Here is a 57671-nt window from a genome sequence, read left to right on the forward strand (position 1 = left end):
ATCTTTCCTATTGACCAAGTTACCCTGGACTACCTGCGTCTGACCGGTCGCAGCGACGACCATGTGCGCCTGGTGGAGGCCTATGCCAAGGCCAACGGCCTGTGGATGGATCCGGACGATGCTGACTACCTCGAACCTGAGTATTCCCAGGTGCTGGAACTGGATCTGTCCACAGTGCGTCCGTCCATTGCCGGTCCCCGGCGGCCCCAGGACCGCATCCTGCTGGACCAGGCCCAGAAGACCTACCAACGGGATCTGAAGGACTACAGCGGCCAGGGGAGGGACAGCGAGCCTGTGCCGGTCAGGAAGGCTGACGGCAGCGAGTTCAGCCTGCGCGACGGGGACGTGGTCATTGCGGCCATCACCTCCTGCACCAACACCTCGAACCCTTCAGTCATGGTGGCTGCCGGACTGCTGGCCCGCCAGGCGCGTGCCCGTGGACTGCGACCCAAGCCCTGGGTCAAGACGTCGCTGGCTCCTGGCTCCCAGGTGGTGACGGATTACCTGAATCGGACCGGCCTGAGCGAGGACCTGGACGCCTTGGGCTTCGAGCTGGTCGGCTACGGGTGCACAACCTGCATCGGCAACTCTGGTCCCCTGGATCCGGCCATCCACCAGGCCATCGCCGATCATGATCTGACGGTGACGGCCGTGCTTTCGGGCAACAGGAACTTCGAGGGGCGCATCAGCCCTGATGTGAAGATGAACTATCTGGCCTCGCCGCCCCTGGTGGTGGCATACGCCCTGGCCGGCACCATGGACTTCGACCCCTGGCACGACCCTCTGGGCCGGGACAGCCAAGGCAGCCCGGTCATGCTGGCGGACATCTGGCCCTCCCAGGAGGCCATCGAGTCCGTGGTGGGCACCGCCCTCGACCGGGATATGTACCTGCACGACTATGCGGACGTCTTCGGCGGGGACGAGCGCTGGCGGAAACTGGATGTGCCGGAGGGAGAGCTCTTCCACTGGGATCAGGATTCCACCTACATCCGTCGCCAGACCTTCTTCGACGGCATGAAGGCCCAGCCCGACCCCTTGGAGGACATTCATGGAGCTAGGGTGCTGGCCCTGCTGGGGGATTCGGTCACCACTGACCACATTTCACCCGCAGGGGCTATCAAGGCTGACGCTCCGGCTGGTCGCTACCTGCAGGAACACGGCATAGCCCCCAGGGATTTCAACTCCTATGGCTCTCGGCGTGGCAACCACGAGGTCATGGTCCGAGGCACTTTCGGCAACATTCGTCTGCGCAACCAGCTGCTGGCCTCGGTGGGATTGGGCGTGCGCCCAGGAGGATTCACTTACGACTTCCTGAACGGTCAGGAGACGACCATCTTCGAGGCGGCGCAGGACTATGCCGGGCAGGGCACGCCCTTGGTGGTACTGGCCGGCAGCGAGTACGGCACGGGCTCCTCAAGAGACTGGGCGGCCAAGGGCACCCGGATGCTGGGCGTAAGGGCTGTGATCGCCAGGTCCTTCGAGCGCATCCACCGCAGTAACCTGATCGGCATGGGTGTGCTGCCGCTGGAGTTTCCTGCAGGTCAGTCGGCCCAGAGCCTGGGGCTGGACGGTCAGGAGACCTATGATCTGATCGGCGTCGATGCCCTGAACAGCTCCCTGCCCGAGCAGGTCCAGGTGCGGGCTCGGCGGCCTGACGGCAGCAGGGTGGAGTTTGCGGCCAAGGTGCGCATTGACACCCCTGGCGAGGCCGAATACTACCGCAACGGCGGCATCCTGCAGTACGTGCTGCGTGGTCTGCTGGCCAGGGCCGACCAGGCGGCCTGAAGAAGATACGAAAATCCCCCGCCTCAACGCTTTTGATTAATTTCGGAAGCGCTAGGGGTGGGGGATTTCTTTGTCAGTTGCGGTCGCCAAGCAGATTCAGGATGTAGAGGAAGAGATTGACGAAGTCCAGGTAGAGGTTGAGGGCGCAGAGGATCGAGACCCGCTTGATGGCTTCCGGCCCCTGGCTGCGGTAGGCGGCGAAGATGACCCTGGTCTGCTGGGCGTCGTACATGGTAAGCCCGGCGAAGAGGATGATGCCAATGGCCGAGACCACGCGCAGTGCTGTGTTGGACGGGGCCAGGAAGAGCATGACCGCCTGGACCAGGATCAGCATGAGCAGGCCGACCATGAAGACGGAACCCAGGCTCAGCATGTTGCGCCGCGTGGTCAGTCCCAGCATGCTGAGGACGAAGAAGAAGCCTGCGCTGATCACCAGGGTCAGCATGATGGATGGCAGGGAGTAGGTTATGAAGATAGTGCTCAGGGTGAAGCCCATCAGAGCCGCATACACGTAGAACATGACTCGGGCGGTGGAAGTGCGTATGCGCATGATCCGGGCGCTCAGGACCATGGCGAAGGCCACCTGGACTACGGCCATGCCGATCCAGCCCAGGGCGCCTGTGGCCTGCATGAAAGCCAGGAGCAGTCCGGTCCGGGCAGTCAGGTAGGCCGTCAGGGCTGTGACCAGCAGGCCGACGGCCATCTCCGCATAGGCGCGCGACATGGAGACCCGCTCCGCCTTTTCAAAGCTGTATGCTGCGTTCGTGTCGATGGGCGAGCTCATGCCGTAGGGCTGACCGCCCTGCATGGTCGGCATCGGCTGCTGCGTGTACTGACTGTATGGGGCCTGCGGCCCCGGATTCCCGTTGAATGCCATCTGCTGCTCCTTTGTCATTGCCGCCTGTGGCGGATGGTCATCTTGTTCAAGTATACATGGCGGGTTTGGCGTTATACAGGGTGTTTGCTCTGACTGGAAACAGGCTGGAATTGCTGCTATGGCGGGCTGGTCGCATACCCCCTGTTTTGTCAGTAGGTTGTCCGTCCTGGCAATGCTTGTCATTGGCTCAAATGCACAAACTATGGCGCAAACCAGCCGTCTTACCTGCAACCCTGCCCCACAACACCACCCAGCCGATAAACAACGCACAAGAAGTGATTGTGCGAGGAGAGTCTACACGACAGCCGCTAATCAATACATGCCGTGATCAGGTGCTGCTTCCATCTTGTCTTGCGGATAGAATGAGCACACAATACGTCTCGGCCTGAGATTGGCCAACAAGGAGCATGCCCATATGACCGGAAACGTCACCGACACCGCCATCACCCTCAACAATGGGGTCAGCATTCCTCAGCTGGGGCTTGGGGTCTTTCAAACCCCCGACGGCGAGGCCACCAGCCAGGCCGTCACCTGGGCCCTGCAGTCGGGCTATCGCCACATCGACACCGCCATGATATACGGCAACGAGCAGTCCGTGGGGGAGGGTCTGCGCCGCTCTGGGGTTGACAGGAGGGATGTCTTCCTGACCACCAAGCTCTGGAACGACGACATTCGCGCAGGACGAGCCAAAGAGGCCTTCAAGGAGAGCTTGGACCGGCTGGGCGTGGACTATCTGGACCTCTATCTGATCCACTGGCCCGCCAAGGGCTGGCAGCAGGCCTGGGAGGACATGGAGGAGCTCTATACGCAGCGGCGGGTGAGGGCCATCGGGGTCTGCAACTTCCAGAAGCACCACTTGGACGAGCTGCACACCATCAGCGGCACCAAGCCGGCGGTCGACCAGATCGAGTCTTCGCCCCAGTTCGTCAACGGCGACCTGATCGATTATTGCCATGGCATCCTGCGTGTGGATGTGGAGGCCTACAGTCCCTTGGGTGGCACCGGCGGCAACCTGCTGGCTGATCCCAGGCTCAAGGCCATCGCCGAGCGCTACGACCGCTCCCCGGCACAGATCGTGCTGCGCTGGCACCTTCAGCGCGGGGTGATCGTCATTCCCAAGTCCACCCACAAGGAGCGGATCGAGCAGAACGCGCAAGTCTTCGACTTTGAGCTGAACGAGGATGACATGAAGACCATCACCGCGTTGAACAGAGACGAGCGCACTGGCGCGGACCCCGACAACTTCGACTTCTAGGGGATAGCGATGCGGGAGGAGGCCCGACCTTGCAAGCGGTGCCTCCTCCCGGTGACCCGTCGGGAAGCTCCAACCTTCCGCCTGACCCGAATCCTATGGTCAATGATTTGACGGAATTCAGCTATTCAGCATTGCCGCTGATGGCATCGTCATCAGACTCCTGCTCCTGGGGCGAGCCTGAGATGTCGCGGTGGATCGACTGCATCTGCACCTCGATGTTCTGCAGGGAGCGGGCGCAGTCCAACAGGGTCTGTGAGTGCTCGGCCAGGCGGGCGTCGGGCAGGTCGGACTTGTAACGCAACTGGTGCTCCAGGGAGGCCCAGTAGTCCATGGCAATGGTGCGGAACTGCACCTCGACCGGCGTGTAGTGAGGGCCTGAGGTCAGGAAGACCGGCACGGCGTAGATGACGTGCAGGCTGCGGTAGCCATTCATCTTGGGATTGCGGATGTAATCCTTGACCCGCAGCACCTGAATGTCCGACTGGTCGGAAAGGTAGCGGGAGACCGAGTAGACGTCGTCCCGATAGTTGCAAATGACGCGCACGCCGGCCACGTCGAAGATGTGATCGCGCACCGAGGGGATGGTGACAGGCAGGTTCTTACGGTGCAGCTTGCCGATCAGAGAGTCCACGCTCTTGAGCCGGCGCTCCATGTGGTGTATGGGGTTGTGGCTGAAACGGACCTGGAATTCGGTGTCCAGCACATCCAGCTTGGTCGAAATCTCGTACATGGCCCCCTCGTAGGTCTGCATGAGATTGACGAATTCCGTTATCTCGTCGATGTCCAGCTTGGGGCGGTCATTCTCGTCCAGGTCGGACAGCCGCTGCTTCATCTCGGATGCGCTCATGGCACTGTTACGGTCGAGTATCACGCGAACCTCCCATGCCGACGTTCGTAACCATGACTCATGGTACGCACAGGTCACGATGGCTGCGGGACCCGGCCTGCGCATACAATCGTGGCTTATGGAAGCAGGCGAAGACATGAGCGTCACCGCTCAGCATAAGGACAGCAGGGGCGTCTACTATGTGCGGACTCTGGGCTGTCAGATGAACGAGCACGATTCCGAACGGATTGCCGGGGTGCTCCGTGCCCAAGGCTATCAGCAGGCCACGCCCGAGCAGGTTCGTGCGCGCGAGGTCGACGTGATGGTGCTCAACACCTGCGCTGTACGCGACAACGCCACCAAACGCATGTATGGGACCATCGGGCGCTGGCATAGGTTTAAGCAGCACAAGCCTGACACGCGCATCGCCGTAGGCGGCTGCATGGCTCAGAAAGACCGAGAGCGGATCGTGCGAGCGGCGCCCTGGGTGGATGCAGTCTTTGGTACCAGGGACATTGGCTCGCTGCCCGGTCTGCTGGACAAGGTCCGCGAGGATGGACAGCCCCAGGTGGGGGTTTCGAAGGAGCTCCGGGATCTGCCCGGTCGGCTGCCAGCGGTCAGGGCCTCGCGCTCGCAGGCCTGGGTGTCCATTTCGGTCGGCTGCAACAACACCTGCACCTTCTGCATCGTGCCATCGGTGCGCGGGCGGGAGCGAGACCGATCCATGGACGACATCCTGCAGGAGGTTGAGGGCTGCGTGCGCTCCGGTGCCCGCCAGGTGACGCTGCTAGGGCAGAACGTCAACTCCTACGGCTGGGCCACGGGGGACCGCTACGCTTTTGCCCGACTCCTGCGCGCCTGCGGCCGGGTGCCTGGGCTGGAGCGGGTCCGCTTCACCTCGCCCCATCCTGCGGCCTTCACCGACGATGTGATTGCTGCCATGGCCGAGACGCCCACGGTCATGCACCAGCTGCACATGCCTCTGCAGTCTGGTTCCGACCGGATTCTGCGGGCCATGCGGCGCTCCTACCGGTCCCAGCGCTTTCTGGACATACTCGACAAAGTACGGGCTGCCATGCCCGATGCCCTGATCACCACCGATATTATCGTGGGGTTCCCCGGGGAGACCGAGGAGGATTTCCAGGCCACCATGGACGTAGTGCGCCGGGCGTGCTTCTCGTCGGCCTATATCTTCGAGTATTCGCCCCGTCCGGGCACTCCGGCCGCGCGCATGCCGCAGCTGCCCAAGGCCGTGGTCCAGGACAGGTTCGAGCGCCTGCAGGCCCTGCAGGAGTCCATCACCATGGATCACATGCAGGACTTCCTGGGCAGGCAGGTGGAGGTGCTGATCGGCGACGGGCACGGCCGACACGACGGCAGCACCCATCGGGTGACTGGCCATGAGCGCACCGGAGTGCTGGTCCATGTCGGTGCGCCCCATGGGATGCCTGCGCCAAAGCCTGGGGACCTGGTCACCTGCACCGTCACTCAAGCCGGGCCCCACTATCTGATCGCTGACCCGGATCCCCAGGCGGGGCAGGTCTATGACGTCCGCTGAGCAGGAGCAGCCTGCCGGTCAGGGACCTCGCATCGTCTCCATCGTGGGCCCCACTGCCTCGGGCAAGACCGCCCTGGGAGTGGCTCTGGCGCAGGCTCTCCAGGCACGCGGGCAAAGAGCTCATATCATCAATGCCGATGCCTACCAGATGTACCGGGGGATGGATGTGGGGACAGCCAAGCCTTCGGTCCAGGAGCGGCAGGCGGTGGTCCACCACCTGATCGACATCATCGAGCCGGAGGAGGCCATGAGCGTGGCCCGCTTCCAGGCCATGGCCCGGTCCTTGATAGCCGACCTGCGGGCGCAGAAGATTCGCCCCATTCTGGTCGGCGGCTCCGGGCTCTATACCCGGGCGGTCATCGATGATCTGTCCTTCCCTGGCACCGATCCGGCGGTCAGGACCAGGCTGGAGGAGCGGGCTCAGGAGGAGGGCCCCGGGCTGCTCTTCCGCGAGCTGCAGGAGCGCGATCCGGAGGCTGCGGCCAGGATGGATCCTAGGAATGTGCGACGAACCGTGCGGGCTCTGGAGGTCATGGACATCACCGGACGGCCCTATTCGGCCAGTCTGCCCCGATACCGCTACCTGTTGCCCGCCCTGCAGCTGGGCCTGGATCTGCCTCGGGAGGAACTGGACAGCAGGATCGACCAGCGAACCCAGGCCATGCGCGACCAAGGACTGGTCGATGAGGTGAGAGGGCTGCGGAACCGTCTGGGGACCACGGCTGCCCGCGCCCTGGGATATCAGCAGATTCTTGACTATCTGGAAGGCCGCACCGACCTGGATTCAGCCTTCGAGCTGATAGCGCAGAAGACCATGCGTCTGGCCCGCAAGCAGATGGGCTGGTTCGGCCGGGATCCGCGCATCCACTGGCTGAATGCCCTGGCTCCGGACCTGGCTGAGCAGGCCCTGAGCCTGGTGGACCAGGCCGACCAAGGCCGCTTCGACCAGGCGGACGCTCAGGTCGACCAGACGGACCAGGGGAGGGTGACCAGACACCATCTGGGTGCCCTTTGACTTCAAGTACTTGAAGTTCCTAAGCTGGACGGGTATGACCACTATCACGCAGCCCCAGGCTGAAACCCAGACCGCCCAGGAATCCGGACCCTGGTACAGCATTCGCCAAGCCTCGCTCATGTCCGGGATGCCGGAGACCACCCTGCGCTACTACGAGACCATCGGCATCATTCCGCCCATCACCAGGGATCCATCAAGCGGACATCGTTGCTACAGCCAGGAGGATCTGGACCTGCTGGAGACCATCTCCTGCCTGAGCGCCACGGGCATGTCCCTGGAGCACATGCGAGAGTACCTGGGCAACCGGGCGGGAGGAGCCGAGGCTGCTGGACGGCAGATCGATCTCCTGAACGAGCAAGGACGGCGGTTGGACCAGCGGATGGCCGATCTGCGTGCACGGAAGCGGTATGTAAGGCTCAAGATCGAATACTGGGGGCACATCCGGGACCACGATCAGACTGGGGCAACCCGCCTGATCAATCAAAGCGCCCAGATTATCGAGGCTGCCAAGCGCAGCGGCAACGAACGGCTCGCAGGCTGAGACTGCCGGAATTGCTGGGTGGCGTATCGACTCAGTGGGCTGGACCCTGGTCCCATCCGGCGATCAGAAATATTCTGGTTGGGTTGACCGGGCGGACCATACCCGCGATCAGAGCTCGCAGCTCATCGGTATTGCCCAGTAGCGCTCGGTGGATGGCTCGGCGGTGGGCACCCGGATCAGCCCGTCCCCAGTCCAGGTCCCAGCCTGCATCGTGGGACAGGCGCGACAGGAAAATGCGCAGGGTCATGTCGTCACAGTCGGCGAAGGGGTGCAGGTAGGAGAGCTCATCGTAGAAATGGGCCAGGCTATCCACGAAGACCGGGCGGTCCAGGCTAACCAGGTTGTGTTTGGCCGCCAGCTCTTGGCTAATGGCCGCAGCACCATGCTCCAGCATCGATGCCGGATATAGGCTGGCGCCGCCGTCCGGTTGAGTTCGGCGCAGCATTCGCCCTTCCGACAGGCTGGGCAGCAGTCGGCGGTGGATGGCTTTCAGCTCGTCAAGATCGCCCTCGGGCGCCCATGGCCGCTCGCAGACCAGGATGGTCCGCAGAAACAGGGCATCTGTATGGGCATTCCCATGACTGGTCTGGGCCTCTAAGTGTTGAGCCTGGTCAGACAGCTCCTCGGCTACCGCTCTGCCCGCCACGAAGTCGTTCGCCGCTTCAAGAATCGAAGAACCGGGATGACAGTCATCCAGAAACAGGTTGCGCAGGGCGAAGGCCACGGCGCTCTGGCGTTCGGCTGGTGTCACGTCAACGATGCTAGCCCTGGCAGCCCCCGTCTGAAAGTGTTGTGCATGCTGACCCTGCGAGCCCGATGCGGACCGGGGTTCTGGGTAGGCTGAAAGGGTTATGACACGTAAGCAGCAAGCAGACGCACATCGTCGCGGCCGGACCGCATCCAAGGGCGGCCAGGACTCGGAACCTTTCTGGCACAAGGCCTTGCTGGCCTTGCCGCGGGGCTTGGGATCCCTGGTGCGTGGCGTGGCCGGCAAGAAGGGCGACGACTCCGCCTACCGCAAGGATGGGCTCTGCTTCGTTCTGGTCATCCTGGCCGTGCTCTTCTGTGCCAGCGAGTGGTTCCGAGTCGACGGCTTCCTGGGGCGTGGACTGCATGTCTTGGCTGCGGGCGTTCTGGGACGATGCAGCATCATCCTGCCGGTGGTCCTGCTTTTTGCAGCTTTCCGGCTGGTCTGCTACACCGGGCGCGAGGCGGGCAACCTGCCTGTGGTGGGCGGCCTCTTGGTGGTGCTCTGGTCGGTCTGTTCCATTCTGGACGTGCTTATGGCCTCGGACTATCGCGGCTTCGATATGACGGCCATTATTGATTCAGGCGGACTTCTTGGGTTCGCCTTGGGTTCGCCCCTGGCCTGGGGGCTGTCCAAGGTCTTTGCGGTCATCATCTTCGTCCTTGTGGCCATTTTCGGCCTCTTCATCACCTTTAGATTCCACATGAGCGACTTTGTGGCTTCGATGCAGGGCAAGAGGACTCATGCTTCCAGTTCGGCGCAGACTGCCCCCAACGAGGTCAGGCTGGGGGATGACACCCTGCCTCTGGCACCAGGCGTGCCCACCCATCAGGAGCCGGAGCAGGAGGAAGCTCAGAACTCCGGTAGGAGCGGGGTGGTCGGCTGGTTCAGTCGGTTGCTGCATGGCCGCATCGGCAAGGACACGGATACCCGCCTTGAGCGTTATGAGGCTGACGAGCCCTTTTCCCAGGCGGCTTCTCTGGAGGGAGCTGGCCAAGGTGATCAGTCGCAAGCGTCCACGCAGGCCTTGCCTGAGGTGGAGGCTCCGGCTACGGCAGCCCTCATGGATGCCAGAGAGCAGGAGCATCCCAGGGTTGACCCGGCCGCCTTGTCCGGAGTAGGGGCTTCGGATCCATGGGCCGCTGCCGCTGCTGCAGCCGACACCGTGCAGATGGAGGCCCAGCCCGCTCCTGGAGCAGGTGCCGCCGCCAATGGTCAGGCTGCAGATCAGACGACTGGAGCCCAGGGTGCCGGTGCGTCAGACTCCTCTGGTGACCGTCAGGTGGACGAGAGCCGTCCCTATGTGCTGCCCAGCACGGACCTGCTGGTCAAGGGCAAGCCCCACGCAGTCAGAACCTCGGCCAATGATGCGGTGATTAAAGCCCTGCAATCAACCTTCCAGCAGTTTGACGTGGATGCCAAGGTGGTGGGCTTCCTGCGCGGCCCCTCGGTCACCCAGTACGAGGTGGAGCTGGGGCCGGGAGTCAAGGTGGAGAAGGTCACCAACCTTCAGCGCAACATTGCCTACGCGGTGGCCAGTTCGGATGTGCGCATCCTTTCGCCCATCCCCGGCAAGTCGGCCATCGGCATCGAAATCCCCAATGTGGACCGCGAGATTGTCCACCTGGGCGACGTGCTGCGCTCCGACAAGGCCAAGCAGGACGACAACCCCATGATGACCGCCGTGGGCAAGGACGTGGAAGGCCATTATGTGACCGCTGACCTGACCAAGATGCCCCACTTGTTGGTGGCAGGTGCTACGGGTTCGGGCAAGTCCAGCTTCATCAACTCCATGCTGGTCTCGCTGATCATGCGGGCCACCCCGGATCAGGTTCGTCTGATCATGGTGGATCCCAAGCGCGTGGAGCTGAGCGCCTACGCCGGCATTCCCCACCTGCTCACGCCCATCATCACCGAGCCCAAGAAGGCCGCCCAGGCCCTGGAGTGGGTGGTCAAGGAGATGGACGCCCGCTATGACGATCTGCAGTTCTTCGGATTTCGGCACATCAAGGACTTCAACAAGGCCGTGCTGGAGGGCAAGGTTCATGCTCCGGCCGGCTCCAATCGCAAGGTGGCCCCTTACCCCTACCTGGTCGTGGTGGTCGACGAGATGGCCGATCTGATGATGGTGGCCAAGAACGATGTGGAGAGCTCCATCCAGCGGATCACCCAGCTGGCACGTGCCGCCGGCGTCCACCTGGTACTGGCCACCCAGAGGCCCTCGGTGGATGTGGTCACCGGTCTGATCAAGGCCAACATCCCATCCAGATTGGCATTCGCCACATCGTCTTCCACTGATTCCAGGGTCATCCTGGATGCCACTGGCGCTGAGACCCTGATCGGTCAGGGCGATGCCCTCTTCCTGCCCATGGGTCAGGCCAAGCCCACCCGTGTCCAGGGGGCATGGGTTTCCGAGTCCGAGATCCGCAAGGCAGTGGATTATGTGCGCACCCAGCGCAAGCCACACTACCGTGAGGACATCGAGCAGATGGCTGACAAGGCCGACCATAAGAACGAGATCCAGGAGGAGATCGGCGACGACATGGACGAGCTGCTCCAGGCGGCCGAGCTGGTGGTGACCACCCAGTTCGGATCCACCTCCATGCTCCAGCGCAAGCTGCGTGTGGGCTTCGCCAGGGCAGGAAGGCTGATGGACCTGCTGGAGTCGAGGGGAATCGTAGGGCCATCGGAGGGTTCCAAGGCCCGCGAGGTGCTCATTCAGCCGCCGCAGCTGCAGCAGGCTCTGGCCTTCATCCGCGGCGATGCCTCCTCCATGGACCCTGTCCCGGATCAGGGCTCAGCCTCCGCGGATGGGCAAGCGCAGGGCTGAACATCGGTCCAAAAAGCTTGGCTTGGTCTACCGTTATGATGACATTGCCGCCCGGCATGTATTGTTGGACGGCCCGAGCGCACGAGAATCGCGTATAAGGAGTGGCAATGCAGGAGCATGCCGAGTCAGAGACCGGTCGTGAGAGGCGCAGGCTTCTCGAAGGATGGAACTCACCCCCAAACCTGGTCACCTACACCCGTATCCTCCTGGTCCTGGTCTTTATCGCCTTGGATCTGATGGCCGGTCCCTGGGGCGAGCGCAGGCCTGGCATGCGGTGGACCGCCGCCGTGCTCTTCATCCTCGCCGCTTCGACCGACAAGCTGGACGGATGGCTGGCCCGCCGGTACAACCAAGTGACCGAGCTGGGCAAGCTCATGGACCCTATCGCCGACAAGCTGCTGATCTGCTCGGCACTCATTGTTGCATCCGTCTTCGGCGAGCTCTGGTGGTGGGTCACCCTGCTCTTCCTGGTGAGGGAACTGGGCATCACCCTGCTGCGGGTCCTGGTCATCAACAAGCAGGGACGGGTCATCGCGGCCTCCCGGGCTGGCAAGTACAAGACCCTGTTTGAGTGCATCGGCCTGGGCATGCTCATGGTGCCCCTGTCTCCGGTCTGGCCCTGGTACCTGGTGACCGCCCGCGTGGTCATACTGGTGGCCTTGGCCCTCTGCCTATACTCAGGTGCGGAATACCTGATAGGGATGCGGCAATGATCGGCAAAAGCGTGCAGGGCCGTTGCGACGACCTGGCTGGACGGATCATCGACACCTGCCGTGATTCGGGCCTGCTGCTGGCGGCCGCTGAATCGCTGACCGGAGGACTGCTGGCTGATGCCTTTGTCAGAGTTCCCGGCGCATCAGACGTCTTTCTCGGGTCGGCCGTCACTTACGACATAGCTGCCAAGGCCGCCATCCTCAAGGTGGATCAGGATCTGCTGGCCACTCAGGGCGCAGTCCATCCGCGGGTCGCCCAGGAGATGGCTGAAGGCACTGCCAGGCTCTACACCAGGCCGGGGCACGAGGATACGGTCATCGGCATGGCCACTACCGGTGTAGCCGGGCCAGGCCCGGACGGTGATGATCCGGCCGGACTGGTCTACATTGGTCTGGCTCTGCCCGTACGAGTGACAGGGAGACGCTCAGAGACCGGCCTCCAGGCTCATGCCTACCGTACCTATGCCTATGAGCTGCATCTGGACGGGGACCGCGAACAGGTGCGCCGGGGTACGGTCATGCGGATTCTCGACCAGTTGGATCGGGCTCTGTACTCGAGGGTCTGACTGTAGCCTTGCAGACTGAGGCAAAGTGGCGGCTGTATATATTCTTGCCCCTTTTCTTTTATTTATGTGATCTTGGTCACAAAATGGGTCTCTCGGGTTCCTCCCCTGGAATAATCCACCGGCTCGACTGTTGGTCACTGTGTAAATCGTTGAACAAGATATATGGCGAAAGGGGCTGCTATGGCCAGCACCGAGACCGTGATGACTCGAACAAACGATATGTATGATGTCAAGCCGGCCGCACCCGGAGTGGAGCGCAATGCGCGGGTTCGTGATCTGACGCCTGCTCAGCGTCGCGCCGTCGTCTTCGCTCAGCAGCAGGTAATCCGGGCCAAGGCCGCTAAGAAGGCCAAGGAGGAGCGCCAGGCCAACCTGAACAAGATGTGGATGGAGGAAGACGGCGTGGAGTCCAGCCGTCAGCGTGCAGCATCCACCAGCGACGGCCGGGCCATCACCCATACTGTCTCCCTGCGTGAGGCCTTGGGCCACGTGCTGCGTGAGCTGAGGACCAATGATCATAAGACCTTGCGCGAGGTCAGTGAAAAGGCTGGTGTGTCCTTGGGCTATCTGTCCGAGGTGGAGCGTGGCCAGAAGGAAGCTAGCTCCGAACTGTTGAGCTCAATCGCCGACGCGTTGGGCCTGGGTGTGCCGCAGACTCTGCGGATGGTGGCCGACTACCTGGAGTCGACTCAGGAGTAAATATAATCGGTCCAGCTGGTTGGCTCGGCGGACCATTCTGGAGGGCGTCCGGTTCCTAGGAACCAGGCGCCCTCTTCTGCTGACGGTCTGCTGCCAACGGTTTTTGTCGATTGGTCTCTGCCCATGGTTGTCGATTGGCGGTTGTCGGTTAATTCCATGAGTTGGTTGCTGTCGAATGGTTGCCGTTGCAGAAAGGTTGTGACAGGGTGGGTCTTGGACGAAAGGTGATGCCGAGTGCGTGAGCGGGAGTTCTGGCAGCTGCTGGAGGAGGTCTTCGGCCGGGTCTACGGACGCAGTCTGGCTCGCGACCAAAGGCTGACCGACTTGGATGATATGACCGTGGTGGAGGCCCTGGATGCGGGTGTGGAGCCACGCGTGGTCTGGAACGTGCTCTGCGATCAGATGGAGATTCCCGATTCCAGGCGTTGGGGGAGGGACCACAATGCGCCGCCCATGCCTGCAGCCTGATGCATGTTGTATTCTCCGCGGATTTACCGCTCGTTTCAGGCAATTTTCGAACATTTGTTCGCATGGTCGGGTATACTGATGCCCATGGTCCGGTGACCACCGACACGTTCGACCACATTGGGCGCCGGGACCGCAGACGGGTTCCGACGACGATAGGCTGTCAATCGTGAGGTCGTCAATCAGGATGTCGGCATCGTGAGGTCGGTTACGAAGAAGGAGAGCCATATGGCACGTCAGAGCAGCAGTGGCAAGGTGAAGAAGGAAGAGGAGGGTAGGATTGACCCCCGTCGTCAGGCAGCCTTGAACACGGCCCTCGCGCAAGTGGAGAAAAGCTTCGGCAAAGGTTCGGCCATGCGTCTGGGCGACAAGCCTGCTCAGGACGTGGAGGTCATTCCCACAGGGTCCCTGGCTTTGGATATGGCTTTGGGCATTGGCGGTCTGCCCCGCGGTCGCATCGTCGAGATCTATGGTCCGGAGTCCTCAGGCAAGACCACCCTGGCCCTGCATGCGGTGGCCAATGCGCAAGCTGGCGGGGGCGTTGCCGCTTTCATTGATGCCGAGCACGCTCTGGATCCAGAGTATGCCAAGAAGCTGGGCGTGGACACGGACAACCTGATCGTCTCCCAACCGGACAATGGCGAGCAGGCGCTGGAGATCGCCGACATGCTGATCCGGTCGGGCACCTTGGATGTCATCGTCATTGACTCGGTGGCCGCCCTGGTGCCCAAGGCCGAGATCGAGGGTGACATGGGAGACAGCCACGTGGGTCTGCAGGCCCGCCTGATGAGCCAGGCCCTGCGCAAGATGACCGGTGCCCTGTCCCAGGCCAACACCACGGCCATCTTCATCAATCAGCTCAGGGAGAAGATCGGTGTCTTCTTCGGCAGCCCGGAGACGACCACCGGCGGCAAGGCCCTGAAGTTCTATGCCTCGGTACGCCTAGACATCCGCCGTATTCAGACCCTGAAGAACGGCGACGAGGCGGTAGGCAACCGCACCAAGGTCAAGGTCGTCAAGAACAAGATGGCCCCGCCCTTTAAGGTGGCCGAATTCGACATCCTCTATGGGGAGGGCATCTCTAAGGAGGGCTCGGTTCTGGATATGGCCCTGCAGACCAGCATCATCAAGAAGTCGGGCTCTTGGTTCACTTACGAGGGCGATCAGCTTGGTCAGGGAAGGGAGAACGTTCGCCAGTTCCTCAAGGACAATCCCGGTCTGACTAAGGAGATTGAAAATAAGGTCAAGGTTGCCTTCGGACTTATTCCCAACCCCTCTGAGGACGATAAGGCCGATCGGACTGATTCTGACCACGGCAGCAAGGAAGACGACTCGGCTCCTGCCGGTGGCAACAACACTGTGCCCACTGCCCAGGCTGCATGACCCGATGATCTCAGCTGAGGACTTCCTCAAGGACAATCCGGCCCGTCTGGCGCAGACTGAGGGCTCTGCCGACTCCGACGAGGGGTCGAGGGATTCCTGGTCGGATCGGTTCCAGACAGACTCTGCTGGTTTGGCGGGTCCAGCAGGTTCAGTCACAGTCATTGATCCTGCTTCTGACTCACGGGCTGCCTCAGACTCTCTGCACGCCTCGAGCCCCCTGTCTGTCGCAGAAGCACGCCCTGCTTTTGCCCAGGAGGATGACCGCCGCTCAATGCAGGCCCATGCCTTGGGTCTGGGGCATGGTGCTCGGTTCGGAGGAAGTCTGGAAGATGTCGATGCTTCTGCCAGTACTGATATCAGTGCCAAATCCTTAACGGGGCACCATTCCCGAAGGTGTCGTTCCGCCCAAGGCTCCGGTAGAAGCAACCACCGCCGTGGTCGTCGCCTACGAGCTGGAGGCTTTGGCGGCGGTTCTGCGCCTGCAATCCAACGAGCAGATGCCGATGACACGGATGCTTGCCGAGAGGCTGCTCTGACCCTGCTTGATGCGGCGGCCCGTTCAAGCGGGGCTCTGGCCCGTCGTCTGGTCGACAAAGGGTTTGATGCGAAGGTGGTCGATCAGGTGATCGACCGGCTGATCAGGCTGGGTCTTGTGAATGATCTGGCCTATGCCCAGGACCTGCTGCGCATCTGTCTGCGTCGAACCATGGGGGAGCGGGGCGTGCTCTCGGAAATGACCCGCAAGGGTCTGGATCCAGGACTGGCTGCACAGGTGGTGGCCCAGGCCTCCCGTGAGGGGCTCTTCGTCGACTCCGCCTATGAGCTTGGTCGCAAGGTGGCCCGAAAGACAGCCGGACTTGACCTCAAGGTGCGCAAACGGCGATTCTGGAGTGCTGGATCCCGCAAGGGCCACAGTCCTGGCCTCCTTAGCCAGGTCGCAGCAGATCTTTTTGTCTCTGACGATCCTCTCGATTGAGTTGATTGTTGCCAAGACGCTGCGGACACTGCAATATAAAAGGAAAATGAGACCTCTCATATACCCCGGGTTCTGTCGTCGGCCGGATCGGAATCCTGCTGACGGATGGCCATCCATCTCGACCTGACGTTGCCGCCAGGCTCTAGCGGCCTACCCGAAGGCGGGACGAGCAGCCCCTGAATGCCTTCTGCTTGGCCTTGCTCCCGATGAGGCTTGCCATGCGGTCGGCGTTACCGTCGACCCGGTGGTCTCTTACACCGCCGTTTCACCCTTGCTCGCCTTGACAAGACGAGCGGTCTGTTCTCTGTTGCGCTATCTCTCAGGTCGCCCTGGGCGGACGTTGTCCGCCATCGTGCTCTGCGGAGCCCGGAAGTTCCTCAGCCCTTCCTGGGAGAAGGGGCCGCGGCCATCCGAGAGGTCTCGGGGATACAGCATAGCGGAACTGAGCGACTGAACCAGCAGCCATAGCTCCGCTGTGGCCTCAAGCTCAATCAGTGAGTCAGCCTCGCTCTTCGGATACAATCGGAAGCACAGTCGATGGTGACCAAGTCTGCCATCGCACCAGCGGTTCGTCCGCTCACAAGTGCAAGGAGATTCCCATGGAGATCGTCATTACCGGTCGACATACCCAAATCAAGCAGCGGTTCCGTGATGTCGTGGACAGCAAGATGAACAGGGTGACGGCCATCGCCCCCGATGCACAGCGCATCCAGGTCGTTCTGACACATGAAGGCAATCCCCGCCAGGCTGACAGTGCCAAAAGGGTGGAGCTGACCGTCCAGGCCGGCAAGACCGTGATCCGCGCCGAGGCCTCCAGCGCCGATGAGTTCAGCGCATTGGACATGGCCTTGGACAAGCTGACCCAGCGTCTTCGTCGAGTCCGCGATCGTCGTAAGAACCACCGCCGTGGCCTGGAGCATCCGCCTGTGCCCGTCGATCTGCCCGTGGATGATCATTCAGGCGATCAGGGGGATCAGAGTCGCGAGCCTAACCCGGACAACAGCGCCCAGACCGCCGTAGCATCGGACCTGGAGCCTGGCCAGTCGGTCGAGGTGCAGGTGGGGGATACCCCTATCGTCATCCGCCGCAAGCTACACATCGCCGAACCCATGAGCATTGATGAGGCACTTTACGAGATGGAACTGATAGGCCACGACTTCTTCCTCTTCGTCAACAAGGAGACCAACCGACCATCGGTGGTCTACCGGCGGCACGGATGGAGCTACGGCGTCTTCGAGATCGATACTCCTGAGCATGTAGGCCGGAAGCAGTAACAAAAAACAAATATTTATTGTGGGGCGATTCCTTGGTGTTATGTTCGACTGACCTCCGGGGAATCGCCCTTCTTCAATGCCTGATTCGCTGGCAATGTCGCGGCTTTGCGGACCTGGAAACGGCGGGGGTTGGGTCCTCTCTTCGGCGTTTATTGGTGCTGGTCCAAGTGGAGCTTTGATCGGTATGGTGCTGCTCGGCTGGGTTGGTAGAACAATCGGTTTCGAGAAAATCGGTGCATTCGCGTAAGATAATCAAGGTCTAGGCCTACGTCAGCTGAGGGCGTGCGAAGGCCATAAAAGAACGGTAGGGAGCGCAACGTGGTAGCAGTCTTGGACAAGGTCCTCCGTATGGGCGAGGGTCGTCAGATTCGCAAGCTTCAGGGGGTGGCCAAGGCGACCAACGCCTTCGAGGATCAGATCTCGGCCATGAGCGATGAAGAGCTCAAGGCGCAGACGCCTAAGTTCAAGCAGCGACTGGAGAACGGCGAATCCCTCGATTCCCTGATGCCCGAAGCCTTCGCCACGGTCCGCGAAGTTTCCAAGCGTACGCTGGGCCAGCGGCATTTTGATGTCCAGCTGATGGGCGGCGCAGCCCTGCACTGGGGCAATATTGCCGAGATGAAGACTGGCGAGGGCAAGACCTTGGTGGCCACCCTGCCCAGCTATCTGAATGCCCTGGAGGGCAAGGGCGTGCACGTGGTCACGGTCAATGACTACCTGGCCTCCTACCAGAGCGAGCTCATGGGGCGTATCTTCCGCTTCTTGGGCATGAGCGTGGGATGCATCATCACCGACCAGCGTCCCGCCGAGCGTCGCAAGCAGTACCAGGCGGATATCACCTACGGTACTAACAACGAATTCGGCTTCGACTACCTGCGCGACAACATGGCATGGGACAAGGACGAGCTGGTTCAGCGCGGACATCACTTCGCCATCGTGGACGAGGTGGACTCCATCCTGATTGACGAGGCACGAACTCCTCTGATTATTTCCGGACCGGCCGAGGGCGACGTGACCCGATGGTATCGGCAGTTCGCCAAGCTGGTCCCTAAGCTCACCAGGGATGAGGACTACGAAGTTGACGAGAAGAAGAAGGTCGTCGGCATCCTGGATCCCGGCATCACTAAGGTGGAGGACTATCTGGGCATCGACAACCTCTACGAGCCCGCCAACACTGCCCTGATCGGGTACCTGAACAACGCCATCAAGGCCAAGGAGCTCTTCCTGCGCGACCGCGACTATGTGGTCCAGAACGGCGAAGTTCTGATCGTAGACGAGCACACCGGCCGTCTGCTTAAGGGACGTCGCTACAACGAGGGTCTCCACCAGGCCATCGAGGCCAAGGAGGGTGTGGAGGTCAAGGCCGAGAACCAGACCTTCGCCACTATCACTCTGCAGAACTATTTCCGCATGTATGACAAGCTGGCGGGCATGACCGGAACGGCCGAGACCGAGGCTGCCGAGTTCATGAACACCTACAAGCTGGGCGTGCTGCCCATCCCCACCAACAAGCCCATGATCCGCAAGGACCAGGACGATATGATTTACCGCTCCAAGAAAGAGAAGCTGGCCGCCATCGTCAGGGATGTGGCTAAGCGTCATGCCAAGGGTCAGCCCATCCTGCTGGGCACCGCATCCGTGGAGTCCTCCGAGGTGGTCTCCTCCCTGCTGGACGTGGCTGGCATCGACCATCAGGTCCTCAATGCCAAGCAGCATGCGCGCGAAGCAGCGGTGGTGGCCGTGGCTGGGCGCAAGGGCGCAGTGACTGTAGCTACGAATATGGCCGGGCGCGGCACCGATATCATGCTGGGAGGGAACGTTGAATTCCTAGCCGATCAGAAGCTCAAGGAGCAGGGCTATTCGCCCGATGACACTCCCGAGGAGTACGAGAAGCGCTGGCCCGAGATGCTGGATTCCGTCAAGAAACAGGTCAAGGACGAGCATGAGGAGGTTGTCAAGCTGGGTGGCCTCTATGTGCTGGGAACTGAGCGGCACGAGTCCCGCCGCATCGACAACCAGCTGCGGGGCCGTTCCGGTCGTCAGGGCGATCCTGGCGAGTCCAGGTTCTACCTGAGCCTGGAGGACGATCTGATGCGCCTCTTCAATACCGGGCTGGTGGCTCGTCTCATGTCCAAGAACTTACCTGAGGGTAAGCCCGTCGTCCAAAGGAGCGTCTCCAAGGGCGTGCGTAACGCACAGAAGTCCGTCGAATCCCGCAACTACGAGATCCGCAAGAACGTGCTCAAGTACGACGACGTGATGAACAAGCAACGCCAAGTCATCTATGGCGAGCGTCAGGCTGTGCTCAAGGGCGAGGACATTCACCAGGACATTCTTCGCTTCATCCGAGAGACCGTGACATCGTACATCCGAGGTGTGCAGAATGGCTCGGACAAGCCTCAGGATTGGGATGCGGATGGGCTCTGGAAGGCTCTGGCCTCCGTCTATCCGATCAGTCTTGACCAGGATGAGACCATGGACTCCCTGGAAGGCCTGAAGGGCGACAAGGCCATCAAGGCCCTGGCTGACAAGGTCATGGAGGATGCCGAATCCATCTACCAGGACCGGGAGGACGAGCTGGGAGAAAAGGGTTCCAGGCAGCTGGAGCGTCAGGTCGTCCTCTCCGTCCTGGACAGCAAGTGGCGTGAGCACCTCTACGAGATGGACTACCTTAAGGATGGCATCGGTCTGCGCGGCATGGGTCAGCGTGACCCCTTGGTCGAGTACCAGCGCGAGGGCTACCAAATGTACAATTCCATGATTGATGCCATCAAGGAGCAGACTGTACAGCTGCTCTTCAACGTGGATCTCAAGCAGATCGCGGCCAGCCAGGAGAACGAGCGGCGGGCCCGTGAGGAGCGTGAGGACAGCCAGTCCGAGCCGGTCAGCTACCAGGCGCCTGAGGAGCCCGATGCTGAGGACGAGACTACAGACATCGACGAAACGGCCCAGGAGCTTGATGATGAAGCTCCGGCGGGCAGTGTCCAGGAGGATTCCGGCGAGGATGCTGCTGACGCAGAAGAGAGCTTGAGCGAGTCCTCAGAGGATCGCGGAGCTGCTGACAATGCAGCTGCTCCGGCCCCTGTCGGTCCTGCGCCAATCAGCCATGCCGAGGGGAAGGTTCCAGCCAACAAGCGACCCAAGGCCGAAGAGGACCACTCTCCCTGGGCTGATGGCCGCACCTTCCCCGGAACTCCACGCAACGCCCCCTGTCCCTGCGGTTCTGGACGCAAGTACAAGATGTGCCACGGACAGAACGAGAAGAAGTAACGAGTTCGCGTAATCGTAAAGCGCCTAAAGGCTAGCCAGGGGGGTTCGACAGCTGGGCTTGCAAATAAGGTGCCGATCTCATCGACGGTCATCGCTCACAAGAGCGGTGGCCGTTTCCATATATTGGATTCCTAATTTTCATATGTTGGTAACCAAGTGACCGGAATATGGGATAACCATGTCTAGGAGAGAGGCGGGAAAGTAAACCTAGAGCAAACAGCGGGGCATCCGGCTCCGCTTCATCAAAGGAAAGAGTCATCATGCGGCCACTCAGCTGGAAATCCGTTCTGAACTCCTTGGTGTCCGGTCGACACCTGAGCGCGGATGAGGCCGAGTGGTGCATGAACGACCTGATGGACGGAAATGCCGACCCGGTGCAGGTGGGAGCCGCACTGTCCATGCAGTCGACCCTTGGGCTGACCAGCCAGGAGGTCGAGGGGGCAGCCAAAGCCATGGTTGGCCACGCGGTTCCGCTGAAGGTCAAAGGTAATGTGACTGATATCGTTGGCACCGGGGGTGACGGGGCTGCAACAGTCAACCTGTCGACCATGGGTGCCATCGTGGCTGCCGCAGCCGGGGTCAGAATCGTCAAGCACGGCAACAGGGCCGCATCCAGCAAGAGCGGTACAGCCGACTGTCTGGAGCAGCTTGGCCTTCCCTTGGATCTGCCGCCTCAGGAGGTGGCTGCCATGGCTGAGCGCTACGGCATCACCTTCGTCTTTGCCAAGACATTTCACCCTGCCATGCGTTTTGCCGGGCCTGTCCGCTCGTCTCTGGGGATTCCGACCGTTTTCAACCTTCTGGGACCCCTGACCAACCCGGTCAACCCGCGCTATGTGGCCATCGGATGCGCCCAGCGTCAGCTAAGTCCCATGATGGCCCAGGTCTATGCCTCACGCGGCCAGGAGGGCATGGTCTACACCTCGGTTGAAGGCCTTGACGAGATGGCTCCGACAGGTCCGGTTTCCATATGGGAGATCCACCAGGGCAAGGTGAAGGAAAGCTCCTTCGATCCGACTCGTGAACTGGGCATCGACCCTGTTGATCTGAACGATCTGCGCGGCGGCGACCCCGCTTTCAACGCCAGCGTCGTCAGGGATTTCCTTGCTGGAAAGGCTGTTCCCTCCCGTTCCACGGCATTGCTCAATGCGGCATCGGCAATCGTGGCCGACGGCTCGCAGATCGATGCTGGTCCAGAAGATGATCTGAGCGTCCGATTTGCGCAGGCCTATCAGCTGGCTACGGAGGTTGTGGACCAGGGCAGGGCTGCAGACCTGCTTGCAGCTTGGATCCATGGAGCCCGGGAAGCGCAGTCGCGTTGCCGGAAAGAGGACCGGACGCATAGTACGGTCTTAGTATAGGTTCGCGGTTGCTGGGTCTGTTCGGGTCCCGCTGGCTGATAGTTCTGCCAGCGGGACCCGTCTGTTCTGGCGGCTCACAGCATCATCGCCGGTACAGCCGATCGTCATCATCGAAGAGACCGCTTGACGCATCCCGGAAGTTCTTCCGGTCGATGATCAGTCCTGCGATGCCTATCAGCAGGAGCAGACCTGCCAGCAGACCTGTCAAGCCGGACCAGCGGGGGATGAAGATGGTGAGGAAAAAGCATACCAGGCCCAGCACTGTCATGATGATGAAGGCCACCCGCCTTCTTCCCAGACCGCTCAGGTCGGGGTTGGGCGGAATAAAGCTCGACGACTGGTCCATGACCTCGTCGGTATCCAGCCAGCTTCTGCCTTGGAAATCGCGCGGTCCGGCACCGCCGACGAATGAGTCCTGCCTGAGGTCCTCGGCTTTCAGCGCCGATTTTTTCTCGGACGTCCGGGCCTTCTTTTCGAATTCCTTGGCCGTCCTGGACGATTCCAAGGGATTGAGCTCGTCAGCGTGCGAGTTCAGGAAGTCCTCCCACTCACCATCCCCCTGTGAGGATCCGGTTCCCGCCTCGCTGTTATACTGTTTCCCGGCGTCGTTATCCTTGTGCTCGGTCATAGAACCATCGTAACCTCGGCCGAACCCATTCGCTACCAAGGAGTCTTTGTGCTGTACTGGTTCTTCGTCAAACTGCTCGGTCCATTGGCGCGTATCTGGTTCAGGCCGACCGTTGAAGGCACAGGGAACATCCCTAGGCAAGGGGCTGCCATCATTGCCTCCAATCATCTGGCAGTCATCGACGACGCCCTCCTGCCCATCACCTGCCCTCGGATGATCCACTTCATGGGCAAGGCCGAATACTTCAACGGCAAGGGTATAAAGGGCAAGTTCAAGAAATGGTGGTTCAGCTCAGTCGGTGTCTTTCCCGTCGATAGGTCAGGAGGGTCCAAGTCGCTGGGAGCCATGGAAACGGCGCGTTCCATCCTTGAGCATGGGCATATCTTCGGCATTCATCCTGAGGGTACGCGCAGCCCTGACGGCAGGCTCTACCGTGGGCATACCGGGGTGGCGCGTCTTGCCTTTGAGACGGGAACGACAGTGGTGCCCGCAGCGATCATCGGCACCAGGGAGCTCCAGAAGCCCGGTCATGTGCTTCCGCACCGTGGCAGGACCAAGGTCATCTTCGGCAAGCCCATCACCGTGCCTTCCGTTCCGGTCAGCAGCCTCACCCACGAGGAGATCCGCAATCTGACCGATAGGATTATGCAGGAGATCCAGGAGATGAGCGGGCAGCGCTACGTGGATGTGTATGCCCAGGTCATCAAGGCGCATGAGAGCAAGGAAGAGCTGGACTGATTTCTCAGGGGCTCAAACCACGGTCAGGGTCACGACAGCTGGCGAACCGTCATCATTGACCACCTTGACCCGGGTGTCAGGGTCGGGGTCCTGGATTCGCACCGTGTGGGTCAGGTTGCCCAGCGGTGCGGAAATGTTGACCTTGAGGCCGTATCCCTCCAGGATCCGGGTGGCCTCATCCTGACTCTTGCCTTTTACGTCAGGCATGTTGATGAATTGCGGCCCCTTTGAGATCACGACGCTGACCGCATCACCCCAGTGCAGCTGCTCCTGGGCCTGATGCGAGGCGGATATGACCTGGTTGCGGGGCACCGTGTCGGACCAGTCCTCACTGTAGTTGACTTTGAGCTTGAGGGCTTCCAGGGCCGCCTTGGCATCATCCCCTGCCTTGCCGATGATATCGGGCATGGCCACAGGCATCCGACCCTTGGAAAGAACCAGGCTGACCTTAGTATCGTGACGGGTCCTGGTCCCTGGGGCTGGCTGCACGGAAATCGCGGCTCCCTCTGGTATATCCATGGAGTACTGATCCTTGGAGGAGTCATGGTCGATCTTGTCGAACCCAGCCGTCTTCAAAGCTTGCAGTGGGTCCTTTCCATTGGATGTGTCCGGCATGAGGATATCCGTGGGCACTGTGGCCTGTCGCACCCCCTTGGATACGGTCAGGTTGAGCCTGCCGCCCCGCTTGCTGATACGGGCTCCGACGGTATCAGGATCCGCGGCTATGATGCACCCCTTGGGCACTTGGTCGCTGAAGTCGTAGTCGGTGTCGACATCGATGCCTGCGACCTTGAGAGTGCGGGCGTACTTGGCGAAATCGGCGCCGATGACCTTGCACTCCTGATTCTCGGAACAGGAGATGTCATCCGGCTTGGGCAGAGCGTAATAACTGCCCGGGCCCAGGAAGTACCACCAAGCGCCACCGCCACCTCCGGCCAGGGCCAGTACCAGCAGGACCCCCAGCATGATGATCAAGCCATGATGCCGGTGCTTTGGTCGAGCCACTTCAGCGTCTTTTTGCGCGGTCTGGATTGGCGTCGGGATGGTATTAGCATCGGCGGGGGATGCTGCCGGTTTCTGAGGCTGCAGGACGGTTGTGGTTTTGGCTTTGGAGGGAGAGTCCACATCATTGAGTCGATAGCGTCTGGTCGCTGCATCTATATCGGTTTCGGGCGGGGCTGGCACAGACAGGAGTGCGTCCGAGTTCTCAGGGTCGGTTGCCGTCGCAACTGCCTCCGTGGCTGCATCTTCGGCATTCTTGCTGGCTGCTGTAGCCGCCCGTGTTGACAATGCGGTCATCTCGGAGTTGTAACCACGGGTTCCGGTCACGGCGGATTCAGGCTGTCCGCTTGCCGCGCTCGCTGTAGCCGTCGCGGGCAGCACATAGCCCATAGCCTGTCCGTCCAGTCCATTGACTACCTTCCTAAGGCTCTCCAGGGCTTTGCTTGCGTCTTCCGGACGATGCTCAGGGGAGCGGTCGGTCAGCCCTGAGATCAAGGCGGCCACGGATGGGTCGATTCCAGGACAGACCCTGGTCAGGGAGGGGACATCCTCGTGAACATGCTTGAAAACGATGGTCACCGGGTTGTCGCTGGCGAAGGGGACCGTGCCGGTAAGCATTTCATAGGCGATGATGCCTACGGCGTACAGGTCGCTCTGGGGGGAGGCCTCATTGTTCTCGATGGTTTCGGGGGCCAGGTAGGCGGCTGTACCCATGAGCATGCCCGTTGAAGAGAGGGTGGCCTGAGCAGCGGCGCGGGCCAGACCGAAGTCGGTGATCTCCACGTGGCCGCGGTCGTTGATGAGGATGTTTTCCGGCTTGATGTCGCGGTGGATGACACCGGCTCGATGTGCAGAGGCCAGACCGTCCAGGATCTCGCCCACGATGCGCAGGGTCTCCTTCAAGGGATAGACGCCCTGACGGGCCATGTCCCGCCGCAGGCTGATGCCGTGGACATACTCCATGACCAGGTAGTCCAGTCCACGGTCGACGCCGGTGTCGTAGACCTGAACGATGTGAGGGTTGGCTATGGCGGCCGCGGATCTGGCCTCCCGGCGGAAGCGCTCTTCGAACTGGGCCCTGTGCGGCCCTTGGGCCAGCATGGTATGCATGATCTTGACCGCCACATGTCTGGACAGCCGCTGGTCCATGGCCTCGTAGACTGTGGCCATGCCGCCCTGCGCGATCTCGCGCAGAATGCGGTAGCGCCCGTCAATGATCCGGTCGCTGGTCCTCTCGTCCGCTTCACTCATGCTCGTCTTGTCCGGCCCTCTGCACCTCGGAGGCCTGACCGGCCTCGGCATCAATGGAAGATACACATTCATGATACCCGGCGGTGGTGGCAAGCGGCAGGAAGCGCTGGCAGGCGTTCATGAAGATGATTCGGCCCCTTGTAGGCAGATGCAGATCATCGGCCAGGGCCCGGGCTTGAGCTTGGGCTTGGGAGGACAGGTCGGCAATGCGCTGGCGACTGGCCTCTACAGCGCCGCAGGACTGCATCAGATCACGGACCATGTTCACCTGGGCATTCTTGCGGCGTTGAGAGGGGTAATCGTACAGTCGGCGGATCTGCCTGGTTTGATCAGGATCGGCCATGGTCAGGGTGTCGGCCAGGAGGACGGTCCGCTTGCCCTCGCGGATATCGCCGCCCACAGGTTTGCCGGTGCGGCGGTCGTCGCCTGTTGCATCCAGCAGATCATCCCCCAGCTGAAAGGCCAGCCCCAGATCCAAACCCAGGGTGCGCAATGTCTTCTTGTGTTCTTCCAGATCTGCCCCTGCGGCCAGCAGGCCCAGAGCCAAGGGGGCCAGGGTGGTGTATGAGGCGGTCTTCCACGCCATGGTGCGCAGAGCCTGGCGGCGCAGGCGTTCCGGATCGTCCAGTCCGGCCTCTTCCATGCCCATATCCAGGATCTGGCCGGTGACCACGGCAGTCTGCATGGCTTGAAAGACCCTGTCGATGGTCAGTCTATGGGGCAGGTCGGCAGCCGCCTGCAGGGCCATGTCTGTGCTCAACGATGCCAGCAGATCACCCAGGAGGATGCCCAGTCCGGTGCCACGGGCATCGGACTGGGCAGGGGGCCGGTCGCTCCGATCGCTTCCAGCAGCAGGCTTGCTCAGCGCCAGATGGGCGGCCGGGCGACCTCGACGACGGAGGGAGCCGTCGATGATGTCGTCGTGGACCAATGCGCTGGTCTGATAGACCTCCAAGGCGCAGGCAAGGTCCACTACCGCCTGTTCACGGTCCGGATTCTTCTCGGAATCCAGTGCTTGCCAGACGTCGCAAAGCAGCAGAGCGCGCAGCCGTTTGCCGCCGCGGCCGGACTTGATTGCCTGGAGGATGACCTCCTGTAAAGCCTCCTGGGAGGAGTCCTTATCGAGGGGATAGTCCGGTTCGGGCTCTGAAGCAGTCAGGCGGTCGCAATGGTGTTGGAGCAGTTCCTCCATACGCTGTTCGATCCGTGCTGCAGTCACGCTCTTCATGTCTTAGAGCCTATCCGCATATCTGCCCATCGGACAGGCTGCAAGGACTTTGGTGGATGGGTGGCCCACTTGACCACATGACTGGCTGCGGCCTGTCTGACGGTTCGGACTGGATCAGGATGGTGCCAAGGCTCCCCGGTCCGGTCCGACTGATTGGACCGATTCACAGGCCAGGAGCGGATGGAAGGCGATGATGGCATGGACCAGGCGCATGAAGACGGCATGAAACGAATGGTGGAGAACTACCGTGAGGGTCGACGACGATGGGGTGTTGAAGAGGCTGACAGGCGATGGCTGCGGCAGCCCTTGACTGATTGGACTAGTGGTTTGAAGGTGCAGCAGGCGCAACCGCATTTGGATTCCGGCTCTACGGACCGTCTGGCCGTGGCCATCAATGAGACACTGGCTATACGTGACGGGCTTATTCTATCCATCCTGGCGCCTGAGCCTGGCCTGGACAGCGGTCGGCTGCTGGACCTGTGTGTTCGCCCCAACGAGCCGTCCAACGTAACGGCGCTCTACAGTATTCTGGATGCGGTCTTCAAGGATCCTTCGACACAGCCGGGTCATACCCGGTGCCGGGCCGGGCTTGCCATACTTCGAGCCATGGCAGATCAGGTCCCGCCGGGGTTCCGGGCACAGCCACTGGCGGTCGCTGCCTATGTCGACTGGTGGAGCGGGGGATCCCGTGCATCCGGGCTTGCAGATGAAGCCCTGGCAGACGACCGCTCATGCAGCCTTGCTGCCATCGTTTTGGCCTTGGTCGGTCGTGGCATCGTCCCGGCTTGGAGACAATCGAGCTGAATCGGGAATAATCGTCCCCCTGGGGTGGTTCACTTAGTGAGTCTACGATTTGACCTTGCCATAGCTGTGCCTTGAAAGCAGTTTCGGCGGGTGGGATGATCCAGGAGGAGAATTTGGCCACGAAGGACACCAAGTCAGCCAAGACAGCCGCAGTGGATACCGGAAAGGGACGGAAAAGTTCAACCGTCGGCAAGACCAAGACCGCCACCAGATCCAAGACCAGCAGCAAGGCGTCCCGCAAGACCACAGTTCGCAAGCCCACAGCTGCCAGCACTTTGAGGGCCAAGACGAACCGTCGCCCAGCCTCCAAGACCACGAAGAAGGTCGAAGAGGAGCCCATCCTGCAGCAGGAGGAGCAGGAGCCCGACGAGGATCTGCTCGAGGACCAGGAGGATGACGACCAGCTGGACAAGAGCGAGGATCAGCTGGAGGACGAGCCCGACGAGGACGATCAGGAGGAGGACGAGGTCTCCCAGGTCGAGGATGAGGCCGAGGAGGACCGCAAGGCCGCCCATGCCCTTGCTGCTAAGGTCAAGGGAGCCTTTGTCGTTGACGACTCCGATGACGATGAGAATGTCACCCCCTCAGGCAACCCCAAGCGTCGTGTGGTCACCGCTGGCGCTACTGCCGATCCTGTCAAGGACTACCTTAAGCAGATCGGTCGCGTCAGCCTGCTGAATGCCGAGCAGGAGGTGGATCTCTCCGAGCGTATCGAGGCCGGTCTTTACGCCCAGCATCTGCTGGACACCGAGAGCGAGGGCATGGACTTCAAGCGTCGCCGCGAGCTCAAGTGGGCCGCCAACGACGGGAAGAAGGCCAAGGATCATCTGCTGGAGGCCAATCTGCGACTGGTGGTCTCTCTGGCTAAGCGTTACACCGGCAGGGGCATGCTCTTTCTCGATCTGATCCAGGAAGGCAACCTGGGTCTGATCCGCGCCGTGGAGAAGTTCGACTACACCAAGGGCTACAAGTTCTCCACCTATGCCACCTGGTGGATCCGTCAGGCCATCACCCGTGCCATGGCCGACCAGGCCCGCACCATCCGCGTGCCCGTCCACATGGTCGAGGTCATCAACAAGCTCTCCCGCGTCCAGCGTCAGATGTTGCAGGACTTGGGCCGCGAGCCCACGCCCGACGAGCTGGCCCGGGAGCTGGATATGCCTGTTGAGAAGGTCCAGGAGGTCCAGAAGTACGGGCGCGAGCCCATATCCCTGCACACTCCTCTGGGCGAGGACGGCGACTCGGAGTTCGGTGACCTGATCGAGGATACCGATGCCATCGCCCCCTCGGATGCTGTGGCCTTCTCCCTGCTGCAGGAGCAGTTCCAGCAGGTTCTTGAGACCCTGAGCCCCCGTGAAGCCGGCGTCATCAAGATGCGCTACGGCCTGGAGGATGGGCAGCCCAAGACCCTGGACGACATTGGCCGCGTGTACGGAGTTACCCGTGAGCGCATCCGGCAGATCGAGTCCAAGACCATGTCCAAGCTTCGGCATCCTTCGCGCTCGCAGACCCTGCGTGACTTCCTGGATCAGTGACTTTCGCAACCGGCAGGGAAGTACAGATGCTGTCGAGGCCTCCTTGCTAGAAATGGTCATCGGTGCATTAGCGACTGCCCAAGTGGGGGCCTGTGTTCCCTTGGGCGCCATGAGGTGAACGGCGAGGTAAATGGTGGCGAAAAAGGCTGATACGGGAAAGTCCTATGGTGCCGGAAGTCTGACGGTTCTGGATGGCTTGGACGCAGTGCGCAAGCGTCCAGGCATGTACATCGGAACCACGGACAGCCAGGGGCTCATGCACTGTCTTTGGGAGATCATCGACAACGCTGTGGACGAGGCCCTGGCAGGCCAGTGCGACCACATCACGGTCATGCTGCACCAGGACGGATCCATCGAGGTGGATGACAACGGTCGAGGCATTCCCGTCGATATTGAACCTAGGACGGGCCTGACCGGGGTTGAAGTGGTCCTGACCAAGCTTCATGCCGGCGCCAAGTTCGGCAACTCTTCTTATACGGCTGTGGGTGGCCTGCACGGAGTTGGCTCTTCGGTGGTCAACGCTCTGAGCTCCCGACTGGATGTGGAGGTGGATCGGGACGGCAAGACCCACCGGATGCGGTTCCATCAGGGCCACCCCGGCACCTACCAGGACCCTGATCCGGAGCATCCCTCGCCTGACTCGCCCTTCAAGCGCACCAGGAAGAACCGGCCTACGCCCCTGGAGGTGGTGGGCAACGTGCCCAAGTCTCGAACCGGTACCAGGGTTCGCTACTGGGCCGACCCCGAGATATTCAATCCCACGGCCAGGTTCAGCTACGACCAGCTGATCGATCGGGTTCGCCAGACCAGCTTCCTGGTGCCCGGTCTCAAGATCACCGTGATCGACGAACGCATCCCTGCCACTGGAAGCGCCGAACAGGACCTGCGTTTGGAGGTCGACGGCGAATCCGCTGCGGAGCCGGACGATCAGGACGTTCAGGAGAAGCTTCGTGAATCGCCTGACAGCGGCTACATCGCTGAAGAAGGTGCCAGAGACGAACGTCCCGAAGACGCGCAGACGGATAAAACGCTGACCCCGGACGAATATTCCGATGGCTCCGATTCCGACGGATCGGATCAGGCGGCTGACCAGGATGATGCTGACCTTTCGGTCACCGAACAGGCAGACCGGGCCATGCTGAAGCCGGAGGACGAGTCCGGCCATCAGCGGGTGGAGGAGTTTTTGCACACCGGCGGGGTGACGGACTTCGTGGACTTCCTGTCCAAGGGCGAGCCGGTCAGCGACATCTGGCGGATCAGCGGCCAGGGGACCTACCAGGAGGAGACCCAGCGAGTGGGCCCCGATGGAGAGCTGCACGCCGAGCAGGTGGAACGGATCTGCGGGGTGGATATCGCTCTGCGCTGGGTCAACGATTACGATTCAGTCGTCCGCAGCTTCGTCAATGTTGTAGAGACGCCTGGCGGTGGCATGCATGTGGACGGGTTCATGAACGCCATGACCCGCCAGGTGCGCAAGGCCGTGGAGGCCAACGCACGCCGCCTCAAGGTCAACCTGAAGGATTCCCATACCAAGGTGGAGCGCGACGATGTCCTGGCCGGGCTGGTGGCCGTTGTCACCGTGCGCATCGCCGAGCCGCAGTTCCAGGGCCAGACCAAGGACGTGCTGGGTACGGCACAGGTCAAACCCATCGTCACCCGAATGACTGACGACCAGTTTGGCCAGATGATCAGCGGATCCAAGCGCGGCTTCAAGGAGCAGTCCGGTCAGGTTCTGGAGAAGATCGTCGGCGAGATGCATGCCCGGGTCCAGGCGCGCAAGACCAAGGAGGTCACCAGGCGCAAGAACGCCCTGGAATCAGCCTCTATGCCCTCTAAGCTCTCGGACTCCATGCCCGGCAATGACGACATCGCCGAGCTGTTCATCGTTGAGGGCGATTCCGCCTTGGGCACGGCCAAGGCCGCCCGAAACTCCATGTTCCAGGCTCTGTTGCCCATCAGGGGCAAGATCCTCAACGTGCAGAAGGCCTCCCTGTCCCAGATGCTGACCAACAAGGAGTGCGCCTCCATCATCCAGGTGGTCGGCGCCGGCTCGGGAGCCAGCTTCGACATCGACCAGGCTCGCTATAACAAGGTCATCATGATGACCGATGCCGACGTGGATGGCGCTCACATCCGTATCCTGCTGCTGACCCTCTTCTACCGCTACATGCGTCCACTGATTGAGAACGGGCGAGTCTACGCCGCCGTGCCCCCCCTGCACCGAATCGCGCTTGCAGGCAAGAACAAGGGGAAATTCATCTACACCTATTCAGATGATGAGCTTGAGGGCAAGCTGGCCGATCTGCAGACCAAGCACATCGATTACAATCCCGATGTGCAGCGCTATAAAGGTCTGGGCGAGATGGACGCCGACCAGCTAGCCGACACCACCATGGATCCCAGAACCCGGATGCTGCGCCGCATCCGCATGGAGGATGCAGTACAGGCGGCAGGCATCTTCCCCCTGCTCATGGGCGACGACGTGCCGCCTCGCAAGAAGTTCATCGTGGACAATGCCGACGACTTCGATCGAAGCAAGATCGACACCTGATCGACCTTCAGAAAATCTCAAAATGGCGGGAGAGGAGTGTGACGCATATGGGTGAACTCCTGGCTGGTTTCTCCCCGCAGACGGCCGACTGGTTTCGCCAGGCCTTTCCCGACGGGCCCACGCCGACCCAGGTTCAAGCCTGGCCGGCCATCCGCTCAGGCGGCGATGCGCTGATCATTTCGCCAACTGGTTCGGGCAAGACCCTGGCAGCCTTTCTCTGGGCCATCGACGAGCTTATGACCAGGCCCAGAAGCTCGCGGAAGCCTGGGGTCGCCGTGCTCTACATCTCGCCCATGAAGGCCCTGGGGACGGACGTGGCCCGCAACCTACAGGCTCCGCTGGACGGTATCGCTGAGCGCTTTCAACGGCAGGGGCTCAAGGCGCCCAAGGTCAGGACGGGCATCCGCACCGGGGACACTGATGCCCGCGGTCGCAGGGCACTGGCCGCCCATCCGCCGGATATTCTGGTCACCACCCCCGAATCCCTCTATTTGATGCTGACCTCCAAAGCGGCGAACACGCTGAAGAACGTCCAGACCGTTATCGTGGACGAAGTCCACGTTTTGGCGGGCAATAAGCGCGGGGCCCATCTAGCGCTGAGCCTGGAGCGGCTGGACGACCTGATCGGCAGGCCCGTCCAGCGAATCGGCCTGTCGGCTACGGTCCGACCGCCCGAGCAGGTCGCGCATTTTCTGGGCGGCAGCCGTCCGGTCAGCCTGATCCGGCCCCAGTCGTCCACGGCCATGGACCTGCGCTTGGTCGAGCCCCTGGAGGACATGGGAGATCTGGCTGCTCCGCCCGGTGAATCCAGGCAGGAGGGACGGGAGAGCGACCAAAGGAGCGGATCCATCTGGCCGGCCGTCGAGCGGGCCATTCTGGACCAGGTTCTGGCCCATCGCACCACCTTGGTCTTTGTCAACTCCCGAGGCCTCGCCGAGCGTCTGACTGCCCGGCTGAACGATCTGCACCAAACCGATTTGAACCAGGGCAGTCGGGGTTGGAAGGGGCGTGACCGGCTGATTCCCTCCGTCAAACCCGGCGAACTCAAAGACAGGTCCGAGCAGGCTAGAGAGCACGTCCACTACGATTCGGCTGCCGGCTCCACTTCCGAGAGGACCTCGGGTCAGACTATCGACGAACCAATTGCCATGGCTCACCATGGTTCGGTCTCCAAGGAACGTCGCCGACAGGTGGAGGACGATCTCAAGGCCGGCAGACTGCGGTGCGTGGTAGCCACCTCCAGCCTGGAGCTGGGCATCGATATGGGCTCGGTCGATCTGGTCATCCAGGTCAACGCCCCTCCGTCGACCGCTTCGGGGCTGCAGCGGGTGGGCCGTGCCGACCACCAGGTCGGTCGGGTATCGCAAGCCAGACTTTTTCCGCTGACCCGCAAGCAGATCCTGGAGTGCACGGCCAGCATGGAAAGCATGGTCCAGGGCGACATCGAACCCACTGTCATGCCCGGCAGTCCCCTGGACGTTCTGGCTCAACAGACGGTGGCCGCGGCTGCCATGGGTCCGCTCAGGGAGCGAGACTGGCTGGCCACGGTCAGACGGGCCGCGCCCTTCGCTCACCTGGACGAACAGGTCTACCGGTCGGTGCTGGGCATGCTTAGCGGCGCCTACACCTCCCAGGACTTCACCGCCTTCCGTCCCATCCTGGTCTGGGACCACCAGACAGGCACCCTGACTGTTCGCCCCGGCGCACAGCGTCTGGCGGTCACCTCTGGAGGCACGATTCCCGACCGCGGCTCCTACAGCGTGGTCATGCCCTCTGAAGCTGCCGGTGGCAAGCCGCGGCGAGTGGGGGAGCTGGACGAGGAAATGGTCTACGAGTCCCGCAAGGGGGACGTGATCACCCTGGGCACTACCTCCTGGAGGATTCAGCAGATCACCCGCGATCGTGTGGTGGTAGTACCCGCTCCGGGACGCTCCGCTAGGCTGCCCTTCTGGCATGGGGAGGGCGCCGGCCGTGACCCAGCCTTCGGCCGTCGCTTGGGTAGGCTTGCTAGGGAACTGTCACAGGGTCTAATACCAGCAGTCCAGACTGCCTCCGGTTGGCCGAGCTTCACGCAAGACGTCTGCTCTCGTCTGCTGGAGGACGGCCTGGATCGTGCTGCGATCGACAATCTGGCCGCCTTTCTGGCTGAGCAGCAGGCCTCCACCGGCCAGGTTCCCGACGATCGTCACCTGGTGGTCGAGCGCTGCCCCAACGAAGAGGGCGACCTGAGGCTGATCCTCCACTCGCCTTACGGCCGCAGGGTCAACGAGCCCTGGGCCCTGGCCATCGCCTCCAGGCTCTCCCGCGAGCGCGGTTACGACGGATCTGTATGGGCGGGAGAGGACGGCATCGTCGTGCAGATTCCGGGCACCGATGCCTTCCTGGAAGATCAGCGAATATTCGGATTCACCCCCGATCAGGTGGAGCGCGAGGTTAGACGACATCTGGCTGGCTCAGCGCTCTTCCATGCCCGCTTCCGCCAGTGCGCAGCCCGCTCGCTCTATATGCCCAGGATGGAGCCCGGCCGCAGGGTTCCGCTCTGGCAGCAGCGCCTGCGAGCCTCTCGTCTGCTGGACGCGGCCCTGAAAGAGGATGACTTCCCCCTGGTTCTTGAGACCATGCGCGAATGTCTGCAGGACGTCTACGACATGCCTGCTCTGCGCGAGCTCATGACTGACCTGGAGCAGGGGAGCGCCAGTCTGGTTCCGGCCTCGACCCGGACCCCCTCGCCTATGGCCTCAGGGCTGCTCTTCGGCTACCTGGGGACCTTCATGTATCAGTACGACATGCCTAAGGCCGAGCGCGACGCCAGCATGCTGGCCATCGACTCCGATCTGCTGGAGCGGATGGTAGGCCGAGTGGATATGGCCGACCTCCTGGACCAGGAGACTGTCGACCAGGTGACTGCTGATCTCCAGCGGCTTTCGCCTAGGACCCAGGCTAGGGGGGCCGAAGGCCTGGCCGACCTGTTGCGCACTCTGGGACCCATGGATCTGGCCGATATTCGTCGGCGCCTGCATGGGCAGAAGAACGAACCGGTGACGGATGCACAGGTCCGGGCCATGCTGGAGGATCTGCAAACCCAGTCCAGGGTGATTCGGATCAGACTAGGCAGACGCGACTGCTGGGTATGGGCCGGTCAGGCAGGGCGCCTGGCGGCGATCCTGGGCACTGACATTCAGCCGTCCGCCCAGTCCAAAACGGAATCAGACAGTGAGGCCTTCGACCAGCTGGTCCGGCAATATGCGGCAGTCCATGGGCCATTCACCACTGAAGATCTGGCCGGTCACCTGGGTATGGGCAGCGCTCTCCTGGAGGACAGACTGCGCTCCCTGGCCGCTCGCGAGCTGCTTATGACCGGGGTTTTCCCCAGGCCTGACCTGAGTGCCTACGGTGAGCACGGATGGGAGGGGGGCGAGCCGCGTCGAGGGTGGCTGGATCCCGAGGTCTTCCGTCGGCTGCGCTCGCGGTCATTAGCCAAGGCTAGCAAGGCCGCCAGCCCGGTCCCGGGCCATGTCTACAGCGACTTTCTTCTTCATCGTCAGGGTTTAGCGCCTTGGGGCCAAGAGCCTTTGATGGGTACCGAGGGGCTTCTGGAGGTGGTCGGGCAGCTGGAGGGGCTGGTTCTGCCGCCTGCGCTCTGGGAGTCGGCCATCTTTCCGGCCAGGGTGCGCGATTATGGTCCCGCATTGATGGACGATCTGCTGGCCTCAGGTCAGGTGGTATGGGTGGGCGGCGACCAGGGTGATGGCCCCCTGGGTGCCATGGCCTTTTATTTGACCGAGGACTTGAATGCAGAGCTTTCCCGGCAAGTCACTGGTTCACCACCTGCTGTTGATGAGGAGGGCAAGTCGAGCGACTCCGGCGATCTGCAGAAGGTCCTGCTGGATGTTCTGGCTGACGGTGGAGCATACCGCTTCGATCGGCTTCTACGCGCCTGCGCCGGCCGGGGCGGCAGTGATCCTGAATCCCCCAGCCAGGAGAACCTGGCTCGCTCTCTCTGGGGGCTGGTCAGGCATGGACTGGTCACCAACGCTTCCCTGGCTCCGGTTCGGCGTCTGATCCGCGGATCAAGTCCTCATTCCTCGGGAAGGGCCCGTCGTTTGCCGCACGCGTTGCGCGGACGGGGCGCTTACCTGGGCCGTTCGGCATTGGCACGGAAGACTGGCTCATCAGCGCTGTCAGCGGCCTCGGAGGGATTCTGGATTCTGGTTGCAGATGAGCACAGGGCTGCAGAAGGCGCAGCGGGGCTTGGCACGGCTGATCCAAGAGACAGACCTAAGGACAGCCAGGTCGATGACCGGCAACGAACTGTTCGTCTGGTCCAGGACGGGCAAGCCATCCTGGACCGCTATGGGCTCCTGTCCCCGGTTCTGCCTGAGGTGCGATCAATTCCGGGCGGATTCTCGGCTCTCTACCAGGTTTGCAGGCGCATGGAGGAGGCCGGCCAGCTGACACGTGGGATCATCGTCGATGGTTTCGGCGGCGCTCAATTCGCCCCCAGGGAGGTCATCGATCAGCTCAGAGGCTTCCAAGAGGACGAGCACAACGATGGTGGTGGCGTGGAGCATCGGCCGCCTGAACCAGTTGTCATGGATGTGACCGATCCTGCCAACCTCTATGGCACGGCCCTTCCATGGCCTGCCACATCGGGGGATGGCGGCAGTCGTCCCATTCGGAGGATGGGGAACCTCTTAGTGCAGAGTCGAGGCCGAGCCCTGGTCTATGCGGCGCCCAAGGGGCATCATCTGCTGGTCTTCGGGCAACCCGACCGTGAATTGCTGGAGGCTGCTTTCTCCCAACTGGTCTCATGGCTGAGCCGGGATGGGCAGGAACGCATCCTCTTCAGCGATGCCAATGGCCGACCTTTGACCATGCGCGAACCAGTGGGCATGGCCCTGGCCGCCGCTGGATTCACGGCCGGGCCGGGCGGCATGGCTCTCTACTGAGTGTCTGCTGAGCGTTCTCAGGCTACGAAGGCGATGGGCCCTGCCAGCTCCTGGCCGGAGGCATCGCGACGCATGTCCACGTCGGGCAGCTCGATCGGCGACCCGGCGGCGGTGCTGGCATGCAGCGGCCAAGCGCCTACTCGAGCCAGCAGCAGGGTGTCCTGCCCCTTGAGGAAGCGCTGGGAGCGTACGCCGCCCGTGCCACGGCCCTTGACTGGATACATCTCCAGCGGAGTAAGCTTGGCTGCCCCGTTTTCGGTCCCGGGCAAGGCCTCGGAGTCACCGGCTACGGTCAGGACCACGGCCCCGGCCTGGATGCTCATGCCATCCTCGCCGGTCTCCTCATAGGTCCAGCTGATCTCTCCGGCCGGCACGACCGCGAAAGTGACGACCTGGCAGCCTTGGCTCAAACGGATGCCCGCCATGCCGGCCGCATTGCGACCCTGGGGTCGAACCTTGTTTCCGGTGAAGGTCAGCAGGCTGGCATCCGAGGAGATGAACACCATGCGGTCCTGTTCCTGACAGGGGGCTGCGAAGACCACCTGATCCTCCCTCTTCAGGTCGATGATCGACCAGGAATCCATGGTGGTCGGCGACTCCCTGTTCCAGCGCTTGACCGTGCCAAGACGGGTGCCTAGGGCCAGAGGCCGGGAGTCTGCCATGTCGATGACGGTGATGGCGTGCTCGTCCGCTTGGGCGTCGGTGCTGGTGGTCCCGCCAAGGAGCTCGTCAGCCACGATGCCCCCGCTCAGGTTGGGGTTAGCGGTGGCGGGGATCATCGGCAGATCGGCCACGGGGGCGGTGATTAGCCGTCCGGCCGTGGTGACCAGGCCATAGGTAGCCAAGGTGGTGGTGGCGAATATGGCGATGATCTGGTCGTCATGCCCCCGATCCTGGTTACGGGGCCGAGATCGCCAGGCATCCAGGGCACCCGATGTGCTGCGTGCCAGCAGACCTGTGGCGCTCATCATGACCGTACAGGGCTTATCCTCCATGTGCAGGTCGCCGCCGTCACCGCTGAGGCTGGCTTTTCCGCTGGCCAGCAGTGCAGACTGGTTGCCAGCAGCAGCCTTGCCGGGGGTTTGCTGAGCCGTCTGCTGATCGCTGGCTGCCGACTGCACTGGGGACAGGTCTCCGGAAGGCTCCTGGTCCAGGATGACTGTGCGCCTGGGCGTGCCCCACTGGGCCACCGCCTGATCCATCTCCTGGATAACCACCCGGTCCAGCTCGGCCGAGGAGTCCAGAATCCGCTCAAGTTCCTCTAGCTGCTTGTTGAGGTCGTCGCGCTCACCCTCCAGCTCGATCCTGCTCATCTTGGTCAGCCGCCGCAGCCGCAGGTCAAGAATGTACTGGGCCTGGGTCTGATCCAGATCGAAGACCGCCATCAGCTTGGTCTTAGCAGCATCCGCATCGTCCGAGCTGCGGATGACCTGGATGACTTCGTCGATGTCGACCAGTGCCAGCAGGAGCCCCTCTACCAGATGCAGACGTTCCAGGGCCTTCTTGCGCCGGAACTCGCTGCGCCGATGGATGACCGTACGCCGGTGCTCTACCCAGACCTCCAGAAGCTCCTTAAGCCCCATGGTTCTGGGTCGTCCGTGGACCAGGGCCACGTTGTTGATGGTGAAGGAGTCTTCCAGCGGCGTGTATTTGAAGAGCTTGCCCAGCACCTTGCCTGGATCGAATCCCGTTTTGATCTCGATGACCAGTCGGGTTCCGTTGTGCCGGTCGGTCAGGTCGATGGCGCTGGAGATGCCCTCGAGCTTGTGGCTGCGCACCCCATCGGAGATGCGTTCCAGAACTCGCTCCGGGCCCACCATGAAGGGCAGTTCGGTGACCACGATGGCCTTTTTGCGGGCGGTCACGTTCTCCAGGTGGGTGACGGACCTGGTAACGAAGGCTCCCCGGCCGTGCTCGTAGGCCTTGCGAATGCCGTCCCGTCCAACGATGATTCCGCCGCCGGGCAGATCCGGGCCGGGCACATAGCGCATGAGTTCATCCAGCCCTGCGTCCGGGTGCGCCATCAGATATTTGGCGGCGGCCACCACCTCGCCCAGGTTGTGGGTAATCATATTGGTGGCCATGCCCACGGCGATGCCCGAGGCTCCGTTGACCAGCAGATTGGGTATGGCCGAGGGCAGGACCTGAGGCTCTTTTAACTTGTTGTCGTAGTTGGGGGAGAAGTCCACCGTGTCCTGGTCGATATCGGCGTTCATGCCCAGAGCCGCAGGAGCCAGCCTGGCCTCGGTATAGCGGGAGGCGGCAGGGCCATCGTCCAAAGATCCGAAGTTGCCGTGGCCGTCTACCAGGGGCAGACGCATGGCAAAGGGCTGGGCCAGCCGGACCATGGCCTCGTAAATGGATGAGTCGCCATGGGGGTGCAACTTGCCCATGACCTCGCCCACAGCCCTGGCGGACTTCATATAGGGGCGGTCAGGGTTGAGGTTCATCTGTCCCATCTGGTAGATGATCCGCCGCTGAACAGGCTTGAGTCCGTCACGAGCATCGGGCAGGGCCCGGGCGTAGATGACCGAGTAGGCGTATTCCAGGAAGGACTTGCTCATCTCCTCGTTCAGAGGGGTTTCGACGATGTGCTCCTTGACCTGCCGGGGGTCGTACCCCGCCGCCTTGCTCCTGCGATGAGTTGCCATGCTCAAGCTCCTGCTCCTTTACGTTCCGCCTTATGATAACCGGACGGTCCGCCAAAGCGTGCGTGCTTGACCCCATGTGTCGACCTGGGGTCTGACCGTGCTTGAATGGGAGGCATGGGCCTGGATACACCTGACATGAAGGAACTGCTGCAGCCGAGTCTGCCTATCCAATACGGTGACCAGGCGGAGCGCAACCATGTCGGGGGACCCCGGCATCTATCCGCCGTCCTGCCCGCCCTGAGCGCCTGTCTGGGGATGCCTGTGGCCACTGACGTCCACCCGTCCGCAAAGGCCCTTCAGGAGGCCCTGGAGCTGCCGGATGCCCGGTCAGTGGTCGTTGTCTTGGTGGATGGGTTGGGATTCTGGAACCTGGTCAGCCGTCAGGGCCATGTGCCCTATCTGCGCTCGCTGCTGTCCGAACCCATCAATCAGCGTCCCCTATACACCAGCCTGCCCTCGACGACCGTGGCGGCCATGGGGGTTTTCGGCACCGGAACCAGCCCTGGGCTGACCGGCATGACCGGTTACACTCAGCTGAATCCCGACACTGGCCAGTTGGGCCAGATGATCCAGTTCAGAGGGGCTCAGGATCCCGAGCTCCTGCAGCGCCGTCCAACGGTCTTCGAGACTCTCCAGGCGCGAGGGGTCAGGGTGACTTCTTCGGGCCTGCCGCGTTTTCGCGAATCCGCCTTGACTCGTGCGGCTCTGCGTGGCGGGGAGTATCTGGCCCATAACCACTCCCGTCAGCGTTTACTGGCCGCCTGCCAGGCTGCTAGTCAGCCGGGGCTGACCTACCTCTACATTCGCGATGTGGACAAGGTGGGCCACCACAGCGGATGGGAGAGCGAGGAATGGGTGGCCGCTCTCGAAGCCACCGATGCCCAGTTGGCCGAGCTTCATCGCCGCCTGCCCGCCGGGACTCTGACGGTGATCGTAGCCGATCATGGCATGGTCGAAACCGATCAGGACCAGCGCATTGATATCGCCCAAGACCCTGAGCTGAACAAGGATGTGCGACTGGTGGGCGGCGAGCCCAGAGCGGTCATGCTCTATCTGGACAAGGGGGCGGATCCCCGAATCGTGGCTGCCCGCTGGCGTGATCGACTGGGGGAGCGGGCTTGGGTGCTGACCCGGGACCAGGCCATCAAACAGGGAATCTTCGGCCCTGTGGATGCTCGGATTCGCCCTGTGATTGGCGACCTTCTGGTTCTGGCCGGTGACCGTACTACTCTGGTGGATTCGGCTGATCAGACTGATGCAGCGACCAGGCTACCTGGCGTCCATGGTTCGTGGACACGTCTTGAGACACAGATTCCCTGCCTGATCGATCTGGTCTGACTGCTTCGGATAAAGGACACAGTCCTCATCGATGTGCTTTTTAGACCTACTTGCCGAAGAGTATCTCATCCCAGCTGGGTACAGCCGACCGCCCTGAATGTTTTTTGTCGCTCTTATTGTGGCGACGCTCCCTGGGATCATTCCCCTGATTGTCCTGCAGGGCATCTTCGTCTTGATGCTGCCGCTGGAATCGCTCCTGACCAGCCCCGCTAGCGTTTTCCTCGTCCTGACCCCGTCCATGGTTCAGCACAGGCAGGACTATGGTGGACTCGGTGTCACTGATGGGGTTATGCTCGCTCGTGTTTGGCTTATCGTTCAGCTCGGCACGGGGATGGTCCGTTTCTTGGCCTGCTGTATTTTCCTGGCCCTCCTTGGGATTGCCATAGAGCCAGGCTGTGAGCGCTGCCTGACGCTCTCCATCCGCCTGACCGCCACCGCCATTATTCGACGTCAGCTCTTCACAGTCATCTTCAGCGGTTTGCCGAAAGGAATCCTCCTGGCGGCGGGGCTGTATGTCTGCCCAGTTGTCTGTCTCAGCGGCAGAGTTCTGATCCCAGGCGGGCCACTCCTGTCGATGCTCGTCTGTGGAATCATCCAGCAGCATCCTGGCTGCGCTGTTCAAACAGGTCACGGTGTTGTCTCGCATGTTCCAGGTCCAATGGGCATTGAAGATTCGATTGTCCAGAGTAAACACGCCATTGATGTTCCAAGGCTCGTACCCTCGCCTGGTAGCCTGCCAGGTAATCTGTCCCAGGCTGACTCCTGTACCGGATAGCACCTTGCTGATCAGATCCTGGTTGTTTCGGCCGCCCGAGCCCTTGGGCGCCGGCATGGTCAGGAACTGCTCGATGGCGTACTTCTTCTCGATTTCCACCGGGGCTGCGAAACGCCGTACCAGCGCTTCGTTGACAGCGTATTGCTGGGCCACCTGCTCCGGTCGAGCGCCGGCGCGCACAGCCGCTTGAATGGCAGAGACGGGCAGGGGCTTGGACTTGCCGGTCTGGGGGTCCACATCCTCTTCCTCCTTTACCTGCTTAGCCTCAAGAATGGCGCGATCAAGCGCATCGTCGACTCTTACGACGAAGTGCCGGTGGTCACAGATGAAGACCAGATCGCCCCTGTCATCGACATGGTCAAAGCTGGCCATTCTGGTCCCATTCTCAGACATGCACGCCCCTATCCTCTTACGGTTCCTTTACAAGGCTTTAGATATTTCCATTGTGCCTTACGGTTCGTATTTTACGTGCTTTTGAAATCGTGTATCCTATGCGCAGTACATATCGTGTGGAATGACCGGTGTGCAAGGTGCCTGGTCAAACAAGGAAAGGGTACACGATGGCACAGGATTACGATACCCCGCGAGACAAGGACGAAGACGAGGAATCCCTGCAGGAGCTGGGCAAAACCGGACAGGATGCCGGGGCCGACCTGGACGACGATGAGAACGCTATCGCCGAGGACTATGAGTTGCCTGGTGCTGACCTGAGCAATGAAGACTCCTCGGTGACTGTCATCCCCATGCAGGGCGATGAATTCATCTGCTCCAACTGCTTCCTGGTCAAGCACCGGAGCCAGCTGGCCTACACCACCCCTGATGGCAAGCCGGTCTGCAAGGAGTGCGCCGCCTAATGGTCTATGACGAGTCCTACAACGAGCCTGAAACGGTCGAGGTCCTGTTTAAGTCATTGGATGGGACCGGCATGCCGGAATACGCCATGCCCGGCGATGCCGGGGCCGATCTGCGGGCTAGCGTGGCTGTGGATCTGGCTCCCTTCCAGCGGGCGTTGGTGCCCACTGGCGTTGCTCTTGCTCTGCCCAACGGCTACGTTGGCCTGGTTCATCCTCGCTCGGGACTGGCAGTCAAAATGGGGGTGACCGTGCTCAACGCACCAGGAACGATCGATGCCGGGTACAGGGGCGAGATCAAAGTGCCGCTGATTAACCTGGACCCACATGAACCGGTCCACTTCGAGCCCGGGGAACGCATCGCCCAGTTGATCATCCAGCGCTACGTGCAGGCCCGTTTCGTGCTCGCCGAATGTCTGCCCGGCTCGGTGCGTTCGGATGGCGGATTCGGCTCGACCGGCCGCTGAAGCACGGTTCGGACACGTGTGGCCTGAATGAGCCAGGCGCAAGTGTAGGATTGGTGCATTATATAGGGCATTGGAGGTTTGAATGGTCACTCCGGAAGGTAGCGTCTGCAGCAATGATGTCGACGAGCAGGCTCCTTCCGGCCTGTCCTCCAGAGCATTGGGCTGCGAGATCAGCGGTGATCCGATCAACCCCCTGATGCCCATCCGGGAGATCTGCGCCGCCCACCATCCTGGCGAGAATCTATCAATGCTTCAGCGCGCCTATGACCGGGCAGTTGTCCAGCATGCCGATCAAAGGCGCAAGTCCGGCGAGCCCTACATTATTCATCCGCTGGCAGTGGCTCAGATTCTGGCCGACCTAGGCATGGGGCCCACGGTGGTCTCGGCTGGTCTGCTGCATGATACCGTGGAGGATACCGACTACACCCTGGAACAGTGTCGCGATGAGTTCGGCGACACCGTTGCAGGCCTGGTGGACGGGGTCACCAAGATATCCAAAATGGACTACGGCGATTCGGCCCAGGCCGAGACCATTCGCAAGATGATCGTGGCCATGAGCCGGGATGTGCGTGTCCTGGTGGTCAAACTGGCCGACAGGGTCCACAACGCCCGCACCTGGCGCTACGTCAAGACTTCATCAGCCCAGCGCAAGGCCCGTGAGACACTGGACGTCTATGCGCCCCTTGCCAACCGTCTGGGCATGAATGCCATCAAGACCGAGCTGGAAGAGCTCAGCTTCAAGACCCTCTATCCCAAAATCTACAACGAGATCGTGGTTCTGGTATCCCGTAGGGCGGGCCAGCGGGAGGTCTATCTGAAGCAGATCCTGGACGAGATCCACGAGGATCTGGATGCCCAGGGCATCAAGGCCCAGGTGACCGGACGGCCCAAGGACTACTTCAGCATCTACCAGAAAATGATCGTGCGCGGACACGATTTCGCCAACATCTACGATCTGGTAGGTGTGCGCATCATTGTGGACACCATCCGTGACTGTTATGCGGCTCTGGGAGCCGTCCATGCCCGTTGGAGCCCTGTGCCTGGGCGGTTCAAGGACTACATCGCCATGCCCAAGACCAACCGCTACCAGTCCCTGCACACCACGGTGGTGGGCCCGGGCGGCAAGCCGGTCGAAATTCAGATACGCACCTGGCAGATGCACCGTCGGGCCGAATTCGGCATCGCCGCCCATTGGAAGTACAAGGAGAACGGTTCCGCAGGCCGCGAGCTTTCTCGGCCGGACAAGTCCGATGTCAAGCGTGAGCGCCAGGAGGGGGAGCTGAGCCAGGAGGACAACCTGACTTGGATCCAGCAGCTGGCTGACTGGACCAGCGAGACCCCGGACTCCAACGAGTTCCTGGGCTCTCTCAAGGACGACCTGGGTTCGGCGGAGGTTTACGTGTTCACGCCCAAGGGCAAGATCATCTCCCTGCCGGCCGATTCCACCCCCGTGGACTTCGCCTATGCCGTTCATACTGAGGTGGGTCACAGAACCATGGGCGCCCGGGTCAACGGCCGTCTGGTCCCCTTGGATACCAAGCTGCGCAACGGGGATACGGTAGAGATTCTGACCAGCAAATCCGACACCGATGGGCCCTCGCGCGACTGGCTCAGCTTCGCCAAAAGTCCCCGCGCCCGCAGCAAGATTCGTCAGTGGTTCAGCAAGGAACGGCGTTCGGAGACCATCGAGGAGGGCAAGGACGAACTTGTTCGCGCCATGCGCAAGCGGAACCTGCCCGTGGCGACCCTGCTGACTCCCGAAGCTATGGTGGGAGCCGCCGACGAGCTTAACTATCCCAATGAGAAGGCGGTCTACGCCGCAATTGGCGACGGGCAGGTCTCCACCCAGAACGTGATTTCACGGTTGGTCCATGACGCCGGTCGGTCAGCCCTCGAGGACGAAGTTGAGCAGGAGGCCATCCCCCTGCAGCGGGTCACCAAGGCCAGTCGGCAAGAGGCCTCCCAGGGGATTTCAGTCAAGGGAGTGGACGATGTCTGGGTCAAGCTGGCCCGTTGCTGCACCCCGGTGCCGGGAGACCCCATTACCGGGTTCATCACCCGCAACCAAGGCGTTTCGGTGCATCGGTCCGATTGCCAGAACCTCCTGGACCTGCGCAGGAAGCAGCCCGAACGGATCATCGAGGTTTCATGGACTGGCAAACAGGGCACCTTCATGGTCCAGATTCAGGTGGAGGCCCTGGACCGGCCCCATCTGCTCTCGGACATCACCCAGGTGCTGTCCGACCATGGCGTCAATATCCTGTCGGGAAGCCAGTCCACAGGCCGGGACCGGGTGGCGGTCAGTCAGTTCGTCTTTGAAATGGGCGACCCCCAACACCTGAACACGCTCCTGTCGGCCGTCAGGAAGATCGACGGGGTCTTTGATGCCTACCGACTGACCGGAGCCAAGGGTTCGACCAGTCCCCATATGCGGTCCATCTGACCTTCCCCGATATGTTTACTTATCCGACCATTCTTTCGATTTGATCGCTTGCTCTTTTCCCTGAAAACCTGCTGGACCGCAGCCTGATGGATGGCTATAGAGAACCCCGGTGGTCAATGTCCAAGCCGGGGGTCCACAGGAAAACAGGCGCGATTAGCGCACGGCGTTCATCCACTGCTCCTTGGTGGCCTTCTCAGCTTCCAGCTCCTGCTTCTTGGTCGGATCCTGCTCGGCGGCAATCTGCCGGTCCAGGTCCTGAAGCTGGGCAGCCAGCTGCTGTTCGAAGCTGGAGACGCGGGCATCGGCCTCGGGGTCGGACTGGTTCCATGCTGCATCCTCCACGGCCTTGATCTGCCGATCCACGGCATCCATTCTGCCCTCGATCCGGCGCACGTCGTCACGGGGGACAAAGCCGATGCCGTCCCATTCCTCCTGGATCCTGGCCAGTTCCTGCCGTGCCTGCTTGGCAGCCTGGGCATCCTTGACGGGCAGCAGGGCCTCGGCCTTGGCAACCAGGGCTTCCTTCTTGGTCAGGTTCTCGCGTTCGTTGACCGAGGTTTTATCCCGATCTGCCTGACGGGCGTTGAAGAAGACATCCGCTGCCTGACGGAACCGAGCCCAGAGGGCGTCGTCATCCTGACGCCCCGCCCGTCCGGACTGCTTCCAGCGGTCCATAAGCTCGTTGAACTGATGGGAGGTGGGTCCCCAATCGGTGGAGTCCTTGATCTGGTCGGCCTCGGCGATGATCTCTTCCTTGACGCGCCTGGTCTCGGCTCGCTGGGCATCACGCTGCTGGGCCCACTTGCGTTGTGCCTGTTTGAATGTGGTGCGTGCGGAGGAGAAGCGCTTCCAGAGTGCGTCCGCATCCGCCTTGTCAATACGGATGGTGGTGCGCTGGTGTTGCTGCCATTGCTCGAAGAGGGAACGGAACTTGTCCGCTGTGGAACGCCAGTTGGTGGAGTCGCCCAGGGATGCGGCAAGCGCTTCGGCCTTCTCCACGATGGCGGTTCTCTCCTTGATGGCCTTGGCCATGGCATCCTTGCGCGCCTGTGCCAGCTCGTCCTTGCGCGCCTGCCCCTGCTCGGCCAGCTGATCCAGCTGTGCATGCAGAGCGGCGAGGTCTCCGACGGCCTCAGGCTGGCTGGTCTCATTTTTGAGCGAGGCTATGGATTCGTCGATCTCTCGGGCCTTGATCTTGGGGCTACGCAGCCTGGATGCGAAGATGTTCAGTTTCTCCTTGAGGTCCAAGTACCGACGGACGTAGAGGTCCAGGGCCTCCTTGGCGTCAGCGTTGGGGAACTGACCGACCTGACGCTCCTGGTCGTCCTCGCGTACGAAGACGTTGCCCTGCTCATCCACCCGGCCGAAGGATTCAGCCTTGTCGATCTCCTCCTGGCTGTAGGCGGGAGCTGCAGGAGCGGCCTTGACACGAGGGGCCTTGTGCGCCAGAGCCGCAGGGGAGGGGATTGCAGTGGGTTTTGGCGGCTTTGGCGCAGCTGGTGCTGGTACAGGCGCTGGCGCTTCAGCTGCCGCAGGCTGGGGCTCAGCCGGTTCCTGTACGCTCTGGGTTGATGTGTCTGCAGCGGGAGCGGTCTGTCCTGGGGTTGCCTGTCCCTGCCTGGCTTCAGGCGCCGTCGCAGCGGCGACCTTGCCTGCTGCATCCGCGGTGTGCTCCTCCTGCGGTGTCGAGGTGTTCTCGGGTGTGATGGCGGTGTTGTCGGCCATGGCCAGCTCCTTAGGCTTGTGTTGGAGAGATCGCAAAATATGGCGGTACCATTTTCCTTGACCTCCTATAGTATAGGTTCTTATGGCAAAAGGCACATCTCTATCCGGTTTCCCTGAATGGCTTCCTTCGCAAAGAGTTGTGGAGCAGCGCATCATTGATACGCTCCGTAAGGTCTTCGAATTGAACGGCTACATCGGCATTGAGACCAGGGCAGTGGAAGCGGGTTCCAGCCTGCTCAAGAAAGGAGAGACCAGCAAGGAGATCTACTTGCTCTCCCGTCTTCAGGATCTGGGTCAGGAAAAGGATGTGCCAGTAGATCGTCGGCTGGGCTTGCATTTTGACTTGACCGTGCCGCTGAGCCGCTATGTAGTGGAGCATAGCAACGATTTGACCTTCCCCTTCAAGCGCTGGCAGATTCAGAAGGTCTGGCGAGGGGAGCGCCCCCAGGAGGGACGGTTCAGGGAGTTCGTCCAGGCTGATATTGATGTGATAGGCAACGGGGAACTGCCCGACCACTATGAAGTCGACGTGCCCCTGGTCATGCTGGGCGCCCTGGAGGAGCTGAGGGCCTTCGGCCTGCCCAAGCCTACTGTGCACGCCAACAATCGCAAGCTTTCCGAGGGATTCTACCGAGGTCTGGGTCTGGAGGACGTCGAGGACGTCCTGCGCGAGATCGACAAGCTGGACAAGATTGGGCCTGCCGAGGTGGCCAGCCTGCTGGTGAGTGAATGCGGCGCCAATGAGGACCAGGCCAGGGCCTGCCTGGATTTGGCCGAGCTCACCGCCGACGATGGCAAGCAGCTGCGCCAGCGGTTCGATGCCCTGGTCGACAAGGTGGGCATCGACAAGCAGTCTCCTGCTTACACTTTGGCCATCGAGGGGCTGGAGACGCTGGCCATGATCATCGACGAGGCCGCCCGCATCCGTCCAGGCTCGGTCATTGCCGATCTGAAAATTGCCCGCGGTTTGGACTACTACACCGGCTCGGTCTACGAGACTTTCTTGGAGGGGGCGCAGTCCTTGGGCTCCATCTGCTCCGGCGGCCGCTATGACAACCTGGCCAGCCAGGGCAACCGCACCTATCCCGGTGTGGGGCTGTCCATCGGGCTTTCACGCCTGCTCTCCTACCTGCTGGCTCAAGGGGTTCAGGCCTCCCGAGTCTCCCCGGCGGCGGTTATGATCGCTGTCTGGGACGAGGAGGACCGCACGCTCAGCAATCACATCGCCCAGGACCTGCGTGCCCGGGGGATCGCCGCTGACGTGGCTCCCACCGCGGCCAAGATCGGCAAGCAGATCCGCTATGCCGACCACCTGGGCATCCCCTATGTCTGGTTCCCGGCCAAGGAGGGCCAGCAGGAGGGCGACCAGGTCAAGAACATCATTACCGGCGAGCAGATTCCGGCTGACCTGGTGTCGTGGACGCCGGATAGCCTGTATGCCCGGCAGAGTGTGGAATATCAGGCCTGACGCAGGGGCAGGCCGAGCATTATGGAGGTACAGGAAAGCATGGGCCAGTCGGCTTACAGAACGAGCTACGCCACGGACGTCACTGAAGATATGGTCGGCCGCCAGGTGACGGTGGCAGGGTGGGTGGATCGCCGCCGGGATCATGGAGGCGTGGCCTTCATCGACCTGCGTGATCGCTCCGGTCTAGTGCAGATCGTCATCTACGACGAGGAAGAGGCCCGTCCTCTGCGCAGCGAATACGTGATCCAAGTCACTGGCAATGTCCGCGAACGTCCCGAGGGCAATGACAACGAGCATCTGTCCACCGGGCACATCGAGATTGTGGCCGACAAGATCGAGGTGCTGGCTAGGTCGGCTGCCCTGCCTTTCCAGGTGTCCACGGCCCTGGAGAACGAGGCTGAGAACAAGCTGCCAGGCGAGGATGTGCGGCTGCGCTACCGCTATCTGGATCTGCGTCGCCCCTCCATGCAGCGCAACATCCGTTTGCGGGCCGCCATGAACAGGGCCGCCCGCGCTGCCCTGGACAAGATGGACTTCTGCGAGATCGAAACGCCGACCCTGATAAAGTCCACCCCTGAAGGCGCTCGCGACTTCCTGGTGCCGGCCCGCCTGGTGCCCGGTTCCTGGTATGCCCTGCCGCAGTCCCCCCAGTTGCTCAAGCAGCTGCTGATGGTGGGCGGCTTCGAGCGTTACTACCAGATCGCCCGCTGCTACCGTGACGAGGACTTTCGGGCCGACAGACAGCCCGAGTTCACCCAGCTTGACATTGAGATGAGCTTCGCCTCCCAAGAAGACGTCATGGCTATGGCTGAGCAGGTCATTGCCAATGTCTGGAAGGCTGCCGGATTCGAGGTCACTCTGCCTATTGCCAGGATCAGCTGGCAGGAGGCCATGGATAAATACGGCTCCGACAAGCCTGACCTGCGCTTTGGCAACCCCATAGTCGAGCTGACCGAGTACTTCAAGGACACCCCATTCCGGGTCTTCCAGGCTCCCTACGTGGGTGCGGTGGTCTACCAGGGTGCAGCCAACCTGCCCCGCAGACAGTTCGATGCCTGGCAGGAGTGGGCCCGCCAGCGGGGTGCCAAGGGTCTGGCATACGTCCAGTTTACCGGCGACGGCACCCTCAAGGGTCCGGTGGCCAAGAACCTGTCCGATGCCGAGCGCCAGGGCCTCAAAGAGGCTGTGGGCGCATCGGATGGCGATGCCGTCTTCTTTGCAGCCGGACCTCGCGAGGCCTCGCAGACCCTGCTGGGTGCAGCCCGTGTAGAGATCGCCCGCCGCCAGGGGCTGCTCAAGTCTGACGAATTCGCCTTGACCTGGGTGGTGGACTTCCCGCTTTTCAAGCCTACCGACGACCCGGACGACGACGATGTCGCCGTTGGCCATTCCAAGTGGACCTCCATGCATCACCCCTTCACCATGCCCTCGGCTGACTGGATCGATCGCTTCGACAAGGATCCTGAGCACGCCATGAGCGACTCCTACGACATCGTCTGCAATGGCGAGGAGATTGGCGGCGGCTCGGTGCGTATCCATCGCGATGACATTCAAGACCGGGTCTTCAAGGTGCTGGGCATCGGTCCCGAGGAGGCGCAGGAGAAGTTCGGCTTCCTGCTGGAGGCCTTCAAGTATGGCGCTCCGCCCCACGCAGGCATTGCCTTTGGCTGGGACAGGACCGCACAGATCCTGACGGGTGCGGACTCCATTCGCGATGTCATCGCCTTCCCCAAGTCCGGTGGCGGACAGGATCCCATGACCGGGGCTCCGGCACCCATCTCCGACCAGCAACGCGCCGAGACCGGTGTGGACTGGGAGCCGGATCAGGAGGATGCTGACTGAGCGCTTCCGCCACTGATCGACGGGAGTATAAGAGGGCTGGAATCCTGCGGGGTTCCAGTTCTTGGTTTTATGACCTTTTATACCCTGACCAGTCAATCGTGCGGGCTTGGTCAAGGACTCCGCTTTCCAATATGACTGTTTCTATGGCCGTTCCGCAACAAAGGGTGAGTAAACTGCCCACTATGAGCGAAACAACCAAACAGCCGTCTGAGCGGATTCTGCCGGAGAAACCGGTCTCGGACCGCCCTGCCGAGGACAAGTCCGGGCCGCTGGTCGAGCTGGCCCACGTCGAGAAGCATTTCGGCAGCCTGCATGTCCTTAAGGACATCAACCTGCAGGTTGACACCGGCGAGGTGCTGGTGGTGGTCGGACCTTCAGGCTCCGGCAAGTCCACCATGTGCCGGACCATCAATCGTCTGGAGTCCATCGACTCGGGTGTCATCAGGATCGAGGGGGAGCCCCTGCCCCAGGAGGGGCGCGACCTGGCTCGGCTCAGGGCCGAGGTGGGCATGGTCTTCCAGTCCTTCAACCTGTTCGCCAACAAGACCATCCTGGAGAACATGACCCTGGCGCCCATCAAGGTGCGCCACATGCCCAAGAAGGATGCCGAGGACATGGCCATGGATCTCCTGGCTCGGGTAGGCGTGGAATCCCAGGCCTCCAAGATGCCCTCGCAGCTCTCCGGCGGCCAGCAGCAGCGTGTGGCCATAGCCCGCGCTCTGGCCATGCAGCCTAAGATCATGCTCTTCGACGAGCCCACATCGGCACTGGATCCTGAGATGGTCAACGAGGTGCTGGACGTCATGATCCAGCTGGCTCAGGAGGGCATGACCATGATCTGCGTGACCCATGAGATGGGCTTTGCTCGTCAGGCCGCCGACCATATCGTCTTTATGGCCGATGGGCGGATCCTGGAAAAGGACGACCCCGACGACTTCTTCGACCACCCCAAGACCCAGCGGGCCGCCGACTTCCTGTCCAAAATTCTGACCCACTGAAGCAGGAGGGAAGCATATCCGTATGAATGCAAGTATGCATGGCATGGGCCGGCCGCTGATGCGGCTGGCCAGGAATCTGGCCGCGATCCTGTGCGCTCTGGGTTGCCTGGTCTCTCTGGCGGCCTGCGGCTCCGACAAGGAGGCAGGCAAGATCCGGGTGGGCATCAAGTTCGACCAGCCTGGTCTGGGCTTCAAGAAGGCCGGGACCTATGTGGGCTTCGACGTGGATGTGGCCACCTACATCGCTGACAAGCTGGGTTACAGTCCCGATGACATCGTCTGGAAGGAGGCCCCCTCCAAACAGCGGGAGGCCATGCTCCAGAACGGCGACGTGGACATGATCCTGGCATCCTATTCCATAACCGATGAGCGCAAGCGGGCCGTCTCCTTCGCCGGACCATACATCGTGGCGGGCCAGGATCTGCTAGTGCGTAAGGAGGATCATCAGATCCGAGGTCCCGAGGATCTCAACGGCAAGCGGCTGTGTTCGGTGACCGGATCCACTTCGGCTGTCACGGTCAAGAAGCGGTTTGCCAAGGAGGTCCAGCTGATGGAGCAGCCGGGCTACGCCGAATGCGCCACAGCCCTCTTCTCCGGCATCGTCGATGCGGTCACCACTGACGACATCATTCTGGCTGGACTGGCCTCCGCCTCCCGTGGAAGGCTGCGGCTGGTGGGTAAGCCCTTCACTCAGGAATACTACGGAGTAGGCGTCAAGAAGGGCAACACCAAGCTGGCCCATAAGATCAACGCGGCCCTGGCTGAAATGGAGGCCAACGGCTCCTGGCAGCGGGCGCTCGAGAACAACACTCGGGGCACCCACTACAAACCCGACCCCCGCTTCAACCCGCCCAAGCCCACGGAAGGAGAGTGAGATGTCAACCATTCTCGAACTGTTCACCGACTATGACATCCCGGCAGCCTTCTGGGTCAACATCCAGCTGACCCTCTGGTCGGCCCTCTTCTCACTGATTCTGGGCATCATCCTGGTGATCATGCGGATCTCGCCCATTTCCTCTCTGCGGGCGGTCGGTCGCGGGTATGTGGAGTTCTTTCAGAACATGCCACTGACCATCATCATGGTCTTCATGGTCCTGGGGGCCTTCGCTCAGCTCAAGATCAGCTTTTCGCCGGAATTCTCCGTCAACTTCTTCTGGCTGGCGGTGACGGGCCTGTCCCTGTATACAGCAGCCTTCGTCTGCGAATCCCTGCGTTCCGGCATCAACACGGTGCCTCTAGGCCAGGCCGAGGCGGCCCGCGCTCTGGGGCTGAGCTTCTTCCAGTCGGCCTCGCAGATCATTCTGCCCCAGGCTTTCCGTGGGTCGGTGGCGCCTCTGGGCAACACTTTCATCGCCCTGCTGAAGAACTCCACCGTGGCTGCAGCAGCCTCTGTGGCCTCCGAGAGCTCCTCCCTGATGAGCGAGATGATCGAGTTTCACGCCAACGCCATCGTAGCCATCTTCCTGATCTTCGCCCTGGGCTACGTAATTCTGGTTCTGCCCATCGGGGCTTTGACCACATACCTGTCCAACAAGCTGGCAGTGAGGAGGTGAGCGGCTATGGCACAGGACAATGAGAGCTCGCTGCTCTTCGATCAACCCGGTCCCAAGGGCCGGCGCACCATACGAATTGTCAACTGGATAGCTGCCATCATCTTCGCCATAGTCGTCATTCTGGTGCTGATGAGGCTGCACAACCCTCCTGATGGCGAGAACCAGCTCAGTTGGGAGCTTTGGCGGCCGGCCCTGGACTACGAAGCCTGGTCGGACTTCTATCTGCCCGGACTTTGGCTGACCATCAAGGCTTCGGTGGTTGCTGTGATCGGCTCAGTCATCTTTGGATTCGTCTTCGGCCTTGGCCGTCTGTTGCCCAATGGGCTGGTAAGAGCCGTGTCAGGCATTATTGTGGAGTTCTGCCGGGCCGTCCCAGTGCTGATGATGATGATCTTCTTCTGGCGCTGGTTCGCCTTCGCGGGAGTCAGCCAGGCCTCATACTGGGCCGTCGTGCTGGGCCTGATCCTCTACAACGGCTCCGTGGTAGCCGAACTGATCCGTTCGGGCGTGGGCAACCTGCCCAACGGCCAGCGTGAGGCCTCCCTGGCCTTGGGGCTGACCAGGACGCAGTCACTGATGCAGATCGAAGTTCCGCAGGCCGTATACGCCATGCTGCCGGCGGCCGTAACCCAGTTGGTCGTAGTCCTCAAGGATACGGCGTTGGGCTCCATCATCATGTACACGGATCTGTTGCAGGAATCCCGTCGTCTGGGTTCCATGTACTTCAACATCCTGCAGACCCTGGTGGTAGCCTCGGTGGTCTACTTCTTCGTCTGCTTCCTGCTGTCGCACTTCGCCCGCTGGCTGCCCAAGAAGATGCAGGAGCGCACCGCTGCCCCCGCTGACTTCGTGGAGCCGGCAGCGCCCGTGGCCATCATGGATCCCTCCAATGTCAACCAGATAGCCGTAGCCAAGGAGGTGGACGAGGACCGGTACGGCGGCGCGCCGCTGAAGTACCACGCCCACCACCGCGGATCCAATGCCTCCATCCAGCACTGGAGGAAGACCCGGTACATCCAGGGCTATGACAGGACCCAACCCGACACGCTGGTCGATCCACGCAAGGGGATGGAGATTCCGGACTTCCTCAAACCTGGACGTGGCGGCCGCTCCAGCGGTGGTCAGAAAGCCGAGGGCGAAACCAAGAAAGGCGAGAAGAAGGAAGCCCGGCGCAATAGTGAAAGCAAGAAAAAGGACTGACTAGCCCCTAGCCCCTGTAGCTTGCTTAGATTGGCCCTATGACCCGCAGCTAGCTTCCGGTCGGGCTTGTGTGCCTGGCCGGATAGACTGGTGAACATGGTCCAAGAACATGCTGATCCCTCAACCGCATCAACCGACCAGCCCGCCTCCTTGGGTGATCTGGTCCCCGAGGCGGGAGGCCTCCGCAACCTGACTGAGGATCAGATATACGACCGCTTCTTCTCCTGGGTGGCTTCCCGAGGCATCACCCCCTGGCCGCATCAGGAGGAGGCTGTCCTCTCCCTGGTTTCAGGAGACCATGTTATTCTGTCCACTCCGACCGGGTCGGGCAAGTCCATGGTGGCCCTGGCCATGCACTTCATCGCCCTATGCACCGGGCGGCGCTCCTACTACACGGCCCCCATCAAGGCCCTGGTCTCCGAGAAGTTCTTCGACCTGGTATCGATCCTGGGCCGCGACCGGGTGGGCATGATCACCGGCGACACCCACATCAATACGGATGCCCCGGTCATCTGCTGCACGGCCGAAATCCTGGCCAACCAGGCCTTAAGGGAGGGTCGGCGAGCCGATATCGGCTGCGTGGCCATGGATGAGTTCCACTACTACGGGGATCCGGACCGCGGCTGGGCCTGGCAGGTGCCCCTGCTGACCATGCCCGATGTGCAGTTTCTGCTTATGTCAGCCACCTTGGGCGATGTGGATCAGATTGCCCAGGACCTGGAACGCAAAACCGGGATGGGTGTGGACATCGTCGCCGATGCCCCCCGACCGGTGCCACTGGATTACCGTTACGTGGATACCCCTCTGCCTACGACTGTGGAGTCCTTGCTGGCTGATGGGGATTCGCCGGTCTATATCGTTCATTTCTCCCAGGACGCCGCTCTGGAGACGGCCCAGGCCCTGTCCAGTACGGGGGTCTCTGACCGAGGCCAGCGCGAACGGATCAAGGAGGCTATGACCGGCACCCGCTTCACCACGGCCTTCGGCAGGATTCTGCAGCGGCTGCTGCGCACCGGGGTCGGTGTCCACCATGCAGGTATGCTGCCCCGTTATCGGCGCCTGGTGGAGCAGCTGGCCCAGGATGGTCTTCTACCGGTCATCTGCGGCACGGACACCCTGGGGGTCGGCATCAACGTGCCCATTCACACTGTCCTGCTGACCGGACTGACCAAGTTCGACGGTTACAAGATGCGCCGTCTGCGGGCCCGGGAGTTCCACCAGATTGCAGGCAGGGCCGGGCGCATGGGCTTCGATACCAGCGGACTGGTCGTGGCCGAGGCACCTGAATACGAGATAGAGAACGCCAGGGCCGTGGCCAAGGCGGGCAACGACCCCAAAAAGCTCAAGCGAATCAAACGCAAGAAGCCCCAGGAGGGTTTTGTCACCTGGGGCAAGGGGACCTTCGACAAACTGATCGAAGCACGTCCTGAAACCCTGACGCCGCACCTGAAGATCACTCACGCCATGGTCCTCAACGAGGTCGGCCAAGGCGGGGATGCCAGAAGGCGGGTGGAGGATCTGATCGAGGACTCACGTCAGACTCCGCAGCAGAAGGAGCATCTGCAGGACCGAGCCGACGAAATCTTCCGGACCCTGGCCGATACCGGGGTCATCGAGACGGAAAGGAACCCGGACGGCGGGCTGGACTACTTCACGACCGTGGACCTGCCCGAGGACTTCGCCCTCGATCAGCCTCTTTCTCCCTTCCTTCTAGCTGCCTTGGAACTGCTGGATCCCGAGGACGCTGATTACGATATGAATCTGCTCTCCATGGTCGAGGCCACCCTGGAGGATCCTCGGCAGATACTCAAGGCTCAGCAGCGGCAGGCTCGCGACGCGGCCATCCAGCAGATGAAGGAGGATGGCCTGGAATATGAGGAACGGATGGAGCGACTCCAGGATGTGACCTGGCCCAAGCCTCTGGAGGAGCTGCTGGGGGAGGCCTTCGACCGCTACCGTAGAGATGTTCCCTGGGCCAACGACTATGAGATCCACCCCAAGTCCGTTCTCCGGGACATGATCGAGACGGCCTCGGACTTCAACGGCTACATCGCCCGCTACGGAATCTCCCGGTCGGAGGGGACCCTGCTGCGCTATCTGTCCGATGCTTATCGGGCTCTGAGCAGGACGGTACCGGAAGAGTTCATGGATGAGCGGCTGGAGGACATCCTAGCCTGGCTGGGACTGATTGTGCGCTCGGTCGACTCCAGCTTGGTTGACGAGTGGGAGGCCACAGGCAGAGCCGAAAATGGCGAAGTTCCGAGCGGACTGGATGCCGCCCCGCCCAAGGTGGAGAACCAAGTGGTTGCGGACCGGCGTGGGCTGACTCTGCTCGTACGTAATGCCATGTTCCAGCGGGTGGAGCTGGTTGCTGCTGACCGTCCAGAGGCCCTGGCCGACCTGGATGCGGACTGGGGCTACGGACTTCGACCCTGGAGCGATGCACTGGACGACCTCTACGAGGATCATGAGCAGATCCTGACCGATGGCCAGGCCAGATCCTCGGATTTCTTCAACCTGGACGATCGGGACGAGCGCAAGGGCCACACCTGGCGGGTTCGACAGATCTTTGATGATGTGGAGGGGGAGCGCGACTGGGGCATCGCCGGCATCGTGGATCTGGATTACACCCAGGAGAGCGGCCAGGTGGTCTTCAAGGAATACAGGGTAGGTCCCATCGAGGAGCTGATGGACCTCTAGACCCGAGTCCTTAGAGGACCTTGGAGAGGAAGGACTGCAAACGGGGGCTCTGTGGATGGCTAAAGATCTGCTCGGGCGTGCCTTCCTCTTCGATGATACCGGCATCGGTGAAGATCACCCTGGAGGAGACCTCCCGGGCGAAGGCCATCTCGTGGGTGACCAGAATCATGGTCATGCCGCCCTCGGCCAAGGAACGGATAACCTCAAGCACGTCGCCCACCATCTCCGGATCCAGGGCCGAAGTGGCCTCATCGAAGAGCATGATATCGGGTTGCATGGCCAGTGCCCGGGCGATGGCCACACGCTGCTGCTGACCGCCGGACAGATCCGTGGGCCGCGCATCCGCCTTCTCCTCCAGCCCGACGATCTCCAGTAGGTCCAAAGCCTGCTGTCGGCCATCCTCCTTGGGGGTCTTGTGCAGCATATGGGGGGCCAGCATGATGTTGTCGGCCACGCTCATGTTGGGGAAGAGGTTGAAGTGCTGGAAGACCATGCCCACATGCTCGCGCAGCTTGTCGATGTTGGTCTTTGGATCGGAAACGTCGATTCCATAGACGCTGATCGTGCCCGAGGTCGGCATCTCCAAGGCGTTGATGCAGCGCAGAAGGGTGGACTTGCCCGCGCCCGAGGGGCCGATGATGGAGATGACCTCGCCCGGCTTGACCTCCATGTCGATCCCCTTGAGGACCTCGGTGTCGCCGTAGCGCTTGTGCAGATCGCGGATGGATACGGCCATCTGGGATGTTCCTTGGTTGCGGCGACTTTGGTTCTGGCGGATGCGACGGGTCAGTCGTCCGGTGTCCATGTCCGGGTCCTCGAAGTTCATCGATGC

General features: G+C 61.7%; 42 protein-coding genes and 1 other RNA gene (2 of these 43 only partly in view). 31 read left to right on the plus strand and 12 right to left on the minus strand.

Annotated elements, in window-relative coordinates; all coding sequences use genetic code 11:
• Positions 1-1785: the 3' portion of an aconitate hydratase AcnA gene (acnA, locus tag DKK75_RS02710; RefSeq protein ID WP_110451928.1), read on the plus strand. 942 nt of this gene lie to the left of the window's left edge; 1785 of the gene's 2727 nt are visible here — the last part of the coding sequence; the start codon falls outside the window, past its left edge; the stop codon is at positions 1783-1785.
• A 73-nt stretch (positions 1786-1858) separates the two neighbouring features.
• Here the strand turns inward: acnA and DKK75_RS02715 are convergent, their stop codons facing one another.
• The gene (locus DKK75_RS02715) at positions 1859-2662 is read right to left on the minus strand and encodes a Bax inhibitor-1/YccA family protein (RefSeq protein WP_258333126.1); all 804 of its coding nucleotides are present in this window, start codon (positions 2660-2662) and stop codon (positions 1859-1861) included.
• A 415-nt stretch (positions 2663-3077) separates the two neighbouring features.
• On the opposite strand from DKK75_RS02715, the gene DKK75_RS02720 reads away from it, so the two are divergent.
• Positions 3078-3917: an aldo/keto reductase gene (locus tag DKK75_RS02720; RefSeq protein ID WP_110451930.1), complete on the plus strand. Its 840-nt coding sequence runs from the start codon at positions 3078-3080 to the stop codon at positions 3915-3917.
• Positions 3918-4038: 121 nt separating this feature from the next.
• Here the strand turns inward: DKK75_RS02720 and DKK75_RS02725 are convergent, their stop codons facing one another.
• The gene (locus DKK75_RS02725; RefSeq protein WP_258333156.1) at positions 4039-4749 is read right to left on the minus strand and encodes a GTP pyrophosphokinase; all 711 of its coding nucleotides are present in this window, start codon (positions 4747-4749) and stop codon (positions 4039-4041) included.
• A gap of 133 nt (positions 4750-4882) precedes the next feature.
• On the opposite strand from DKK75_RS02725, the gene miaB reads away from it, so the two are divergent.
• The 3 genes from miaB to DKK75_RS02740 are packed head-to-tail and all read left to right on the plus strand — an operon-like array spanning position 4883 to position 7857.
• Positions 4883-6301 carry a tRNA (N6-isopentenyl adenosine(37)-C2)-methylthiotransferase MiaB gene (gene miaB / locus DKK75_RS02730; protein WP_258333127.1) on the plus strand — a complete coding sequence of 473 codons (1419 nt, stop codon included), beginning with the start codon at positions 4883-4885 and terminating at the stop codon, positions 6299-6301.
• Complete coding sequence (gene miaA, locus DKK75_RS02735; protein WP_110451933.1) at positions 6288-7316, plus strand: tRNA (adenosine(37)-N6)-dimethylallyltransferase MiaA; 1029 nt, start codon at positions 6288-6290, stop codon at positions 7314-7316. The genes miaB and miaA overlap by 14 nt, the downstream gene beginning before the upstream one ends.
• 34 nt (positions 7317-7350) lie before the next feature.
• Complete coding sequence (locus DKK75_RS02740) at positions 7351-7857, plus strand: MerR family transcriptional regulator (protein WP_110451934.1); 507 nt, start codon at positions 7351-7353, stop codon at positions 7855-7857.
• A 31-nt stretch (positions 7858-7888) separates the two neighbouring features.
• On the opposite strand, the gene DKK75_RS02745 is transcribed toward DKK75_RS02740, so the two are convergent.
• Positions 7889-8608, minus strand: coding sequence for a Fic family protein (locus DKK75_RS02745; RefSeq protein ID WP_110451935.1), 720 nt, complete (start codon positions 8606-8608; stop codon positions 7889-7891).
• A gap of 100 nt (positions 8609-8708) precedes the next feature.
• On the opposite strand from DKK75_RS02745, the gene DKK75_RS02750 reads away from it, so the two are divergent.
• The 7 genes from DKK75_RS02750 to DKK75_RS02780 all read left to right on the plus strand — a co-directional run bounded on the left by DKK75_RS02750 (position 8709) and on the right by DKK75_RS02780 (position 16237).
• On the plus strand, positions 8709-11435 hold the full coding sequence (locus tag DKK75_RS02750; protein WP_110451936.1) for an FtsK/SpoIIIE family DNA translocase: 2727 nt from the start codon (positions 8709-8711) through the stop codon (positions 11433-11435).
• A 107-nt stretch (positions 11436-11542) separates the two neighbouring features.
• On the plus strand, positions 11543-12148 hold the full coding sequence (gene pgsA / locus DKK75_RS02755) for a CDP-diacylglycerol--glycerol-3-phosphate 3-phosphatidyltransferase (protein ID WP_110451937.1): 606 nt from the start codon (positions 11543-11545) through the stop codon (positions 12146-12148).
• Positions 12145-12714 (plus strand): CinA family protein, encoded by a 570-nt coding sequence (locus tag DKK75_RS02760; RefSeq protein ID WP_110451938.1) that lies wholly within the window; start codon positions 12145-12147, stop codon positions 12712-12714. The genes pgsA and DKK75_RS02760 overlap by 4 nt, the downstream gene beginning before the upstream one ends.
• 180 nt (positions 12715-12894) lie before the next feature.
• Positions 12895-13413: a helix-turn-helix domain-containing protein gene (locus DKK75_RS02765; protein ID WP_375314989.1), complete on the plus strand. Its 519-nt coding sequence runs from the start codon at positions 12895-12897 to the stop codon at positions 13411-13413.
• Positions 13414-13647: 234 nt separating this feature from the next.
• Positions 13648-13881: a DUF3046 domain-containing protein gene (locus DKK75_RS02770; protein ID WP_110451939.1), complete on the plus strand. Its 234-nt coding sequence runs from the start codon at positions 13648-13650 to the stop codon at positions 13879-13881.
• Between the two features lie 225 nt (positions 13882-14106).
• Entirely contained in the window at positions 14107-15261 is a 1155-nt protein-coding gene (gene recA, locus DKK75_RS02775) for a recombinase RecA (RefSeq protein WP_110451940.1), read from the plus strand.
• 4 nt (positions 15262-15265) lie between these two features.
• Positions 15266-16237: a regulatory protein RecX gene (locus DKK75_RS02780; RefSeq protein ID WP_258333128.1), complete on the plus strand. Its 972-nt coding sequence runs from the start codon at positions 15266-15268 to the stop codon at positions 16235-16237.
• 44 nt (positions 16238-16281) lie between these two features.
• Here DKK75_RS02780 and rnpB read toward each other — a convergent pair.
• Positions 16282-16659: RNase P RNA component class A (gene rnpB, locus DKK75_RS02785), an RNA gene on the minus strand.
• Between the two features lie 177 nt (positions 16660-16836).
• On the opposite strand from rnpB, the gene hpf reads away from it, so the two are divergent.
• The 3 genes from hpf (at position 16837) to trpD (ending at position 22142) form a co-directional block, all read left to right on the plus strand.
• On the plus strand, positions 16837-17511 hold the full coding sequence (gene hpf / locus DKK75_RS02790) for a ribosome hibernation-promoting factor, HPF/YfiA family (RefSeq protein WP_110451941.1): 675 nt from the start codon (positions 16837-16839) through the stop codon (positions 17509-17511).
• 318 nt (positions 17512-17829) lie between these two features.
• On the plus strand, positions 17830-20781 hold the full coding sequence (secA, locus tag DKK75_RS02795; protein WP_110451942.1) for a preprotein translocase subunit SecA: 2952 nt from the start codon (positions 17830-17832) through the stop codon (positions 20779-20781).
• A gap of 260 nt (positions 20782-21041) precedes the next feature.
• On the plus strand, positions 21042-22142 hold the full coding sequence (gene trpD / locus DKK75_RS02800; RefSeq protein ID WP_110451943.1) for an anthranilate phosphoribosyltransferase: 1101 nt from the start codon (positions 21042-21044) through the stop codon (positions 22140-22142).
• An 82-nt stretch (positions 22143-22224) separates the two neighbouring features.
• On the opposite strand, the gene DKK75_RS02805 is transcribed toward trpD, so the two are convergent.
• On the minus strand, positions 22225-22770 hold the full coding sequence (locus DKK75_RS02805) for a hypothetical protein (RefSeq protein WP_110451944.1): 546 nt from the start codon (positions 22768-22770) through the stop codon (positions 22225-22227).
• Between the two features lie 48 nt (positions 22771-22818).
• On the opposite strand from DKK75_RS02805, the gene DKK75_RS02810 reads away from it, so the two are divergent.
• Positions 22819-23508, plus strand: coding sequence for a lysophospholipid acyltransferase family protein (locus tag DKK75_RS02810; RefSeq protein WP_110451945.1), 690 nt, complete (start codon positions 22819-22821; stop codon positions 23506-23508).
• Positions 23509-23520: 12 nt separating this feature from the next.
• Here DKK75_RS02810 and DKK75_RS02815 read toward each other — a convergent pair whose 3' ends face one another.
• Together DKK75_RS02815 and DKK75_RS02820 are read right to left on the minus strand one after the other, a co-directional pair.
• Entirely contained in the window at positions 23521-25761 is a 2241-nt protein-coding gene (locus DKK75_RS02815) for a protein kinase domain-containing protein (RefSeq protein WP_110451946.1), read from the minus strand.
• Complete coding sequence (locus DKK75_RS02820) at positions 25754-26989, minus strand: polyprenyl synthetase family protein (protein WP_110451947.1); 1236 nt, start codon at positions 26987-26989, stop codon at positions 25754-25756. Before DKK75_RS02820 ends, DKK75_RS02815 begins: the two co-directional genes overlap by 8 nt.
• Positions 26990-27169: 180 nt before the next feature.
• Here DKK75_RS02820 and DKK75_RS02825 point away from each other — a divergent pair, with 180 nt between their 5' ends.
• From DKK75_RS02825 to DKK75_RS02840, 4 genes are all read left to right on the plus strand, one after another.
• Positions 27170-27793, plus strand: coding sequence for a DUF4192 family protein (locus DKK75_RS02825; protein WP_110451948.1), 624 nt, complete (start codon positions 27170-27172; stop codon positions 27791-27793).
• 113 nt (positions 27794-27906) lie between these two features.
• Positions 27907-29328 carry an RNA polymerase sigma factor gene (locus tag DKK75_RS02830; protein ID WP_258333129.1) on the plus strand — a complete coding sequence of 474 codons (1422 nt, stop codon included), beginning with the start codon at positions 27907-27909 and terminating at the stop codon, positions 29326-29328.
• Between the two features lie 130 nt (positions 29329-29458).
• A complete protein-coding gene (locus tag DKK75_RS02835) occupies positions 29459-31879 on the plus strand; it encodes a DNA gyrase/topoisomerase IV subunit B (protein ID WP_110451950.1) in 2421 nt (806 codons plus the stop codon).
• A 47-nt stretch (positions 31880-31926) separates the two neighbouring features.
• Positions 31927-36828, plus strand: a complete 4902-nt coding sequence (locus tag DKK75_RS02840; RefSeq protein ID WP_110451951.1) for an ATP-dependent helicase — start codon at positions 31927-31929, stop codon at positions 36826-36828.
• 17 nt (positions 36829-36845) lie between these two features.
• On the opposite strand, the gene DKK75_RS02845 is transcribed toward DKK75_RS02840, so the two are convergent.
• Positions 36846-39479, minus strand: coding sequence for a DNA gyrase/topoisomerase IV subunit A (locus DKK75_RS02845; protein ID WP_110451952.1), 2634 nt, complete (start codon positions 39477-39479; stop codon positions 36846-36848).
• A 114-nt stretch (positions 39480-39593) separates the two neighbouring features.
• On the opposite strand from DKK75_RS02845, the gene DKK75_RS02850 reads away from it, so the two are divergent.
• Positions 39594-40817, plus strand: coding sequence for an alkaline phosphatase family protein (locus tag DKK75_RS02850; RefSeq protein ID WP_110451953.1), 1224 nt, complete (start codon positions 39594-39596; stop codon positions 40815-40817).
• A 46-nt stretch (positions 40818-40863) separates the two neighbouring features.
• On the opposite strand, the gene sepH is transcribed toward DKK75_RS02850, so the two are convergent.
• The gene (gene sepH / locus DKK75_RS02855) at positions 40864-41985 is read right to left on the minus strand and encodes a septation protein SepH (protein WP_110451954.1); all 1122 of its coding nucleotides are present in this window, start codon (positions 41983-41985) and stop codon (positions 40864-40866) included.
• A gap of 167 nt (positions 41986-42152) precedes the next feature.
• On the opposite strand from sepH, the gene DKK75_RS02860 reads away from it, so the two are divergent.
• The 3 genes from DKK75_RS02860 (at position 42153) to DKK75_RS02870 (ending at position 45353) form a co-directional block, all read left to right on the plus strand.
• On the plus strand, positions 42153-42446 hold the full coding sequence (locus DKK75_RS02860) for a DUF4193 domain-containing protein (RefSeq protein WP_110451955.1): 294 nt from the start codon (positions 42153-42155) through the stop codon (positions 42444-42446).
• Positions 42446-42910, plus strand: a complete 465-nt coding sequence (gene dut / locus DKK75_RS02865) for a dUTP diphosphatase (RefSeq protein ID WP_110451956.1) — start codon at positions 42446-42448, stop codon at positions 42908-42910. The genes DKK75_RS02860 and dut overlap by 1 nt, the downstream gene beginning before the upstream one ends.
• 82 nt (positions 42911-42992) lie before the next feature.
• Complete coding sequence (locus DKK75_RS02870; protein WP_258333130.1) at positions 42993-45353, plus strand: RelA/SpoT family protein; 2361 nt, start codon at positions 42993-42995, stop codon at positions 45351-45353.
• Between the two features lie 153 nt (positions 45354-45506).
• Here the strand turns inward: DKK75_RS02870 and DKK75_RS02875 are convergent, their stop codons facing one another.
• The gene (locus DKK75_RS02875) at positions 45507-47078 is read right to left on the minus strand and encodes a DUF349 domain-containing protein (protein ID WP_110451957.1); all 1572 of its coding nucleotides are present in this window, start codon (positions 47076-47078) and stop codon (positions 45507-45509) included.
• Between the two features lie 82 nt (positions 47079-47160).
• On the opposite strand from DKK75_RS02875, the gene hisS reads away from it, so the two are divergent.
• The 7 genes from hisS (at position 47161) to DKK75_RS02910 (ending at position 56839) form a co-directional block, all read left to right on the plus strand.
• Positions 47161-48546 (plus strand): histidine--tRNA ligase, encoded by a 1386-nt coding sequence (gene hisS, locus DKK75_RS02880; RefSeq protein WP_110451958.1) that lies wholly within the window; start codon positions 47161-47163, stop codon positions 48544-48546.
• A gap of 39 nt (positions 48547-48585) precedes the next feature.
• Positions 48586-50388, plus strand: coding sequence for an aspartate--tRNA ligase (gene aspS, locus DKK75_RS02885; protein WP_110451959.1), 1803 nt, complete (start codon positions 48586-48588; stop codon positions 50386-50388).
• A 182-nt stretch (positions 50389-50570) separates the two neighbouring features.
• Positions 50571-51386 carry an amino acid ABC transporter ATP-binding protein gene (locus DKK75_RS02890; RefSeq protein WP_309146207.1) on the plus strand — a complete coding sequence of 272 codons (816 nt, stop codon included), beginning with the start codon at positions 50571-50573 and terminating at the stop codon, positions 51384-51386.
• Between the two features lie 58 nt (positions 51387-51444).
• Positions 51445-52260 (plus strand): glutamate ABC transporter substrate-binding protein, encoded by an 816-nt coding sequence (locus tag DKK75_RS02895; RefSeq protein WP_375314996.1) that lies wholly within the window; start codon positions 51445-51447, stop codon positions 52258-52260.
• 1 nt (position 52261) lies between these two features.
• On the plus strand, positions 52262-52939 hold the full coding sequence (locus DKK75_RS02900; RefSeq protein ID WP_110451961.1) for an amino acid ABC transporter permease: 678 nt from the start codon (positions 52262-52264) through the stop codon (positions 52937-52939).
• A 6-nt stretch (positions 52940-52945) separates the two neighbouring features.
• The gene (locus DKK75_RS02905) at positions 52946-54139 is read left to right on the plus strand and encodes an amino acid ABC transporter permease (RefSeq protein WP_110451962.1); all 1194 of its coding nucleotides are present in this window, start codon (positions 52946-52948) and stop codon (positions 54137-54139) included.
• 96 nt (positions 54140-54235) lie between these two features.
• On the plus strand, positions 54236-56839 hold the full coding sequence (locus DKK75_RS02910) for a DEAD/DEAH box helicase (protein ID WP_110452286.1): 2604 nt from the start codon (positions 54236-54238) through the stop codon (positions 56837-56839).
• 10 nt (positions 56840-56849) lie between these two features.
• On the opposite strand, the gene DKK75_RS02915 is transcribed toward DKK75_RS02910, so the two are convergent.
• A complete protein-coding gene (locus DKK75_RS02915) occupies positions 56850-57575 on the minus strand; it encodes an amino acid ABC transporter ATP-binding protein (RefSeq protein ID WP_146208610.1) in 726 nt (241 codons plus the stop codon).
• Positions 57576-57661: 86 nt separating this feature from the next.
• Positions 57662-57671, minus strand: the final stretch of a protein-coding gene (locus tag DKK75_RS02920; protein ID WP_181414432.1) for an amino acid ABC transporter substrate-binding protein/permease. 1505 nt of this gene lie beyond the right edge of the window; the window shows 10 of its 1515 coding nt (coding positions 1506-1515); the start codon falls outside the window, past its right edge; the stop codon is at positions 57662-57664.

It is taken from the genome of Bifidobacterium asteroides (genome assembly GCF_003202695.1).
Taxonomy (GTDB): Bacteria; Actinomycetota; Actinomycetes; order Actinomycetales; family Bifidobacteriaceae; genus Bombiscardovia; species Bombiscardovia asteroides_G.

Bases quoted from the DNA above. Each gene is read 5' to 3' on its own strand.
- DKK75_RS02890 (WP_309146207.1), top strand. From the start codon at position 50,571: ATGAGCGAAACAACCAAACAGCCGTCTGAGCGGATTCTGCCGGAGAAA.
- DKK75_RS02910 (WP_110452286.1), top strand. From the start codon at position 54,236: ATGGTCCAAGAACATGCTGATCCCTCAACCGCATCAACCGACCAGCCC.
- dut (WP_110451956.1), top strand. From the start codon at position 42,446: ATGGTCTATGACGAGTCCTACAACGAGCCTGAAACGGTCGAGGTCCTG.
- DKK75_RS02900 (WP_110451961.1), top strand. From the start codon at position 52,262: ATGTCAACCATTCTCGAACTGTTCACCGACTATGACATCCCGGCAGCC.
- DKK75_RS02715 (WP_258333126.1), bottom strand. From the start codon at position 2,662: ATGGCATTCAACGGGAATCCGGGGCCGCAGGCCCCATACAGTCAGTAC.
- trpD (WP_110451943.1), top strand. From the start codon at position 21,042: ATGCGGCCACTCAGCTGGAAATCCGTTCTGAACTCCTTGGTGTCCGGT.
- DKK75_RS02825 (WP_110451948.1), top strand. From the start codon at position 27,170: ATGGAAGGCGATGATGGCATGGACCAGGCGCATGAAGACGGCATGAAA.
- DKK75_RS02820 (WP_110451947.1), bottom strand. From the start codon at position 26,989: ATGAAGAGCGTGACTGCAGCACGGATCGAACAGCGTATGGAGGAACTG.
- recA (WP_110451940.1), top strand. From the start codon at position 14,107: ATGGCACGTCAGAGCAGCAGTGGCAAGGTGAAGAAGGAAGAGGAGGGT.
- DKK75_RS02845 (WP_110451952.1), bottom strand. From the start codon at position 39,479: ATGGCAACTCATCGCAGGAGCAAGGCGGCGGGGTACGACCCCCGGCAG.
- aspS (WP_110451959.1), top strand. From the start codon at position 48,586: ATGGGCCAGTCGGCTTACAGAACGAGCTACGCCACGGACGTCACTGAA.
- pgsA (WP_110451937.1), top strand. From the start codon at position 11,543: ATGCAGGAGCATGCCGAGTCAGAGACCGGTCGTGAGAGGCGCAGGCTT.
- DKK75_RS02835 (WP_110451950.1), top strand. From the start codon at position 29,459: ATGGTGGCGAAAAAGGCTGATACGGGAAAGTCCTATGGTGCCGGAAGT.
- DKK75_RS02760 (WP_110451938.1), top strand. From the start codon at position 12,145: ATGATCGGCAAAAGCGTGCAGGGCCGTTGCGACGACCTGGCTGGACGG.
- DKK75_RS02720 (WP_110451930.1), top strand. From the start codon at position 3,078: ATGACCGGAAACGTCACCGACACCGCCATCACCCTCAACAATGGGGTC.
- hpf (WP_110451941.1), top strand. From the start codon at position 16,837: ATGGAGATCGTCATTACCGGTCGACATACCCAAATCAAGCAGCGGTTC.
- miaB (WP_258333127.1), top strand. From the start codon at position 4,883: ATGGAAGCAGGCGAAGACATGAGCGTCACCGCTCAGCATAAGGACAGC.
- DKK75_RS02740 (WP_110451934.1), top strand. From the start codon at position 7,351: ATGACCACTATCACGCAGCCCCAGGCTGAAACCCAGACCGCCCAGGAA.
- DKK75_RS02805 (WP_110451944.1), bottom strand. From the start codon at position 22,770: ATGACCGAGCACAAGGATAACGACGCCGGGAAACAGTATAACAGCGAG.
- DKK75_RS02725 (WP_258333156.1), bottom strand. From the start codon at position 4,749: ATGAAGCAGCGGCTGTCCGACCTGGACGAGAATGACCGCCCCAAGCTG.
- sepH (WP_110451954.1), bottom strand. From the start codon at position 41,985: ATGTCTGAGAATGGGACCAGAATGGCCAGCTTTGACCATGTCGATGAC.
- DKK75_RS02870 (WP_258333130.1), top strand. From the start codon at position 42,993: ATGGTCACTCCGGAAGGTAGCGTCTGCAGCAATGATGTCGACGAGCAG.
- DKK75_RS02905 (WP_110451962.1), top strand. From the start codon at position 52,946: ATGGCACAGGACAATGAGAGCTCGCTGCTCTTCGATCAACCCGGTCCC.
- hisS (WP_110451958.1), top strand. From the start codon at position 47,161: ATGGCAAAAGGCACATCTCTATCCGGTTTCCCTGAATGGCTTCCTTCG.
- DKK75_RS02860 (WP_110451955.1), top strand. From the start codon at position 42,153: ATGGCACAGGATTACGATACCCCGCGAGACAAGGACGAAGACGAGGAA.
- DKK75_RS02840 (WP_110451951.1), top strand. From the start codon at position 31,927: ATGGGTGAACTCCTGGCTGGTTTCTCCCCGCAGACGGCCGACTGGTTT.
- DKK75_RS02765 (WP_375314989.1), top strand. From the start codon at position 12,895: ATGGCCAGCACCGAGACCGTGATGACTCGAACAAACGATATGTATGAT.
- DKK75_RS02750 (WP_110451936.1), top strand. From the start codon at position 8,709: ATGACACGTAAGCAGCAAGCAGACGCACATCGTCGCGGCCGGACCGCA.
- DKK75_RS02850 (WP_110451953.1), top strand. From the start codon at position 39,594: ATGGGCCTGGATACACCTGACATGAAGGAACTGCTGCAGCCGAGTCTG.
- DKK75_RS02875 (WP_110451957.1), bottom strand. From the start codon at position 47,078: ATGGCCGACAACACCGCCATCACACCCGAGAACACCTCGACACCGCAG.
- miaA (WP_110451933.1), top strand. From the start codon at position 6,288: ATGACGTCCGCTGAGCAGGAGCAGCCTGCCGGTCAGGGACCTCGCATC.
- DKK75_RS02815 (WP_110451946.1), bottom strand. From the start codon at position 25,761: ATGAGTGAAGCGGACGAGAGGACCAGCGACCGGATCATTGACGGGCGC.
- DKK75_RS02895 (WP_375314996.1), top strand. From the start codon at position 51,445: ATGCGGCTGGCCAGGAATCTGGCCGCGATCCTGTGCGCTCTGGGTTGC.
- DKK75_RS02915 (WP_146208610.1), bottom strand. From the start codon at position 57,575: ATGGCCGTATCCATCCGCGATCTGCACAAGCGCTACGGCGACACCGAG.
- DKK75_RS02780 (WP_258333128.1), top strand. From the start codon at position 15,266: ATGATCTCAGCTGAGGACTTCCTCAAGGACAATCCGGCCCGTCTGGCG.